Annotated in this window: 51 protein-coding genes and 4 tRNA genes (2 of these 55 running past the window's edge); 25 read left to right on the top strand and 30 right to left on the bottom strand. The window is 61.1% G+C overall.

Annotated features, from left to right (window positions below):
- Positions 1-538, bottom strand: partial view of a hypothetical protein gene (locus DQG19_RS03845; RefSeq protein WP_116124874.1) — the 5' end (the start) only. 989 nt of this gene lie to the left of the window's left edge; 538 of the gene's 1,527 nt are visible here — the first part of the coding sequence; it begins with the start codon at positions 536-538; its stop codon lies beyond the left edge, outside the window.
- A 4-nt stretch (positions 539-542) separates the two neighbouring features.
- A complete protein-coding gene (locus tag DQG19_RS03840; RefSeq protein WP_116124873.1) occupies positions 543-1,094 on the bottom strand; it encodes an RNA polymerase sigma factor in 552 nt (183 codons plus the stop codon).
- A gap of 156 nt (positions 1,095-1,250) precedes the next feature.
- On the opposite strand from DQG19_RS03840, the gene DQG19_RS03835 reads away from it, so the two are divergent.
- Together DQG19_RS03835 and DQG19_RS03830 are read left to right on the top strand one after the other, a co-directional pair.
- Positions 1,251-3,089, top strand: coding sequence for a S8 family serine peptidase (locus DQG19_RS03835; RefSeq protein WP_116124872.1), 1,839 nt, complete (start codon positions 1,251-1,253; stop codon positions 3,087-3,089).
- A 7-nt stretch (positions 3,090-3,096) separates the two neighbouring features.
- Positions 3,097-4,911, top strand: coding sequence for a M61 family metallopeptidase (locus tag DQG19_RS03830; RefSeq protein WP_116124871.1), 1,815 nt, complete (start codon positions 3,097-3,099; stop codon positions 4,909-4,911).
- A gap of 6 nt (positions 4,912-4,917) precedes the next feature.
- Here DQG19_RS03830 and DQG19_RS03825 read toward each other — a convergent pair whose 3' ends face one another.
- From DQG19_RS03825 to DQG19_RS03810, 4 genes are all read right to left on the bottom strand, one after another.
- Positions 4,918-7,374: a prolyl oligopeptidase family serine peptidase gene (locus tag DQG19_RS03825; RefSeq protein ID WP_116124870.1), complete on the bottom strand. Its 2,457-nt coding sequence runs from the start codon at positions 7,372-7,374 to the stop codon at positions 4,918-4,920.
- A gap of 66 nt (positions 7,375-7,440) precedes the next feature.
- Entirely contained in the window at positions 7,441-8,031 is a 591-nt protein-coding gene (locus DQG19_RS03820) for a TIGR02117 family protein (protein WP_255418697.1), read from the bottom strand.
- Between the two features lie 76 nt (positions 8,032-8,107).
- A complete protein-coding gene (locus DQG19_RS03815) occupies positions 8,108-8,377 on the bottom strand; it encodes a hypothetical protein (RefSeq protein WP_116124868.1) in 270 nt (89 codons plus the stop codon).
- A gap of 83 nt (positions 8,378-8,460) precedes the next feature.
- The gene (locus DQG19_RS03810) at positions 8,461-9,051 is read right to left on the bottom strand and encodes a hypothetical protein (RefSeq protein ID WP_157974296.1); all 591 of its coding nucleotides are present in this window, start codon (positions 9,049-9,051) and stop codon (positions 8,461-8,463) included.
- A gap of 158 nt (positions 9,052-9,209) precedes the next feature.
- Here DQG19_RS03810 and DQG19_RS03805 point away from each other — a divergent pair, with 158 nt between their 5' ends.
- From DQG19_RS03805 to DQG19_RS03790, 4 genes are all read left to right on the top strand, one after another.
- Complete coding sequence (locus DQG19_RS03805; RefSeq protein WP_116124866.1) at positions 9,210-9,374, top strand: DUF1328 domain-containing protein; 165 nt, start codon at positions 9,210-9,212, stop codon at positions 9,372-9,374.
- A gap of 76 nt (positions 9,375-9,450) precedes the next feature.
- Entirely contained in the window at positions 9,451-9,693 is a 243-nt protein-coding gene (locus DQG19_RS03800) for a hypothetical protein (protein WP_116124865.1), read from the top strand.
- 42 nt (positions 9,694-9,735) lie between these two features.
- Entirely contained in the window at positions 9,736-10,917 is a 1,182-nt protein-coding gene (locus DQG19_RS03795; RefSeq protein WP_116124864.1) for a hypothetical protein, read from the top strand.
- 23 nt (positions 10,918-10,940) lie between these two features.
- Complete coding sequence (locus DQG19_RS03790) at positions 10,941-11,312, top strand: hypothetical protein (protein WP_116124863.1); 372 nt, start codon at positions 10,941-10,943, stop codon at positions 11,310-11,312.
- Between the two features lie 68 nt (positions 11,313-11,380).
- Here DQG19_RS03790 and DQG19_RS03785 read toward each other — a convergent pair.
- A tRNA-Thr gene (locus DQG19_RS03785) sits at positions 11,381-11,453 on the bottom strand.
- Between the two features lie 35 nt (positions 11,454-11,488).
- On the opposite strand from DQG19_RS03785, the gene DQG19_RS03780 reads away from it, so the two are divergent.
- The 5 genes from DQG19_RS03780 to rpsT all read left to right on the top strand — a co-directional run bounded on the left by DQG19_RS03780 (position 11,489) and on the right by rpsT (position 17,882).
- Positions 11,489-13,075 carry a peptide chain release factor 3 gene (locus tag DQG19_RS03780; RefSeq protein ID WP_198661642.1) on the top strand — a complete coding sequence of 529 codons (1,587 nt, stop codon included), beginning with the start codon at positions 11,489-11,491 and terminating at the stop codon, positions 13,073-13,075.
- Positions 13,076-13,351: 276 nt separating this feature from the next.
- Positions 13,352-14,356 carry a serine hydrolase gene (locus DQG19_RS03775; protein WP_232826435.1) on the top strand — a complete coding sequence of 335 codons (1,005 nt, stop codon included), beginning with the start codon at positions 13,352-13,354 and terminating at the stop codon, positions 14,354-14,356.
- A 350-nt stretch (positions 14,357-14,706) separates the two neighbouring features.
- A complete protein-coding gene (locus DQG19_RS03770) occupies positions 14,707-15,270 on the top strand; it encodes a type 1 periplasmic binding fold superfamily protein (protein ID WP_116124862.1) in 564 nt (187 codons plus the stop codon).
- Between the two features lie 4 nt (positions 15,271-15,274).
- Complete coding sequence (locus DQG19_RS03765; RefSeq protein ID WP_116124861.1) at positions 15,275-17,545, top strand: TonB-dependent receptor; 2,271 nt, start codon at positions 15,275-15,277, stop codon at positions 17,543-17,545.
- Between the two features lie 82 nt (positions 17,546-17,627).
- Entirely contained in the window at positions 17,628-17,882 is a 255-nt protein-coding gene (gene rpsT, locus DQG19_RS03760; protein ID WP_116124860.1) for a 30S ribosomal protein S20, read from the top strand.
- Between the two features lie 121 nt (positions 17,883-18,003).
- Here rpsT and DQG19_RS03755 read toward each other — a convergent pair whose 3' ends face one another.
- The 4 genes from DQG19_RS03755 to DQG19_RS03740 form a co-directional block, all read right to left on the bottom strand.
- Positions 18,004-18,690 carry a DUF4290 domain-containing protein gene (locus DQG19_RS03755; RefSeq protein ID WP_116124859.1) on the bottom strand — a complete coding sequence of 229 codons (687 nt, stop codon included), beginning with the start codon at positions 18,688-18,690 and terminating at the stop codon, positions 18,004-18,006.
- Between the two features lie 33 nt (positions 18,691-18,723).
- The gene (gene glmS, locus DQG19_RS03750) at positions 18,724-20,562 is read right to left on the bottom strand and encodes a glutamine--fructose-6-phosphate transaminase (isomerizing) (RefSeq protein WP_116124858.1); all 1,839 of its coding nucleotides are present in this window, start codon (positions 20,560-20,562) and stop codon (positions 18,724-18,726) included.
- A gap of 134 nt (positions 20,563-20,696) precedes the next feature.
- Positions 20,697-22,076, bottom strand: coding sequence for a DUF4270 family protein (locus DQG19_RS03745; protein WP_116124857.1), 1,380 nt, complete (start codon positions 22,074-22,076; stop codon positions 20,697-20,699).
- Between the two features lie 142 nt (positions 22,077-22,218).
- The gene (locus tag DQG19_RS03740; RefSeq protein WP_116124856.1) at positions 22,219-23,043 is read right to left on the bottom strand and encodes a glycogen/starch synthase; all 825 of its coding nucleotides are present in this window, start codon (positions 23,041-23,043) and stop codon (positions 22,219-22,221) included.
- A 164-nt stretch (positions 23,044-23,207) separates the two neighbouring features.
- On the opposite strand from DQG19_RS03740, the gene panC reads away from it, so the two are divergent.
- The 4 genes from panC (at position 23,208) to DQG19_RS03720 (ending at position 27,335) form a co-directional block, all read left to right on the top strand.
- Positions 23,208-24,080 (top strand): pantoate--beta-alanine ligase, encoded by an 873-nt coding sequence (gene panC / locus DQG19_RS03735; protein WP_157974295.1) that lies wholly within the window; start codon positions 23,208-23,210, stop codon positions 24,078-24,080.
- A gap of 58 nt (positions 24,081-24,138) precedes the next feature.
- Positions 24,139-24,483, top strand: a complete 345-nt coding sequence (gene panD / locus DQG19_RS03730; protein ID WP_116124854.1) for an aspartate 1-decarboxylase — start codon at positions 24,139-24,141, stop codon at positions 24,481-24,483.
- Between the two features lie 274 nt (positions 24,484-24,757).
- Positions 24,758-25,768 carry an aspartate-semialdehyde dehydrogenase gene (locus tag DQG19_RS03725; protein ID WP_116124853.1) on the top strand — a complete coding sequence of 337 codons (1,011 nt, stop codon included), beginning with the start codon at positions 24,758-24,760 and terminating at the stop codon, positions 25,766-25,768.
- A 115-nt stretch (positions 25,769-25,883) separates the two neighbouring features.
- Positions 25,884-27,335 carry a hypothetical protein gene (locus DQG19_RS03720; protein ID WP_116124852.1) on the top strand — a complete coding sequence of 484 codons (1,452 nt, stop codon included), beginning with the start codon at positions 25,884-25,886 and terminating at the stop codon, positions 27,333-27,335.
- A 440-nt stretch (positions 27,336-27,775) separates the two neighbouring features.
- Here the strand turns inward: DQG19_RS03720 and ruvB are convergent, their stop codons facing one another.
- The 12 genes from ruvB to DQG19_RS03660 all read right to left on the bottom strand — a co-directional run bounded on the left by ruvB (position 27,776) and on the right by DQG19_RS03660 (position 42,277).
- Entirely contained in the window at positions 27,776-28,804 is a 1,029-nt protein-coding gene (gene ruvB, locus DQG19_RS03715) for a Holliday junction branch migration DNA helicase RuvB (protein WP_116124851.1), read from the bottom strand.
- Between the two features lie 400 nt (positions 28,805-29,204).
- Positions 29,205-29,278 (bottom strand) — tRNA-Pro (locus tag DQG19_RS03710).
- A 37-nt stretch (positions 29,279-29,315) separates the two neighbouring features.
- A tRNA-Val gene (locus DQG19_RS03705) sits at positions 29,316-29,390 on the bottom strand.
- Between the two features lie 82 nt (positions 29,391-29,472).
- The gene (locus DQG19_RS03700; protein ID WP_116124850.1) at positions 29,473-29,802 is read right to left on the bottom strand and encodes a DUF3467 domain-containing protein; all 330 of its coding nucleotides are present in this window, start codon (positions 29,800-29,802) and stop codon (positions 29,473-29,475) included.
- 49 nt (positions 29,803-29,851) lie between these two features.
- Positions 29,852-32,455, bottom strand: a complete 2,604-nt coding sequence (gene topA, locus DQG19_RS03695) for a type I DNA topoisomerase (RefSeq protein ID WP_116124849.1) — start codon at positions 32,453-32,455, stop codon at positions 29,852-29,854.
- A 30-nt stretch (positions 32,456-32,485) separates the two neighbouring features.
- Positions 32,486-33,022 carry an NADPH-dependent FMN reductase gene (locus DQG19_RS03690; RefSeq protein ID WP_116124848.1) on the bottom strand — a complete coding sequence of 179 codons (537 nt, stop codon included), beginning with the start codon at positions 33,020-33,022 and terminating at the stop codon, positions 32,486-32,488.
- A 99-nt stretch (positions 33,023-33,121) separates the two neighbouring features.
- Positions 33,122-33,337 (bottom strand): hypothetical protein, encoded by a 216-nt coding sequence (locus DQG19_RS03685; RefSeq protein ID WP_116124847.1) that lies wholly within the window; start codon positions 33,335-33,337, stop codon positions 33,122-33,124.
- 81 nt (positions 33,338-33,418) lie between these two features.
- Complete coding sequence (locus DQG19_RS03680; RefSeq protein ID WP_116124846.1) at positions 33,419-34,891, bottom strand: RagB/SusD family nutrient uptake outer membrane protein; 1,473 nt, start codon at positions 34,889-34,891, stop codon at positions 33,419-33,421.
- Between the two features lie 19 nt (positions 34,892-34,910).
- The gene (locus DQG19_RS03675; protein WP_116124845.1) at positions 34,911-37,913 is read right to left on the bottom strand and encodes a SusC/RagA family TonB-linked outer membrane protein; all 3,003 of its coding nucleotides are present in this window, start codon (positions 37,911-37,913) and stop codon (positions 34,911-34,913) included.
- 228 nt (positions 37,914-38,141) lie between these two features.
- The gene (locus DQG19_RS03670; RefSeq protein ID WP_116124844.1) at positions 38,142-39,806 is read right to left on the bottom strand and encodes a DNA polymerase/3'-5' exonuclease PolX; all 1,665 of its coding nucleotides are present in this window, start codon (positions 39,804-39,806) and stop codon (positions 38,142-38,144) included.
- 107 nt (positions 39,807-39,913) lie between these two features.
- On the bottom strand, positions 39,914-41,272 hold the full coding sequence (locus DQG19_RS03665; RefSeq protein ID WP_116124843.1) for a dihydrolipoyl dehydrogenase family protein: 1,359 nt from the start codon (positions 41,270-41,272) through the stop codon (positions 39,914-39,916).
- 30 nt (positions 41,273-41,302) lie between these two features.
- Positions 41,303-42,277, bottom strand: a complete 975-nt coding sequence (locus DQG19_RS03660; RefSeq protein ID WP_116124842.1) for a YpdA family putative bacillithiol disulfide reductase — start codon at positions 42,275-42,277, stop codon at positions 41,303-41,305.
- A 122-nt stretch (positions 42,278-42,399) separates the two neighbouring features.
- Here DQG19_RS03660 and DQG19_RS03655 point away from each other — a divergent pair, with 122 nt between their 5' ends.
- Positions 42,400-43,398, top strand: a complete 999-nt coding sequence (locus tag DQG19_RS03655) for a polyprenyl synthetase family protein (protein WP_116124841.1) — start codon at positions 42,400-42,402, stop codon at positions 43,396-43,398.
- Between the two features lies 1 nt (position 43,399).
- On the opposite strand, the gene DQG19_RS03650 is transcribed toward DQG19_RS03655, so the two are convergent.
- Genes DQG19_RS03650 through DQG19_RS03640 form a run of 3 tightly spaced genes read right to left on the bottom strand, consistent with a single transcriptional unit; the run spans position 43,400 to position 45,780 of the window.
- The gene (locus tag DQG19_RS03650; RefSeq protein ID WP_116124840.1) at positions 43,400-43,849 is read right to left on the bottom strand and encodes a GNAT family N-acetyltransferase; all 450 of its coding nucleotides are present in this window, start codon (positions 43,847-43,849) and stop codon (positions 43,400-43,402) included.
- 26 nt (positions 43,850-43,875) lie between these two features.
- The gene (locus tag DQG19_RS03645) at positions 43,876-44,325 is read right to left on the bottom strand and encodes a GNAT family N-acetyltransferase (RefSeq protein ID WP_116124839.1); all 450 of its coding nucleotides are present in this window, start codon (positions 44,323-44,325) and stop codon (positions 43,876-43,878) included.
- Positions 44,326-44,346: 21 nt separating this feature from the next.
- A complete protein-coding gene (locus DQG19_RS03640; RefSeq protein WP_116124838.1) occupies positions 44,347-45,780 on the bottom strand; it encodes a T9SS type A sorting domain-containing protein in 1,434 nt (477 codons plus the stop codon).
- Between the two features lie 179 nt (positions 45,781-45,959).
- On the opposite strand from DQG19_RS03640, the gene rpsO reads away from it, so the two are divergent.
- The 4 genes from rpsO (at position 45,960) to DQG19_RS03620 (ending at position 48,100) form a co-directional block, all read left to right on the top strand.
- On the top strand, positions 45,960-46,235 hold the full coding sequence (gene rpsO / locus DQG19_RS03635; protein ID WP_116124837.1) for a 30S ribosomal protein S15: 276 nt from the start codon (positions 45,960-45,962) through the stop codon (positions 46,233-46,235).
- A gap of 87 nt (positions 46,236-46,322) precedes the next feature.
- Positions 46,323-46,396, top strand: a tRNA-Lys gene (locus DQG19_RS03630).
- A gap of 91 nt (positions 46,397-46,487) precedes the next feature.
- Positions 46,488-47,453 carry an NYN domain-containing protein gene (locus DQG19_RS03625; protein ID WP_116124836.1) on the top strand — a complete coding sequence of 322 codons (966 nt, stop codon included), beginning with the start codon at positions 46,488-46,490 and terminating at the stop codon, positions 47,451-47,453.
- 2 nt (positions 47,454-47,455) lie between these two features.
- Positions 47,456-48,100 carry a uroporphyrinogen-III synthase gene (locus DQG19_RS03620; RefSeq protein ID WP_157974294.1) on the top strand — a complete coding sequence of 215 codons (645 nt, stop codon included), beginning with the start codon at positions 47,456-47,458 and terminating at the stop codon, positions 48,098-48,100.
- A gap of 50 nt (positions 48,101-48,150) precedes the next feature.
- Here the strand turns inward: DQG19_RS03620 and DQG19_RS03615 are convergent, their stop codons facing one another.
- A complete protein-coding gene (locus tag DQG19_RS03615) occupies positions 48,151-48,846 on the bottom strand; it encodes a hypothetical protein (RefSeq protein ID WP_116124834.1) in 696 nt (231 codons plus the stop codon).
- Between the two features lie 213 nt (positions 48,847-49,059).
- Here DQG19_RS03615 and DQG19_RS03610 point away from each other — a divergent pair, with 213 nt between their 5' ends.
- The 3 genes from DQG19_RS03610 (at position 49,060) to DQG19_RS03600 (ending at position 51,480) form a co-directional block, all read left to right on the top strand.
- On the top strand, positions 49,060-50,154 hold the full coding sequence (locus tag DQG19_RS03610) for a vWA domain-containing protein (RefSeq protein WP_116124833.1): 1,095 nt from the start codon (positions 49,060-49,062) through the stop codon (positions 50,152-50,154).
- Positions 50,154-50,522, top strand: coding sequence for a hypothetical protein (locus DQG19_RS03605; RefSeq protein ID WP_116124832.1), 369 nt, complete (start codon positions 50,154-50,156; stop codon positions 50,520-50,522). Before DQG19_RS03610 ends, DQG19_RS03605 begins: the two co-directional genes overlap by 1 nt.
- A gap of 133 nt (positions 50,523-50,655) precedes the next feature.
- Positions 50,656-51,480 (top strand): class I SAM-dependent methyltransferase, encoded by an 825-nt coding sequence (locus DQG19_RS03600; protein ID WP_116124831.1) that lies wholly within the window; start codon positions 50,656-50,658, stop codon positions 51,478-51,480.
- A 202-nt stretch (positions 51,481-51,682) separates the two neighbouring features.
- Here the strand turns inward: DQG19_RS03600 and dinB are convergent, their stop codons facing one another.
- Together dinB and DQG19_RS03590 are read right to left on the bottom strand one after the other, a co-directional pair.
- Complete coding sequence (dinB, locus tag DQG19_RS03595; protein ID WP_116124830.1) at positions 51,683-52,795, bottom strand: DNA polymerase IV; 1,113 nt, start codon at positions 52,793-52,795, stop codon at positions 51,683-51,685.
- A complete protein-coding gene (locus DQG19_RS03590; RefSeq protein ID WP_116124829.1) occupies positions 52,755-53,189 on the bottom strand; it encodes a hypothetical protein in 435 nt (144 codons plus the stop codon). The genes dinB and DQG19_RS03590 overlap by 41 nt, the downstream gene beginning before the upstream one ends.
- A 239-nt stretch (positions 53,190-53,428) precedes the next feature.
- Between DQG19_RS03590 and DQG19_RS03585 the strand changes: the two genes are divergently transcribed.
- The gene (locus tag DQG19_RS03585; protein WP_116124828.1) at positions 53,429-54,217 is read left to right on the top strand and encodes a hypothetical protein; all 789 of its coding nucleotides are present in this window, start codon (positions 53,429-53,431) and stop codon (positions 54,215-54,217) included.
- A 183-nt stretch (positions 54,218-54,400) separates the two neighbouring features.
- Here DQG19_RS03585 and DQG19_RS03580 read toward each other — a convergent pair whose 3' ends face one another.
- Positions 54,401-55,117 (bottom strand): hypothetical protein, encoded by a 717-nt coding sequence (locus DQG19_RS03580; protein ID WP_116124827.1) that lies wholly within the window; start codon positions 55,115-55,117, stop codon positions 54,401-54,403.
- Between the two features lie 29 nt (positions 55,118-55,146).
- On the opposite strand from DQG19_RS03580, the gene alr reads away from it, so the two are divergent.
- Positions 55,147-56,347, top strand: partial view of an alanine racemase gene (gene alr, locus DQG19_RS03575; RefSeq protein ID WP_116124826.1) — the 5' portion only. The gene runs 1,193 nt beyond the window's last position; the window shows 1,201 of its 2,394 coding nt (coding positions 1-1,201); it begins with the start codon at positions 55,147-55,149; its stop codon lies beyond the right edge, outside the window.

Raw genomic sequence — 56,347 nt, 5'->3', positions numbered from 1 at the left:
CGTTGGACAGGGGCAGGGCTGGCAATACTGCGGGTACCGCGGGTGCGGTGGGGGTTTCGGATATGGGGAAAGCCTGGCCCGTGGCGGCGGCAGCGTTTGCCAGCGGCGGACTGGCTTCCGCCCAGGAGATGAAGCGGAGGCCGATAAGCAGCAGGCTCATCAACAGGGCAGCCTCGGAAATTTTGAGGCAGACTACCATCTCACGGCGTTGGCCGATGAGTTCGAGTCGGGCGGCCAGGCGCGCCCAACCGGTAGGGGCTACCGGTCCTGCCTGTTGCAGGCCGCTGGCCAGGGCACTGTCTACCGCGGCGGCCGTTTCGGTTTCCGCGGCGGTCAGTTTGCTCGCCATGGTAGACCAGCTGCCGGCCGGAGCCGCTGTGGGGGACAGCGAATTGAGCTTATCGGCAATAGCCGCATCAGCCATTTCGCTCCCGTCGAGCCGGCGTTCCAATCCCTCCCATCCCCGGGCGGAGCCCGGCGGGAGGTCGGCGATCCGTTGCCGGATCAGGTCGTCAAAGGGGTTCGTTTCTTGTTTCATTATACTAGCGTCCTGGAGCGGTCAGCGCTTTCTGCAGCTTACTTCTCGCCTTGACCAGGTTCGACCGTGAAGTGGAATCCGTAATATTTAACTGTTCGGCAATCTCTTTATGGCTGTACCCTTCAATTACGTAAAGGTTGAAGATGGTACGGTAGGTCGGCGGCAACTGCTGCACGGCAGCCAGTATCTCCCGGGCGGAGCACTGGCTGATGACGTCGGGGAGATCGGAACTGACCTGGTAGGCCCGTTCGATGTCCTCGGTGCGCCGCCGTACCGTGCGCCGGTAGTGGTCGATGGCGGTATTGACCGTGATGCGGCGCATCCAGGCCAGTAACGCCGTGCCGCTTTCGTAGCGCCCGATCTTGCCGAAGATCTTGATAAAACTTTCGTGCAGCAAGTCCATGGCTTCGTCTTCGGTGCCGGTGTACCGCTGACAGATGGCCATAAGGGGGCTGTAATAGGTTTCGTAGAGTACACGCTGCGCCTCGCGGTCGCCCCGCAAGAGAGCGGCTACGAAACGTTCTTCATCGTTCTCCAGGCAAATTGCGTAATCCATAAAAAGCTGACGGGTAAAATACCCCGGTCCGTTGGTCGGCGGGCCGCGGTGGAATTACCGTAAGGTAAACGGTTTCTTCCGCTCCGCCGCTGCCAGGCCACCGCTATTTTTGTCCGGTACCCGCCCCGTCGGTGCTGCAATCCCTACTTTTCGGTTATGTCCACCCTCACCGTACCGACCACCCACGGCCCCCTCCCCCTCCGCAAGAGCCAAGAATTCGTTGGCCTCCGTCAACAGGCCGCCTCCCCCCCGGACGGCGCGGAAAACCCCCGCCCGGAGCTGGGCGGCTTCGAGCTGGTTAAGCTGCCCGACGGCGACGTGGAACGCGGCCTCGATGCGGCGCGGCGGCGGCCCGATGTAGCAACCGGAACCCACGTGTACTTCGCCACGGGTGATGACCGGCCCGTGGTCCCGACCGGCATTGTGTACTGCCGGCTCGCGGAGGGGGTAGGGGAGGAGGAAAGCCAGCGGGTCTTTGATCTGTACCACCTGCGGGTCGTCGAGCGGCGGGATGACAATACGGTCGTTCTCTCCGTTACCGAACGGAGTCGCAACCCGCTGCACGTCGCCCGCCAACTCGATCAGCTGGCGATGGTCGACTCGGCCGTCCCCGATCTGGACATACCCCTCGAACAGTACTTCAGCGAGCCCCGCGACGGGCTGTACGACCAGCAGTGGTCGTTCCACAATCCGGGATACGTACCCGGCGTGCCCGGCTTCGCCACGCGGGAGGGCGCCGATGCGCGGGTACCCGGGGCCTGGCGCGCGCTGGACAACCTCGGCTCGGCGGAGGTGACCGTCGCCGTTATCGATAACGGATTCGACCTCGAACACCCCGACCTGCGGGGTAAGTCCGTGGCCCCCCTCACCGTATCGAGCGGTGCCGCCGGCGTACCGCGCGGGGCCGTTTACGGCAGCCACGGCACGCCCTGCGCCAGCGTAGCCGTGGCCGCGGCCAACGGGACGGGTATCGTCGGGGCGGCCCCCGGCTGCCGGCTCATGCCCCTGCACGGTCTGACCTACTCTGCCTTCCTGACCGAGCGGATGTTCGATCACTGCCTGCAGCACGGGGCCGACGTCATCTCCTGCAGCTGGGGTACCGTAGACGACCGCTTTCGGCCCGGGCCCTTCCACGAACGGGCCATCCGCAAGGCGATCACCCAGGGCCGGGGCGGCCTGGGTTGTGTGGTACTCTTCGCCGGCGGCAACGAGGGCCGGGCGGTACTCAACTATTACTGCCGAATGCCGGGAGTTATCGCCGTCGGTGCGTCCACCAGCAACGATACCCATCCGGCCTATTCCAATACCGGCGACGGCCTGTCCGTAGTCGCTCCGAGCGACGGCGGCTGGCCCCTGCTAGCCGCCCGGGCCAGCTGGGACCCCGGCAACACCCAGGCGCCGGCCGCAAAGCGATACTACGTCGACGGACGCGACCGCGGCCCGTACCATAAGCACTTTGGCGGAACCTCCGGAGCAACACCGCTTGTCGCCGGCATCTGCGCCCTCCTGCTGACGGCCCATCCCGGCCTTACGGCGACCCAGGTAAAGGACATCCTCGAGCGTACAGCCGACCGGATCGGCAGTCCGGGCGAATACGGCGCATCGGGCTACAGCCCCCGATTCGGCTACGGGCGGGTCAACGCGGAACGGGCGGTAACGGAAGCCCTGCGGCTCAGAAACGTCGGGGCCACACCCACCCTTGCACAGGATCCTTCCCCACCCGCGGATCCCGTGCTTCGTGTGCGGGCGGAACCGCAGCCACGAATGGGCTTCGGCCTGCAAATCAGTGCTTTCCGGGAAACCAGCAACGCCCTGCAGCTGGTGACCCGGCTCGAGCGGGAGTTCGATCTGCCGGTCGTGGTGGCCGACGATGGTGGCGTGCATAAGGTCATTCTGGGTACTTTTACCGATCCCCAGGCGGCCCGCGACCTGCTCCCCCGGGCGCAGCAGCTTGGGTACCGCCCCTTCGTACGGGATTTGTCCACCCTCAGCTGACCTACTCATGCGCCTGCTCCCCCTGCTTCTTCTCTGCTCCCTTTCGCTCACCGCCCAGCTCGACTGGGTAGCCGACCACCCCGGCACCATCGTGTACACCCTCGATCTCGCCAACGTGCAGGAGCACGAACTGGGCGTTACCGTCGATTTCCCGGCCGTGCCGGAGGGAGTCTTCTACGTCAAGATGCCCCAGGCAAGCCCCGGGCGCTATGCCCAGCACAATTTCGCCCGCAACGTATATGACGTGCAGGCCACCGGCGCGGATGGTACCGCCGCTACGGTCAGCCGCGTGGACCCGACAACCTGGGCCGTTACCGGCCACGGGGGCGCCGTGCACCTTACCTACACCCTCTTCGCCAACGGCGGCGACGGAACCTACTCCGGAGTCGACGACCGCAAGCTGCACCTCAACATGCCCGCCAGTTTCGTCTACGGGGAGGAGCTCAACGACCGTCCCGTCATGCTGCGTATTCCGCCCGGACAACGGCCCGACTGGGATGTCGCCACCCAACTCGTAGCGCTCGGGGAGCGCCGCTTTGCCGCCCCTGACTACTACTACTTTTACGATTCGCCCACGATGGTGGGTACCCTGCAGCGCGAGGAATTCACCGTCGCAAGCGGGGAGCGGGTCGACACCATCGAGGTGGCCCTTATGAGTGAGGACAGCGATTCCACCTTCCACGAGTACGTCGGGTTAGTCGAGCGGACCGTCCGGGCCCAGCAGGCCATTTTCGGGGAGCTGCCGGCATACGACTACGGCCGCTACGTTTTCCTCTGCTCCTACAATCCCTGGATCGGGGGCGACGGCATGGAGCACCGCAATTCCACCATCTGCTCCGCACCCATCGGATTGGAGGGCAACCAGCAACGGCTGATCGGGACCGTAAGCCACGAATTTTTCCACTGCTGGAACGTCGAGCGTATCCGCCCCGCCGACCTGGAGCCCTTTGCCTTCGACCACGTCAATATGAGCGACAACCTCTGGTTCGCCGAGGGATTCACGAGCTACTTTGACGACCTGGCGCTGGCCCGCGCCGGCATCCTTGCACCGGAGGACTACGCCAGAGGAATCGCCGGTCAGCTCAACTACGTCGTCAATTCGCCGGGGCGCGGCTACCGGGGTCCCATCGGGATGAGCCAGCAGGCTCCCTTCGTTGACGCTGCAACGGCCAACGACCCGGACAACTACGCAAATACCTTCGTCAGCTACTACACCTACGGTGCGGTGCTCGGCCTGGCCCTCGATCTGGAACTGCGGGAGCGCGGGCATACGCTCGACGAACTGATGCAGCAGCTGTGGCGGCAGTACGGGAAACCGGAGATCCCCTACCACGTCCGCGACCTACAGCTGGGACTGGCCACGGTAGTAGGTGACTCCGCCTGGGCGGCCGACTGGTTCGACCGGTACATCCGGGGCAGCGAACTACCGGACTTTGCCCCGCTGCTACAACCGTACGGAATCGAGGTGACACAGGCACGTCCGGACAGCGCCGGTTTCAACGGATTGCGCCTCCAGACACGCGATAACCAGCTGGTCGTGGCCGGTCCCGTATTGGAAAACAACCCGCTGTACGCGGCCGGCGTCGACGCCGGAGCGGTGATCACTTCCGTGAACGGTACGCCCGTAACCAGCCCCGCCGAGTGGGAGACGGCCGTGGCGGGCCTGACCCTCGGACAACGCTACCCGGTAAGCTTCATTCAGCTCGGGCGCGAGCGGTCGGTTACCTTCGCCGCGACCGCCGCGCCGGCCTTCCGCTCCGGACTCATGGAGGAGGCCGGAGCGGAGGCGGTAGCACGGCGGAAAGCCTGGCTGGGGTACTAGTCCGGATTACTTGCGGGACGCGTCCTTGTTCATCACATGCTGCTGCAGCCACTGGTCCTGTTCCCACAGCAGGTGCAGGATGCTCTCCTTGGCGCGGTAGCCGTGGCTTTCGCGGGGCAACATCACTAACCGGACCGTGGCGCCCAGCCCCTTCAGGGCGTTGAAGTAGCGCTCGCTCTGCAGGGGGTAGGTTCCTGAGTTGTTGTCGGCCTCCCCGTGGATAAGCAGCAGGGGCGTCTTCATCTTATCGGCGTGCATGAAGGGCGACATGCCGTTATAAATTTCGGGCGCTTCCCAGTAGTTACGCTGTTCGCTCTGGAAGCCGAAGGGGGTTAGCGTCCGGTTATAGGCACCGCTGCGGGCGATACCGGCCGCAAAGAGATCGCTGTGGCTCAGCAGGTTGGCGACCATGAAGGCACCGTAGCTGTGTCCGCCCACGGCAACCCGCTCGCGGTCCACGTAGCCCATCGCGTCTACCGCGTCGATCGCGGCCTTGGCGTTAGCGACCAGTTGTTTCCGGAACGAGTCATTGGGCTCCTCGTCTCCCTCGCCTACGATCGGGAAAGCCGCGTCGTCGAGCACGGCATAGCCGCGGGTCACCCAGTACACGGGGGAACCGTAGTAGGGGTAAGTGAACTGGTTGGGGTTGGACGTCGACTGGGCCGCGCTGGCCTTATCCTTGTACTCCCGTGGGTAGGCCCACAGGATCAGGGGTACTTTCTCCTTGGCGGTGGTATCGTACCCGACCGGCAGGTACAGCGTGCCCGACAGTTCGAGTCCGTCGTCGCGGCGGTAGGTGATCACTTCTTTGTGTACGTCCTGCAGGCTCTGGAAGGGATTCGGGAAGGCCGTCAGCTGGGTCAGCTCCCCGCCGTCCAGGTCCCGGAAATAATAGTTGGGGTATTCGATGGGCGATTCCTCGCGTACCAGCAGCCGGTCGCTTTCGGGGTCGAAGTCGATGAGCTCCTCCAGGCGGTCGGTGTAGGCCGAGGTGTAGAGGTCCTCGGTGGTGCCGGTCTCCAGGTCGATCGCGTGCAGGAAGGGAAACTGCCCCTCGGCCGTATAGCCGTCGCCGATGAGGTAGGCCTCGTTGCCTTCCAGGGCAAGGACGGAGCTTCCGTACGCATTGCGGGTCGTTACGAAGTTCCCCGGGTCGCTGTACCGGTCCTGGTAGTTGAGATCAAACAGTACTTCGGGGGTTTCGCCCGGCTCTGAGGGGTTGAAGACGTACACTTTCGAATTGCGGGTGTCAAACCACCGGTCGTAAGCCACGGCGGTTTCGTCGTCGCCCCACTGGACGCCGGCGTAGCGGTTGGTCACCTTTAGCAGTTCGGTGCCCTCACCACTGAAGGGGGCCTCCAGCTGGTACAGGGCATCGCGGTACTCGGCTTCCTGCTCCGGATCGCCGCCGTCCAGGGCCTGCACGTAAACGAGGGTGGCGGGCTTGTCGGCGCGCCAGGAGATGCTGCGGCGGTCCTTGGTCGTGGCCATGAAGCCCTGCGGCATCACCTCGGTGAGGGGCAGCTCCGCCACCGTTTGTACGGGCTGGCCGCCGCGGGTGTATACCGTGATCGTGGTCGGGAAGCGGTAGTAGGGTACGATGTAGGAGAACGGCCGCTCGATGGATTCCACCATTACGTATTCGCCGTCCGGGCTGAACGTGATGCCGTCGTACATGGCCGCCGGTAGGAATTCGGCGCTCTGGCCGTCGAGGGTTACCCGGTGGATAACCGAGCGGGCCAGCTGCTCGAAGTTGTATTCGTCGTTGGGGTTGCTGAGGAGATCCTGGTAGGTACGGTTCTGCGCCTTTTCGCCGTCGGCGGTGGAGATCGTGGGTCCGGTCGGTACGGCGCTGGCCACGTCGACCAGGGGCTTACGGTCGTCGGGCAGCATTTTCACCAGCAGCGACTTTCCGTCCTTGGCCCAGTTGATCACGTCGCGCAGGTTGGCATTGACGGTCGGGCCGGTAAGGCGGCGGGCTGCTGCGGTGCGCAGGTCGGCAACCCACACTTCCACGCCTTCGTCGGAGGTGTGCGTCATGGCGACCATTTGCTGGTCGGGCGACCAGGTCACGTTGGCCAGCCGGGGGGTGGCGGGCAGTCCGGTCAGGGAAGCTTCGGTACCGGGGGTAGCGTCGACGGCCCGCACCTTCACGTCATTGTAGTAGGTGGTCCGGCTGCCGATGTTCTTTTTCGGGTCGATCCGCAGCCCGCCGAGGCGCAGCTCGGCTTCGGAAAGTTCCGCGATGGTCGCGTAGGCATCACGGTACAGCAGTACCATGTGCTCGCGTTCGTGGTCCATCAGCACGGAGGGGGCCAACGGCACGTCTACCAGATCGAGGATGGCCTGTGGCGGCTTTTGGTAGTCGAGGTTAAGTTGGGCGCTGCCGCGGGTGCAAAGGGACGCCAGCGGGAGCAGGCCGAGCACGGTAAGCCAGAGAAAAGTGCGTAGCAAGGTGGTCATAGTTAGGAGCTTTGTCCCAAGATAGCGCGTGGAGTCCGGTCGGTGGCGCGACCCTTGCCCTAACAATCATCCGCCGCTCTGCCGCCACCGCATGATGCCCCATTCGGAGGGGGCCCACACTGCGGTTCGCACGCCCATTTTTTTCAGGCCTTCATTGATCCAGCTGTTGCAGGTATAGATCGCATTGTAGGAGCCGACGGCCTCGTAAAACGTATCGTCCGGCCCGTAGCCCGGCGCGTCGATCGGCTGCAGGCGGCCATCGGTGCCCCGCCGGAAACCTTCCCGCAGGTAAGTGTTGAGGGTGACAAGCTGCTCGCGGCTGAGGTCGAGGGTGGCCCAGTCACGTCCGACGCCGCGGTAGCCGGTTACGTGCATGGCCGTGGGACTGGGCAGCAGCATGGCCCGTACGGCGGTACTCGCCTTCAGTTGTGCCCACGTGGGCGTATCGAGGTAGAACCCTTTATCGCCCCAGCCGAAGGCAAGGTGGGGGTAGTCGGCCAGGGGGCCGAGTTGCTCGCGGAGGGCGGGATCGACAAATTCCCGCGGCAGGATGAAGTCGGTATGCACCCCGTTGGAGGAGAGGTGGATGCGGCGGTCGCGCGGCCCCTCCGGGGCGGACGCGCGGGTGGGAATGAGGGAGAGCACCAGGGCACACACCAGGTACAGGGCTACCGGGGCCAGCAGCCACAGAAGGATTTTGCCGAAGAGTTTGAGGTAGGCCAGGGGACGGAGATTAGGTGAGGGGGGGCTGGGCCGCGGGGGCCTCCCGCAGCCGCTCGTAGTGCGCGCGGTGCTTGGCGGCGTCGGCCAAGATACTCAGGCCACTGTTGAAGACCGTGAGGGCGAGCGTACCGTAGGGGATCCAGGTGCTGGCGGGAGCGCCTCCGTGGCGGCGGGCGGTGACGTCGCCGATGAGGCTGGCGCCTAGCCCCGTAAGCACGAGACCGAGCGGTGCCTTGATGAGCCAGTTGCGGTACTGCAGTTCGGAATTATTGGCGGACATGGGCGGGAAGGACTGGTTACGGTAGCGAAACCGCGTAGTTACTCCTTTTGTGAACGCCGCATGGCACCTGCGGCCGCGCCGGCCTAAATTTCGACGATGTCGGGCATCTCGCCCCGTTCCTCGTAGGCATTGATGAGCGCCTCCAGCTCGTCGGCCGAGAGGTAGTACTTCTTCAGGCGCTTCTTGTAGTGGCGGGGCAGGGTAGCGTGCCCCAGCAGGTACTTCTTGGTGGCCAGCACCTCGCTACCGAAGCCGTGATCTACGGCGATGGAGTCGGCCCGCTGCTCGGCCCGCCGCATATACCGCGACCAGAGGGCGTAGCCGAGGCCAAAGGCGATCATCCCGCGCCAGGGCCGGTCTAGGTAATCGACAATGTGGCCCAGCTCGTGGGCAAACCAGCCGACGACGACTTCGCGCGGAAGTTCGCGCACGCGGACGTGCTCGGTCACGTCGAGGTGGCTACTGAAATCTACGCGGTAGTGGCGGCGTGCCCGCCGGAAAAAGGCCCAGTTGATCACCGGCTGGGCGCGCATGGTGCTGTAGCGCATCGGTAGCCGGCGCAGGTATACCGGCCGGTCGCGCAACTCAGGGTAGGCGGCCAGGGTATCGGCAAACCAGGCTTTGAGGTGCTCGCTCTGTACGTTCTGAAAGATGAGCTGTGAAGGGTGGGGCATGGGGTACAAACGGGTAGACGAAGCGGGATGTTGGTGGGGCATAAATTAATGCAACAACGAACACGCACAACGCAGGACCGGTTATAAAGACAGAAAGACCGCAGTACAACTCGCTGGTTGCCAGACGGCTTTTAATCATCAAACCAAACATCCACATCATGTTACGTTATGCCCTGATCTTCTTCGTGATCGCAATTGTTGCGGCACTACTAGGTTTTGGTGGATTTGCTGGCGCCGCAGCCGGTATTGCCAAGATCCTGTTCTACATCTTCCTCGTTCTGCTGGTCATCAGCCTGATCTCGGGTCTGTTCAGAAGAGCCTAGAAACAACACTAACTGACAACAAGGCCGCGTCCGGGATTGCCCGTTCGCGGCCTTTTCTTTCCATCCAACCTGCACTATGCGAACCATCTATTCAAAATTTCTCCTTCTTCTGGCCACCCTGCTCGTAAGCGGCTCCGCCCTGCTGGCCCAAGCTTCCGGCGGCAGCGGTGCCGAGGGGGAAAGCCCGTACAGTTCCTCCACGACGGAGGCGCCCCCCAATGAGGACTTCTTCTCTTCCTACGGACTCGTCATTGTCTGTCTCGTGATTTTTGTCGGGCTGATTCTGTTTGTATCGCTGCGCGGACGGACCCGTACCTGATTTCCGGTCGGTCCACCCATTTTACTTTAAAACCTATACGTTATGATTACCCTCGAAAATTTTAATGCCCTGGCTGCGGCCACCAACGAATACTCCGTCAGCATCTACACGCCCACCTACCGCGTCGGCAACGAAAAAGAAGACCACATCCGGTTCAAGAACGCCCTGAAAAAGGCCGCCGACAAGCTGGGCAAGCGCTACGGCCTTTCCGAAAAGGAAGCCGAAACCTTCCTCAAGCCGGCGCATGAGCTGGCCGACAACTCGGAGTTCTGGCAGCAGCAGAGCGATGGACTGGCCGTCTTCGTCGGCCCCGATCGCTTTGAATACTACACCTGTCCGCTCGATTTTAATCCCCTGGTCTACGTCTCCGAAGAGTACTACCTGCGTCCCCTCGTGGCCCTGGTAGGTGATCAGCACCGCTTTCACTTCCTGGCCCTCAGTAAGGGTGCCGTGCGCCTTTATACCGCCACGGAATATTCGATCAGTTCCGTCGACCTCAAGGGCCTCGTACCCGAGAACATGGAGGCGGCACTCATGCAGGACGGCGCCGACAACCACCTCTCGCGCGCCGGAGGTGCCGAAGGAGGCCGGGGTAGCAACAACCAGGTCTTCTTTGGCCGGGGCGGCGATCCCAGCAACGACGTGGAGGACGTAAAAGCCTACCTAGACCGCGTGGACGCTGGCATCAGCGACTATCTCTGTGATGACAAGGCACCCCTGGTCCTTGGTGGTGTGGAGGAGCTTATCCCCATTTACCAGGAGGCCAATACCTACGCACACCTCTACACCGAGAACTTCGCGCACGGTAACCTCGAGGAGGACGGACCGGCCCTGATCCACGAAAAAGCCTGGACCGCTATCGCCGACCATTTTGACCGGCAGTACGACCGCGACCGCAAGCTATACGGCGACAACGTGGCCGCCGGTGAGGCCGGAAACGACCTGCAGGAAATCGTTCCCGCAGCCGTTAACGGCCGCATCGCGGCCCTCTGGCTGGATCGCAAGGCCTACGTCTATGGAGAGTACACGCCGGACAACAACGGCATCACGGTGCTCCACGACGAGGACAAAAACGCTACCGAACTGCTTAACCTCGCCGCGGTACGCGCTTTTCAGGCCGGTGCCCGTGTCTACAACGTAGACCGCGAGATGCTTCCCAACGACGGCTCGGACGCCAATGCGATCTACCGGTACGCCGTCGATGCCGACACCACCAACCGATAACCCTGACCTAAAATCTGCCAATAATGACCATCCTATACCGCAGCTTGCTGCTGCTTTCTTTCTGTTCCGTCTTTACCGCCTGCGGTGATGCCGATATGCGGGAAGGCGAGGTGGACCCCGCCGAGGTGATCGATAGCTCACCCGATTACGAGGACGACGATGCCAACAACAACGGCAAGATCGACTACGTAGAGCAGTCTACCAGCGACAGCATCACCACGTTGACGACCAATTATTCGAAGCGGGCCGACTCCATCCGGGCCACGCGTGATACCCTGATCACTCCCCGCTATACCGACGACGAGTACGAGGCGGCCTACAGCACTTCCAGCACCAACCCCAAGAACCAGGGGGCCGTGGGCATCACCCCCGGCAATAACCAGAAGAAGCAGTAAGGCGAAGTTGCCAAAACGAAAAAGTCCCGGCACCGGAAGGTGGCGGGACTTTTTACGTTCGGGCGGAGAGCCATCCATCGGACTCGAACCGACGACCTATTCATTACGAATGAATTGCTCTACCAACTGAGCTAGGATGGCGATTGGGCGGCAAAGATATATCTTTGCGGCCGATTATGACCAAGCAAAATTCAGAAATTGCGCGCCGACGCACCTTTGGTATCGTTGCCCACCCCGATGCGGGCAAGACTACCCTTACCGAAAAGCTGCTGCTCTTCGGTGGCGCCATCCAGGAAGCGGGGGCGGTAAAAAGCAACAAGATCAAGAAAAGCACGACCTCCGACTTCATGGAGATCGAGCGACAGCGGGGAATCTCGGTGGCCACCTCCGTAATGGCCTTCGACTACGCGGACAAAAAAATAAATATTCTCGATACCCCGGGCCACAAGGACTTTGCCGAGGATACTTACCGTACCCTGACAGCCGTGGACAGCGTAATCGTGGTCATCGACGTGGCTAAAGGCGTGGAGGAGCAGACCGAAAAGCTGGTCGAGGTATGCCGGATGCGGAAAACGCCGGTGATCGTCTTCGTCAACAAGATGGACCGCCCCGGTAAGGAAGCTTTTGATCTGCTCGACGAGATCGAGCAGAAGCTGCTCCTAAAGGCGGTTCCGCTCAGCTGGCCTATCGGGATGGGTGACCGCTTCCAGGGGGTGTACAACCTCTTCGAGGAACGGATCGTGCTCTTTCGCCCCGACAACAAACAGGGCCGCCCGGAGGAGACCATCGAGTTTACCGACCTGGACGATCCCGAGCTGGTGAAGCTTATCGGGGAGGACGCCGCCGAGGAACTGCGCGAGGAGGTAGAGATGATCCGGGGCGTGTACCCGGCCTTCGACCGCAGCGTATACCTGAACGGCAACGTCAGCCCCGTCTTTTTTGGCTCCGCGGTCAACAACTTCGGCGTGAAGGAGCTGCTTGACTGCTTCGTGCGTATCGCTCCACCGCCTCTGCCGCGGCCGACGGAGGAGCGGCAGGTGGAGCCCGGCGAGGAGCAGTTTGCCGGCTTCGTCTTCAAGATCCACGCTAACATGGATCCGCGGCACCGGGACCGGATCGCGTTCCTGCGCATCTGCTCGGGTACCTTCGAGCGCAACACGAATTACCTGCACGTACGGCAGGGGCGGAAGCTCAAATTTGCCAACCCCACCAGCTTTATGGCCGACCGTAAGGAGGTCATCGACTCGGCCTACGCCGGCGACGTGGTCGGTCTATACGATTCCGGCAATTTCAAGATCGGAGATACGCTCACGGAAGGGGAGGAGCTGCACTTCAAGGGCATCCCGAGCTTTAGTCCGGAGCAGTTCCGCCGGGTGATCAACGGGGACCCCATGAAATCAAAGCAGCTGGCCAAGGGCATCGATCAGTTGATGGACGAGGGCGTCGCCCAGCTGTTTACCCGCGGCGTCGACAACGCCCAGATCATCGGTACCGTAGGCGCGCTGCAATTCGACGTGATCCAGTACCGGCTGGAGCACGAATACGGTGCCACCGTACTCTACGAGCCCATCAACCTGCACAAGGCCCTGTGGATAAGTGCCGACGATGCAGCCGCCCTGGACGCCTTCGCCGAGCGGCGGCGGCAACAGATCGCTACCGACAAGGAAGGGCGGCTCGTGTACCTGGCCGAGAGCGCGTGGATCTTACAGACCATCCGGGACGCCCATCCGGAGATCCGGTTTCACCAGACGTCCGAATTTTAACGGCCGGCCGCCAATTTGTTCAGGGCCGGTGCGTACTACGGTCGCGGGGCATCCGTTAAGATTCTGTTAAACGAATCAATCGCCGCATTTCAGTTGGAATGCTGCGCAACCCTGCCTACCTTTGTATTGTATTTAATCCACAGCTCACAGAGCAACCCCATGCGGACCCCATCTTACGGCCGCATTTTAGACTTTCCAGCCCAAGCAACACGAGACTTTAGCTTCTTTTCGGCGCCTCCGGGTTGACCGAAGCCCTATTAACAGCAAGTTATTTTTATGCTAAAGCGCACCTTATTCTTCCTTCTTTCGGTCGCCGCCGCTTTCCTGATGAGCAGCACCGAGTTCGATATCTCCCGCTACGTAGACGGAGAATTCTCTACTGCCTCCGCCTTTTTCGTGCCGGTTAACCTTGAGACGAAGGCCCCGAAAAAAGTAACGGCCCCCGAGCCCGTCGTCCCCGAAATTTCTGAGTCCGCGCCTGCCCCGGCCGCACGGCTCCGCGACTTTGCCGATCAGAGCTTCGAATCCCAGCTTAAAGCTGCCATTCTGGCCAATCCTACCTGGGCCAAGCTCTACCGCAACAAGAAACTTTCCGTCGGTCTGGTAGACCTCAAGGACGAGGAGCACCCCCGCTTCGCCACCCTGAACGGCAAGCACATGATGTACGCCGCCAGCCTTCCCAAGATCGCCGTCCTCGCCGCTGCCCACGACGCTATCGAGCGCGGCGAACTGCGCGAGACGCCCGAGATCAAGCGCGACATGCGCCTCATGATCGCCAAGTCGAATAACGCCGCTACCACGCGGATGATCGACCGCATCAGCTTCGAACACATCGAGCGTACCATGCGCGATCCCCGCCACAAACTCTACGACCCCACCTACGGCGGTGGTCTCTGGGTAGGCAAGCGCTACGCTGCCGGCGGCCGCCGCTACCCCGATCCGATGAAGGGCATCAGCCACGCCGCCACTACCGAGCAGATTTGCCGGTACTTTTACCTGCTGGCCAACGGCCGTCTCGTAAGTCCCAAGAGCAGCGAAAAGATGATGAGCTACCTGGTCGACCCCGAGCTGCACCATAAGTTCGTCAACACCCTCGATCGCGTAGCTCCCCAGGCCAAGGTGTACCGCAAGTCGGGCAGCTGGAGCGTCTACCACGCCGACTGTGCGCTGGTGCAGGGACCGCAGCGCAACTACATCATGACCGCCCTGGTAGAGGACCCCAACGGCGAACAGATCATCCGCGAGCTGGGTGAGGTGATGGACCGCCTGGCCAAGAACTAAAGAACCGTTTTATATGCTAGGCCGCCCCCGGGCAGTCTCCGCAATATACATGACCCGTATTGCCCCCGTGCCGCCGTGCACGGGGGCTTTTTTGTTACGTCCGAGTTCTCCGAACAGTTCCGGAAAAAGCCCGCCACGGTACTGTTGAAGTCCTGCACCCGGTACCCTTCCGGCAGGCTGGGGCGCGCTTCCTGCGGTAGGCCGCCGGAGCGCTCCAGCCCGGCGACTACGGCACTTCGGGCAGAAGTATTCCCACCTTGCACGATCATTTATTAACGCTACGGTGTTGCAGTAAGGAATGCGTGGCTATCTTTGCCGTACGCTTTTTAACTAACCCAGAAAACCAGCCCATGGCCCGCTTACTCTCTCTACTGCCTCTCTTACTTCTTCTGTTCACCTCCTGCGGAGACAAAGACGATCCCGTGATCGAAAACGAGGAGGAGGTCATCACCGACCTGGTCTACGTGCTCACCCCGGTGGACAATGGGGAGACGGTCACCTTCCGCTTCTCCGACCCCGACGGTGACGGACCGGAGATGGCTACTACCGATATTACCGGTGACCTGATGGCCAATACCAGCTACCTCGGTACCCTCAGCCTCACGAACGCTTCGGACCCGAGTGATCCGGAAGACATCACCGCCGAGATCTCGGCCGAAGATGAAGACCATCAATTCTTCTTTGTACCGTCGGGAGGACTAGACGTCACGGTGGCCTACGCGGACAGCGACAACGACGGAAATCCGGTCGGTCTACTGACCGAGATGGAGACCGGCGCCGTTTCCAGTGGCGGGCTGCAGATCATTCTGCGCCACGAGCCCAACAAGGCGGCCGGTGCAACGATCTCCGATCCGACCGGTGCGGGGGGAGAAACGGATATTGCCGTTACCTTCCCGGTCTCTGTCGGAAACTAGGTCTATGGTCCGTATCATCCTGCTCGCTTTCTTTCTCGTCGCTGTGCACGGCACCTGCGTCCGCGCCCAGTCCTGCAGCCTGCAGGTTGCGGGAACCATGCTCGACGAACACGACCGCACGGAGCTGTCCTTCGCGAGTGTATACGTAATCGAGGCGGAACGCGGCGCGCAGGCTGATGAGAACGGGAATTTCGTGATCGGGGACCTCTGCGCCGGTACCTATGACCTTCGGTTCAGCCACATCGGCTGTGATCCGAAGGTCGTGACGGTAGATCTGCGGAGGGATACCAGCCTGACGGTTTACCTCCACCACCACGATAACTACACGGAGACCGTCACTGTATCCGCCAGCGGGGCGGCCGTTTCTTACGAGGAGCGGCTGGACCGGGAAGCGGACCGGCAGCTGGGGCTGGTACTGGAGCGGATCACGGGCGTAAGCAGCCTGCGCACCGGTACCTCCGCCAACAAACCGGTCTTCGACGGTCTCTACGGGAACCGCCTGAGTATTCAGAACAACGGCATCGCCCAGGCCGGACAGCAGTGGGGGAACGACCACGCTCCCGAGATCGACCCCTGGGTAGCGGCCTATGTGCGGGTGGTTGAGGGGGTGGACGCACTGCGGTACGGCGGCAGCACCCTGGGCCCTACTGTCCTGGTGGAGCCCTCCCCGCTCACGCCGCGTAGCCAACCCGGCGGTAAGCTGGCGTACGGCCTGCGTACCAACGGGTGGGGTCATACCCTGAATGCGCGGCTGACCGATACGGCCTTTGTTGCCTACCGGCTCAGCGGCAGTCTGAAGGCCATCGGAGACCGCCGGGCACCCGACTATTACCTGACGAATACCGGACAGCGGGAGGGTGACGTGGCCGTTCAGCTGGCCAAGTTCCTTTCGCCGGCGTTGACGACCCGTCTCTACTACAGCCTCTTTAACGCCGAGGTAGGTGTACTGCGCGGGTCACACATCGGCAACCTCAGCGACCTGGAGGAGGCTATTGGACGCGAGCGTCCCTTCTTCACCGAATCCAGTTTCAGCTACGGCATCAACTCGCCGCGCCAACGCGTGACCCACCACCTGCTCAAGGCTGAGCTGAGCTACGCACCTTCTGACCGTACTACTTACACCCTGCAGTACGGAGGGCAGGTGGACGACCGCAAGGAGTTCGACGTGCGCCGGGGCGACGACGACCAGGCCGCCCTGCAGCTGCTACAGGTGAGCCATACGCTCGAGGGGCGCTACCAGCGGCGCCTGGGTGGACAACGAAGCGTGGAGGCAGGTGTACAGCTCGAGAACGTCGACAATACCAACCAGCCGGGGACCGGTGTGCTGCCGCTGATTCCGGATTACCTGGGCAACCGGGCCGGGGGATACGTCACCTACCACGTGAAGCCCGAGCGGGTGCGCTACCACGTGGGCCTCCGGGCCGACCACCAGTACTACGAAGCCGTTACGATCAGCCGCGACCTGCCGCGACGAATCCTGCGATACACCCATCACTACACGACCGTCGGAGGCAGCGCGGGCGGCAGTATCAAATTCGGGCAGCGCTGGAGTGCGGACGCGGATTTTACCTACCGGCAGCGGGCTCCCCAGATCAACGAGCTGTACAGTCAGGGACTGCACCAGGGCGTGAGTGGTATAGAGGAGGGCGACCGTAGCCTGCTACCCGAGCACTCCGCGAAAAGCTCCGTGGACCTGACCTACGGCAGCCGTGACGGTAGCCTTACGGTTACCGGCGGACTTTTCTACCAGCGGGTCAACAACTTCATTAACCTGGAGCCCGAGCAGGAATTCCGACAGACGATCCGCGGGGCCTTCCCGGTCTTTACGTATCGGGGTGTCGATGCGGACCTCTCCGGCGGTAAACTCAGCGTCCTGGCCCAGCTTGGCGCGCTCGACCTGGAAACCGCCGCCGCCGTGGTGCGGGGCAACAATCTTACGGACGGTACGCCGCTGGTCTTCATGCCGCCCCCCAACTGGCGGACCTCCCTGGCGTACAATCTTTCGGGGGCGTGGGTAGCGCGGGCCTCGGTACTCGCCGTAGCGCGGCAGCAGCGCACGGTACCCGAGCAGGATTTCCTTCCGCCACCGCCGGGCTACGCGATTGTCGGGGTAGGTGCCAGTCGGACCGTGGCCCTGGGCGATCGGGAACTCCACCTGGAACTTGAGGTAGAAAACCTGCTGAACCAAGCTTACCGCGATTACCTCGACCGACAGCGGTACTTTGCCGACGCTCCGGGGCGGAGCCTGAATTTTCGGGTGAGCTACAGTTGGTAAATCTCGGGATAAGTCGTACTTTTGCGGACTAATTGAGCTCTATCCTCGCGGCGGAGCCGAACCACGATAAAAATATAATAACATGGCACACCACAAATCAGCAAAGAAGCGGATCCGGCAGGACGAACGCAAGCGCCTCCACAACCGCTACTACAAGAAATCCGCGCGTACGGCCATCCGTAAGCTCCGTGACCTCGAGGACCGTTCCGAGGCCGAGAAGCAGCTCCCCAAGCTGTTCAGCATGATCGATCGTCTCGCCAAGCGCAACCTCTGGCACCAGAACAAGGCCGACAACCTGAAGTCCGGACTGGCCATGCACGTTAACCGCCTCGGCTAGTACCGTTCGCGCGTTCTGCTTCGCCGCCGCTCCGGCCGTTTTTGCGGCCCAACAAAAAAGCCCCGCTACGATCACGTAGCGGGGCTTTTTGCGTTGCGGCGCGGAGTAGTCGGGACGCTAGCTAGCGCCGTCGGCGACCGCGACTGCGGCCGGAGTTCCGGCTGCGGTTACCACCGCCGCCGCCACCGCCGCCGCCTTTCTTTTTCTTCTTCTTGCGCCGGGTACCTGTATCCTGGGAGGGCTGGTTGCCGGACGGTTCGCCGATCTTGGCGTCCTTGGGTAGGACCAACGTCTTATCGCTAAGTTCGTAGAGGTCCTTACGGATCATGTCCTCGTTGTAGAATTTGCCGTCCCGCCAGTCGGTCAGCGCCACCTTCATGTAGTAGGCGGCGGTGTAGGTGACCAGGTCACGCTCCGGGCCGTCTTCCATGGCTTTGCCCTGTTCGATCAGCGCCAGGACGTTCTTGCCGTAGTGCAGCATGCGCTTGTGGCTGTCGGGGTAGGGCAGGGGCTCCGGGCTGACGCCTTCGGGATCGGGGGTGGCGTTGATGCCTTCGGGCACCGTGACGTTGAGGTGGCCACCCGCAATGCGGAACGCATGCTTCCAGAGGCGCTCCTCGTAGTTCTCCTGCTGCTTTACGCTGGGCTGCATCTGGAGCATCAGCTTAATGACGCGCTCGACGTAGGCCTGGCGGTCGGCCTCGTCCTCGATCTCGTTTGCTTTCTGAAGCAATTCCTGTACGGTCCGGCCGTATTCGCTGTAGATCAGCTCGGCGTTGCTGGTGTTGTATTCAATGTCCCATTCCATGGAGGGTAAGTTTTCTTGTGTTGGGTGAGTGGTCTACTCTACGGTTACGGATTTAGCCAGGTTGCGGGGCTGGTCGACGTTACGGCCCAGTTCGACGGCGATATGGTAGCTGAGCAACTGCAGGGGGATGACCGACAGAAGGGGAGAGAGCTGTTCTTCGGTATTGGGGATCTCGATGACGTGGTGGGCCATGGAACTGATCGCCGTTTCGCCTTCCGGTACGACCGCGATCACTACTCCCTTGCGGGCGAGAACTTCCTGCACGTTGCTGATAATCTTCTCGTACGCCGAGCGATTCGTCGCGGTGACGATCACGGGCATGGTTTCGTCGATCAGAGCGATGGGGCCGTGCTTCATTTCCGCGGCCGGGTAGCCTTCGGCGTGAATGTAGCTGATTTCCTTGAGCTTCAGGGCACCTTCCAGGGCTACGGGGAAATTATAGCCGCGTCCCAGGTAAAGGGCGTTGTGGTGGTGCTTGATCTCTTTGGCGATGTAGCGGATATGCTCGTCCGCCTTGAGGCACTGGCGGATCTTGTCGGGGATACGTTCCAGTTCCGCGGTGAGCGTATGCAGCGTCGTGGTGCTGATCGTACTCAGTTTTTCGGCCAGGCTGAGGGCCAGCAGCGTGAGCACCGTCACCTGTCCGGTGAAGGCCTTGGTACTGGCCACCCCGATCTCGGGACCGGCGTGGATGTAGCTGCCCGCGTCGGTAAGGCGGGCGATACTGCTGCCGACGGCGTTTACGATGCCATAGATCATGGCACCCTTGCTCTTGGCGAGTTCGAGGGCAGCCAGGGTATCTGCCGTTTCCCCGCTCTGGCTCAGGGCGATCACGATGTCGCGCTCGTTGAGAATGGGGTTGCGGTAACGGAACTCACTGGCGTACTCTACCTCTACCGGGATACGCGCGAGATCCTCGATGAGGTATTCCCCGATGAGGCCCGAGTGGTAGCTCGTTCCGCAGGCTACGATGATGATGCGGTTAGCCCGAACGAATCGGTTTGCGTACTCCTCCATTCCACGGAGGGTGACCCGGTTGTCCTTGCTGCTGATCCGTCCGCGCATCGCGTCGAACACCGTGATCGGCTGCTCGTGGATCTCTTTGAGCATGAAGTGATCGAAGCCGTTCTTTTCGAGCGCTTCGATCTGCATGTCCAGTTCCTGAATGAAGGGAGGTTGGTTTTCGTTCTTCGTGTTCTTGATCACCAGTCCCTCTTCCAGGGTAATGCTGGCGATCTGGTTGTCGTCCAGGTACACTACGCGGCGGGTGCTGTCGAGGAAAGGAGAAGCGTCGGAGCCGATGAAAAACTCTCCCTCGCCAATACCAACCACCAGCGGGCTCGCCTTGCGCGCGCCCACCAGTACGTTGGGGTTCTGGCTATCGACTACGGCGATGGCGTAGGCGCCCTCGACCCGGGTAAGGGCAAGGCGGACCGCTTCTTCCAGGGCAAGCTGACCCTCGTCCTGGATCTCCTCGATCAGGTGGACGAGTACCTCGGTATCCGTTTCACTCGAGAAGACGTGGCCTTCGGCCTCCAGGGCATTCTTGAGTACGGCGTAGTTTTCGATGATTCCGTTGTGGACCAGGGCTAGCCGGCCGTTACCGCCGGTGTGGGGGTGAGCGTTGACGTCGTTGGGTTCTCCGTGGGTGGCCCATCGGGTATGGCCGATCCCCACGGTGCCCGTGGTATCGTTCCGCGCAATTTCCTTGCGCAGCGCAGATACTTTCCCCTTTTTCTTCCAAACGGACAGGTGGTCGTTGAGTATGGCGATACCGGCGCTATCGTAGCCCCGGTATTCCAGGCGCTCAAGCCCCTTGATAATAAGGGCATCGGCCTGGCGGTGTCCAATATATCCAACGATTCCGCACATAGCGTATATAAATTTAATAGGTTAGTGTTAGGTAACAGGGTCGCGCCATAAAGGCACACGGATAGGTAAAACGGGACACGACGGTAGCGTTTCCACAAGGTTTAACGGGAGTAACACGCAGAAGTTGCCTTCCCCTAATCCAGATCAGTGTAGGTGACGCGGATGCGCGCGGGGTTGGTCGCCGCAGCCGGGCCGTTAAGAAATGCCCGTGCGGCACGTACCTCGGTATTGTCCAGTGGCGAGACCCGGAGGTAAAGCTGCGGCGGTGCTTCACCGTCGAGAATGCGTTGCAGGTGGATGGAGAAGGCCGGCGAGTACAAACGGATGTTGTCCTCGGTCCGTAGCTGACCGCCCATGAAGAACAAAATGTTGGCTGGGATAGCCCGTGTGCGGGCGAGCTCGAGGCGGTCGGCAATACTCAGCAGGGGGCCGTCCGGGGTAGCCCGGTAGAAGAGTTCCAGCCGGGTGGGCAGGGGGTAATCGGTATAGGAAACGCCCTCCACGTCGGCAACGGGAATTTCCAGTTCGGCCCGGTTGATGACGCGGCCGCGCAGCTCGCTGATGTCACCAAGATTGATCTCGGTCATCAGGCCACTCTGTCCGGCTACCGCCACCAGGGTATTGCTGGTCGTGGAATCGAGTAGGGTCCCGGCGAGTGAGCCGTCAAAGTCGTACGAGTTGGCGGGCAGGGCCTGCAGAAAACCGATCCGGTAAACGGCCGCCCGCCCGGTGGAGTCCCGGTAATAGAAATTAAAGCCGCTGTAGGGGGTCTCGTTTTGCCCCTCCGTGGGGGCGAAGGTCACCAGCGAGTTGCTGGGGCCGTCCGGTGCCAGGTAGAGTCCGGCGAAGGCGTCGCGGAAGGTGGAGTCGAACGCATAGTTCTCCGGACCGAGAGCCCCGATTTGCCGGGCAAAGTCGTCGCTCAGGCGGATGCGCGCGTGGGGGCGCAACAGCTCTGGCTTGGTGATGGCGGTGTCGCGTACCAGGGTAGGGGTCGCCGTGGCGCTGAAGGTGGCATTCGCTGCTACGTTGGTTTGCCCGGTGGGCAAGAAGATCGTGTTGTAAAAGCGTTCGGTGAAGCTCACCGCTTCGCTGATCTGCGTGGCCCGGACCGGAAATTCGCGTCCGGGGCCGTAGAAGCCGCGGACCGTGTCGATGGGCAGGATTACGACGGCCGAATCGATCGTCACGTTAACCAGTCTGGCGTAAGGGGGGACGACCGGCAGCTGGCTGGCGTTGCGCGGGAGCCGCGGCGTCAGGTAAACACCGTGTCGGGTGGTTCCGAACTCCGGATCCTGCAGGCTTCCAAAGGTGAAGGGGGAAGGCGGGACGTACGACACGGTGCCGTCGTAGGCCAGCAGGCTATCTTCCGTAACGACCCGGGTAGTGAACGGGATATCGGTGATTTCGCCCACCGTGGCGCGGTCGGTGACAAGCAATTCGGATCCCACGGTAATGGGGTCGGTACAGGCCAGCAACAGGAGGGGCAGCGCTAGGGCGCAAAGTACTTTCATCTGGTAGCGTCTAAGACTGATATAACGTAGGGGACGGTCAGTGGATGAGCGGGGGAAAAGTAAACGAGTCCTTCCCCGGACAAAGGGGAAGGACTCGTGGTTCTGCTGTAGGGAGGGGGCGGGCGGTAGGTAAGGTTGGTTGCTACTTCTCTACCTCCGCGGCCAAGAGCTCGCGGTAGAACTCCACACTCGCCTGGGGGGCTTCGCTTCCCTGTACATTCAGTACGGGGATATCGGCCTGCGCCAGGGCGGTAGCCAGGGTATCGTCGAGTTCCTCGCTGCCCCGGATAACGGCATCGCTGTACTTGATGGCCCCGCGGTGCAGGGCGGGCTTGCCGTCTTCCAGGTAGGGGGCGAGATCTTCTTCACTCAGGGCATTGATGCTGGCCTTCATGGCGAAGTCGTCCGTGATGTGCTTCTCGGGCCCGCTCTGGTAGAGGCTGTAAACGATCTTGCTGTTCTTGAACAGCGGCTCGTTTTTGTAGGCGGTACGCAGGTAGAAGGGAATGAGGCTCGTCATCCAACCGTGTACGTGGATGATGTCGGGCGGCCAGCCGAACTTACGGACCGTCTCGATCACGCCCTTGCTGAAGAAGACCGCGCGGTCGGCGTTGTCGTCGAAGGGATTGCCCTGCTTGTCGACGTGGACGAACTTGCGCTTGAAGAAGTCTTCGTTGTCAAGGAAGTAAACCTGCATACGTACGCCCTTGTCGGGCAGGGAGGCTACTTTAATGATGAGGGGGTAGTCGTCGTCGTCGACGATGATATTCATGCCCGAGAGGCGGACGACCTCGTGCAGCCGGTGGCGGCGCTCGTTGATGGTTCCGTAACGTGGCATCAGCACACGGATTTCCATCTGGTTTTTCTGGAGGTAGGGGGCCAGGGCCCGGACGGTAGTGGCAATTTCTGTCAGCTCCGTGTAGGGATCCATTTCCTGGGTAACAATCAGCACCTTAGTTTTGCTCATATCTATGATCGCGTTACAGGTTATTGACGAGCCCGACTGCCATTGCAGCGCGGCACGGGAGCCCTCGCGCGGCCCCAAGAGTGGCAAAGTTACAAAATATTGCCGATACCCCCTATCTTCGGCCGCCCTTAGCGGCCCGTCCGCCCGCCCAATCCCATCGGTATTTGCTGATCTTTACCACCGCATCCGAGCTTTCCACCGCCCTCGCCGCCGAGCGATCCGCCGGCCACCGCGTAGGTTTCGTGCCCACCATGGGCGCCCTGCACGCGGGGCACGCAAGCTTGGTAGCGTCCAGCGTGGCGAGTTGTGACCGCACCGTGGTCAGCGTCTTCGTCAACCCTACCCAGTTTAACGACGGTTCCGATCTCGACGCTTATCCCCGCACACCGGAGGCCGATGCCGAGTTGCTCCGCGACGCGGGCTGTACCCACCTGTACCGGCCTACAATAGAAGACGTCTATCCCGCAGGCACCGCCGCCCCTTCCGCCGCCGCGGACCTGGAGTACGGCGCCCTGACCACTCGTCTGGAAGGCGCCCACCGCCCCGGGCACTTCGAAGGCGTCGTACAGGTGGTCAGTCGCCTGCTCGATATCGTGCGTCCCCATGTGCTTTTCCTAGGCCAGAAAGACTACCAGCAGGTGGCCGTGATACGGCACATGATCGGGCAACTCGGCCTGGAGGTGGCCGTGGAGACGGTGGAGACCGTCCGCGAAGCCGACGGGCTGGCCCTCAGCTCCCGCAACCGCCGACTGGGGGAGGCCGAACGCCGCGCCGCCACCGTCATCAACCGGCAGCTGGCGGGCATCGTAACGGGCCTGAACTGCGGCTGGCCCGCCCGGGAGCTGGAACGCCTGGCCCTCGCCGCCCTGCGTGCCCACCCCCTCCTGGAACCCGAATACGTGGAGGTGGTCGACGGCGACACCCTGCTGCCGTACCAGGACGGCGCGCCCGCCCGCGAAGTGGTCGCCGCCACCGCCGTCCACGCCGGATCGGTGCGCCTCATCGACAACCGTACCCTGCGCCCGCCCAACCCTTGACCACCCCGGCGCGTTTGATTGCCGGACGTATTTCCCGCCCCACCACTTTATTCCGATTATGCTCATCCAACGTTTCAAAGGAAAGATTCACCGTGCTACCGTAACCGAGGCCAACCTCAACTACGTCGGCAGCATCACCATCGACGGCCAGCTGCTCGACGCGGCCGGCATCATTGAGGGCGAGAAGGTGCAGATCGTCAACAACAACAACGGCGAGCGCATAGAAACCTACACCATCCGCGGTGAGGAGGGGTCCGGCATCATCTGCCTCAACGGAGCCGCCGCGCGGCGTTGCCAGGTGGGCGATACCGTCATCATCATCGCCTACGGATACATGACCACCGAGGAGGCACTGGCCTTCGAGCCCAAGGTCGCGTTCCCCGGAGAGGGCAACCGGCTCTGACCAACCCCGGGATAGACCGGCCCGCCGCCGCCCCACGCTTGTACCCGCTTCGGCGAGGAACTGACCTACATCCACCGCTTTCAGAATACCGGTAGCCATTTTTCGGGAGTACGGGCGATCACCTCGACCGGACGACGGTCGGCGCATACATCCGAACTATGGTACGCGTGCGTATACAGGTAGGCCTGCGGTGCGCGGGTGCGGTGTAGTTCCCCAAGGAGGGAGCCAACCGGCGGGAAACCCTATCTTCGTTGTCCCCAAAAATCATACTACGATGAAAGTTGCCGTTGTCGGCGCTACCGGCCTGGTCGGAGGCGTCATGTTCGAAGTACTTAAGGAACACGATTTCCCCATTACCGAGCTGCTTCCCGTCGCTTCCGAGCGCTCGGTCGGCAAGCAGATCGAGTACCGGGGAAAGAACTATACCGTGGTCTCCCTGCAGGACGCAGTGGATGCCCGATGCGACATCGCCATCTTCTCGGCCGGCGGCAGCACCAGCCTCGAGTGGGCACCGCGCTTCGCGGAAGTGGGCACCACCGTCATCGACAACAGCAGCGCTTGGCGCATGGACCCCGATAAAAAGCTCGTGGTTCCCGAAGTGAACGCCGACGAGCTTACCCCCGCGGACCGCATCATCGCGAACCCTAATTGCTCCACGATCCAGATGGTCGTGGCCCTGGCCCCCCTCCATAAGGCCTTCGGCATCAAGCGCCTCGTCATCTCCACGTACCAGTCCTTCACCGGTACCGGTGTCAAGGCCGTCAAGCAGTACGAAACGGAGCGCGACGGCGGCAAGAGCGAGGAACCGGCGTACCACTACCCGATCTTCGAGAACTGCATTCCGCACTGCGACGTCTTTCTCGACAACGACTACACCAAGGAGGAGATGAAGCTCGTCCACGAGACCCGCAAAATCCTCGGTGCGCCCAACCTCGCTGTAACCGCTACTGCGGTGCGGGTACCCGTGCACGGCGGCCACAGCGAAAGCGTGAACGTCGAATTCGAGCGTCCCTTCACGGTAGAGAAGGTGCGGGAGCTGCTCGGTAGCGTCCCCGGCGTGGTGCTGCAGGACGATCCCAAAACTAACAGCTACCCCATGCCGTTACTGGCCAAGCACCGCGACGAAGTATTCGTGGGCCGCATCCGCCGCGACGAGAGCATCGAAAACGGCCTCAACCTCTGGATCGTGGCCGACAACCTGCGCAAGGGAGCCGCCACGAATGCCGTCCAGATTGCCGAATACCTTCTTGAGCACAAGCTCGTTGGCCAGCGGGTGACCGCCTGATTCAACGCGCCATTATAATTAGTAAGTTAGCGCATTGCTGACTTGAACCAATGCATACCACCCGACGCGTGACCCGCCGCACCCGCGGCCGCGCCGGCTACGATAGACCACCGCCATGCGAAACCGAATTGCCGTCTGGGGGCGTGACGCCCAGGAAAAACGCGTACTGATCACGATCGAGCTCCAGGTAGCCGATAACATCGTGCGCATCGAGACTTTCCCCGAGAAGGTCGTGACCGACGAGGTCTATACCGCCTTCATGGAAAAATGGCGCAAGGAAGCGGAGGCCGAATTGCCCGAGCCCGACCGCGTCATCGCCCGCGAACTCAGCGTCACCGAATCGCTGCTGCCCGACGACCTGCGCGCCGAACAGACCGACATGATCGTCCGCGCCCAGACCGAGTGGCACTTCCACGTGCTGAGCGAGAAGCTGGCCGAGAATTACCGTAGCGAGATCGCCGAGATCGAGGATCGGATCGAGCGGGCCGGTGCCTACAGCAGCGACCTCTGGAACCAGGCCAAGGCCTTCTGGCAGAAGGTGCAATCGCAGCTGCAAGACAAGACCCTGTTGCGCGAACAGGGCAACGAGCTGCGCAAGCGGTCCGACGCCGTGTTCGCCCGCCTGAAGGAGCTGCGGCAGGAGGTCAACAAGCAGTACGAGGCCGAGTCCGCCAAGCAGATGGAGAAGTTCGGCAAGCTGTTGGCCGACCTCGAGGCCCGTATTGTGGAGGGCACCCACCTGAATAAGGTATTCCAGGAGCTCCGTGAAGTGCAGCGCAAGTTTCACGGCGTGAAGTTCACCAAGGAAGACCGCGAAAAGATCTACGGCCGTATCGATGCCGCGTTCAAATCCGTGAAGGAAAAGCGCGGACAGGGTGGGGGAGATAAGTCGGGCGCCGCCGGCGGAGCACTCGGTCGAAACGAGGCCCGCTACCAGGGGCTGATGAAGGCCATGGAGCGTATGCGCAAGAGTATCGGTCGCGACCAGGAGGACCTGAAATTCGAAAAGCGCCGCATCGAGCGGACCGATGGTCAACTCGAAGCCCAGATCCGCCAAGCCAAGATCATCATGATCGAGAGCCGGATCAACAGCAAGAACGAGAAGCTGTCCGACATGGTGAAGACCCAGACCATGCTGGAGGCCCGCATCGAGAAGGACAAGAAGCGCGCCGAGAAGCAGGCGCGTAAGGCCGCCGAGCGGCAGGCAAAGGAAGCCGCCCGCGCCAAGATCGCCGCCGAGATGTCCGGCCGCAACCTGAGCCCCGAGGAAGAGGCGAAGCTGAAGGCCGCCGCCGAGGCGATCCGGTCGGGCAAGAAGCAGGCGAAGGCGGACCGCAAGTCGCTTAAGTCCGCCGCGCCCGGCGACATCGTAGCCAACTTTACCGCCTTTAGCCAGGTCCTGGCCAATGAGGTGCACGTACCCAAGAAGCAGCGGACGGCCGCTCCCTCCCTGCTTAACCAAGCCACCGAGCGTATCGACCAGGCCGTGGACGAAGCTACTCACCGGGTGCAGCAAGCCGTTGATACGGTGAAGGCCGCTGCTCAGGTGGTATCCGAAGAGGAATAGTGGCGCTCCGCAAGATGGGGAGCACCGATAAGGCTACGCTGAGGCGATTGGCCTGCTGGAGTAATTACGGCCCCACTTACCTGTACCTGGAAACCCAGCTGGGATAGCCCGGGGCACCTGGCGGTCTGCATGTGAATTGAATCCATCGCGGTGTTTGGCCGGCCTACCGGAGCATGATCCGGGACGGTTGGTGAGGCGCGGGGTCAGTAGCCCTACGCGTCCTGGAATAGACGGCTTATTTCTGAATCGACCGAAGGTCTATATCGCGACATACGAGTTCGAACCGTGTTAACTGTGCGTTAATTTTTCGAAACTGGTACGTACGGTAAGTGGCCGGTCGACTAGTCGACCGGCCGCGAGTAGGCCACGATTAGCGCACAGTAGGGTTTACCCCCCATAAAAGGGCGGCAACCAGAATCCGCAATGTTGGGGGAAGCGACCTAAAACTCAAACAGCGTACCCGCGCTACCCGGAGGAGTAGCCCCGATGTGGTAGTACGCCTTCTCCGTAGCCTGCCGGCCCCGGGGGGTACGCATGAGGTAGCCCTCCATGATGAGGAAGGGTTCGTGGACTTCTTCGATGGTACCCGTTTCCTCGCCTACGGCCGTAGCGATTGTCGAGAGACCCACCGGGCCACCCTTGAACTTGTGGATGATGGCGTCGAGAATCTTGTTGTCCATTTCGTCGAGGCCGCCCTCGTCGACGTTGAGGGCGGCCAGACCGTAGTCGGCGATCTCCTTGTCGATGGTGCCGTTGCCCTTCACCTGGGCGAAGTCACGGATGCGACGCAGCAAGGCATTGGCGATACGCGGAGTACCCCGGCTGCGGCGGGCGATCTCCTCGGCGCCGGCATCGGTAATCGGCACATGCATGATCTCGCAGGAGCGGTGGATGATCTTGACGAGGGTCTGGGTGTCGTAGTAGTCGAGCAGGCAATTGATGCCGAACCGCGCACGCATGGGGGCGGTAAGCAAGCCCATTCGGGTCGTAGCCCCCACCAGGGTAAAGGGGTTCAGCGAGATCTGTACGGACCGCGCATTCGGTCCGCTGTCGATCATGATGTCGATGCGGTAGTCTTCCATGGCCGAGTAGAGGTACTCCTCGACCACGTTATTCAGGCGGTGGATCTCGTCGATGAAGAGCACGTCGCCTTCATTGAGGTTCGTGAGCAGGCCGGCCAGGTCGCCGGGCTTCTCCAGTACGGGGCCGCTGGTGAGGCGGAGCTCAGCGCCCAGCTCGTTAGCGATGATGTGGCTCAGCGTGGTCTTGCCCAGGCCCGGGGGGCCGTGTAGGAGTACGTGATCCAGCGAGTCGCCCCGCTGGACGGCCGCCTGAATGAACACCTTAAGGTTGTCCACGATCTTGGGCTGGCCACTAAATTCACTGAGGCTGTCGGGGCGCAGGGCGCGCTCCATCGCTCCATCCTCGGGGGACAGGTGGGCGGCGGTCGGATCTAGGTGCTCGTTCATACGCGCCCAAGATAGGGAACATTTTGTGGCAAAATGCAACCGATACGTATGCCAAAGGCGCGTAACGCGGTAAGCGGGGTAGGGTAGTGTGGGTTCAGATGAGTTCGTCCTCGACCATGGGTTCAGCGTGTTTAACGGTTACGAAAGCGGTTCCGGGGGTCAGCCGGCTGGGTAATGCTTAAGAACGGTCGTGTCGTAATGCTGGTAAGTAGGATGCTCGGGACGACAAAGATAGGCGGGTGGAAAGTGGATAGCAAGGACACTTTTCGTCGCTGCGTTCCGCAAGAATTCCGGAATTTCGGATCCTAAATCGGCCTAACTAGCTGATAATAAGCAAGATGGAGGTTTCCGTAAATGAGGAAGGCCAACCTGACCAGCAGGTTGACCTTCTCACGTAGTGTCGGGATGACTGGATTCGAACCAGCGGCCCCACGCCCCCCAGGCGTGTGCGCTACCGGGCTGCGCCACATCCCGAACTCTTCTTTGCAGCTATCCGGTGATCAGCTGCGGGTGGTCGATACTGGATTCGAACCAGTGACCTCTGCAATGTCAATGCAACGCTCTAAACCAACTGAGCTAATCGACCCTGTAAAGCTAAGCGGCTGCAAATATACAATTACCCGCGGGAGCACAAAAGTTCTGGCTAAGAAATTCTCCCCTTTCGTGCATCAGGCCTGGGCCGTCGGCGTGAAAGAAGTGGGCGGGAACTGCGGACCGTTGTTTCCGCCGCTATTATTGATGGCGCCGAATTGCCGCTCGTACTTCTGCACGTTATCGGCCAGGGCCGCCAACAGCCGCTTGGCGTGCTCGGGCGTGAGGATCACGCGGCTCTTCACCTTTGCCTTGGGGGCATTGGGTACGATGCGCACGAAATCCACCACGAATTCAGAACTGGAGTGGGTGATAATCGCCAGGTTGGAGTACACCCCCTCGGCAATGTCCTCGGGGAGGTCAATACTCAATTGGTTACCCTGTTGCTTTTTATTGTCGTCTGCCATGGCCACAATATACCCCGCCGGACCGAGGCCGACCGGCGGGGGGTAATCATCACTTCTTCCGCGCGGCAGTCTTCTTCTTCGCGGGGGCCTTTTTCTTGGCGGCCGGCTTCTTCTTCGCCGGAGCCTTCTTGGCCTTTGTCTTAAACGCGTTGGGCACCTGGTCTTCAATGATCGCCTTTACTTCTTCCAGGGAAAGCTCGGCAGCCTGCTCGCGGGACATCTTCTTGCCGTCCACGGTGGGCAGCTTCAGCGACTTCTTCTTGAAGCGGATGAAGGGGCCCCAGCGGCCCTGCTCGACGTCGATCTTGTCCGCTTCGAAGCGCTGGATGTAACGGTTGGCCTCCTTTTCCTCCTTGGCCTGGATGAGCTCGGTCATCTCGTCCTTCTTGAGGTTATCGGGGTCGTAGCGCTTCGGGATGTTGACGAACATGCCGTTCCACTTCAGGAAGGGCCCGAAACGTCCCGCCCCCTGGGTGACGGGCTGTCCTTTGTAGGTCATCACCGGCTCGTCCGCCTTCTTCTTGGCGGCTACCAGCACCTTAGCGTCGGCCAGGGTGGCGGAGTGGGGATCGTCTCCTTTGGGCAGGCTGATGAAGTCGTCCCCCCAGCGGATGTACGGCCCGAAGCGGCCTATACCGACGACGGTTTCCCGGCCGTCGATCTCACCGAGCACCTTCGGTAGGTCGAAGAGGGGCAGGGCCTGCTCCAGCTCGATCTCTTCCATACTTACCCCGGCGGGCAGGTTGGCGTAGCGGGGCTTTTCGTCGGGGACCAACTCGTCGGGGGCGCCCAGCTGGATCACCGGGCCGTTGCGGCTCAGCCGTACAAGGATGGTCTTGCCGGTAGCGGGGTCATTGCCCAGAATGCGTTCGCCCGTTACGCGCTCGGCGCTTTCGGTAGTTTCGTCCACAATTTCGTGGAAGGGGAGATAAAAGTCCTCCAGCATCTGGGTCCAGGTGACGTGGCCGTCGGCCACCTCGTCAAACTTGTCCTCGATCTCGGCGGTGAACTGGTAGTTCATGACGTCCTCGAAGTGCTCGTCCAGGAAGTCGCTCACCGCCATGCCGATGTCGCTGGCGAAGAGGCGGTTCTTCACGGTACCGGTGACCTCCGTCTTGCTCTCCTCGGTAATGGAGTCGTCCTTCAGGGTCAGTACGGCGTAGGCGCGCTCCTCTCCGTCGCGGTTCTCGCGGGTCACGTAACCGCGCTTGGGGTCCATGATCTTGGAAACGGTGGGCGCGTAGGTGGACGGGCGGCCGATACCGAGCTCCTCGAGTTTCTTCACCAGGCTGGCCTCGGTGTAGCGGGTCGGCGGACGGGTGAACCGCTGGGTGGCCGTCATCTCGCTGAGGGGCAGGATCTGTCCCTGGGAGAGGGGCGGAAGGATGCCGTCGGTGGTCTCGTCTTCCTCGTCGTCGTCGTTGCTCTCAATGTACAGCTTGAGGAAGCCGTCGAATTTAAGTACCTCGCCCTGGGCCCGGAGCCGGGCGTCGGGGGCCTTGTCCACCGCGATATTGACGGTCGTCTTCTCGAGCTCGGCGTCGGCCATCTGGCTCGCCATGGTGCGCTTCCAGATCAGTTCGTAGAGGCGCTGCTCGTCGCGGTCACCCTGGTTGATGCTGTGGCGGTCGACGTAGCTGGGGCGGATGGCCTCGTGGGCCTCCTGGGCGTCCTTCTTTTTGCTCTTGTAGCGGCGCACCTTGCTGTAGTTGGCGCCGTACTCCTTGGTCACCTCCTGCTCGATGGCCTGCAGGGCGGTCTCGGACAGGCTGATGCTGTCGGTCCGCATGTAGGTGATCAGGCCGGCCTCGTAGAGGCGCTGGGCGGTACGCATGGTCCGCTCCACGTTCATGTACAGCTTGCGGCTGGCCTCCTGCTGGAGGGTGGAAGTGGTGAAGGGCGGGGCGGGCTTGCGCTTGGTGGGCTTTACCTCGATGTCGCTGATGCTGAATTCGGCGCCCATGCACTTCTTTAAGAAGGCTTCGGCGCCGGCCTGGTCGTCGAAGCGGTCAGGGCATTCGGCCTTCAGTTCTACTTCCCGGCCCTGCTCGTTGCGCACCGTGAAGATGGCGTTGACCCGGAAGAAGGGAGAGGGGGTAAAGCCCATGATCTCCCGTTCGCGCTCCACCACCAGCTTGACGGTGACCGACTGCACGCGGCCGGCACTCAGGCCGAACTTCACTTTCTTCCAGAGTACGCCCGACAGTTCGTAGCCGACCAGGCGGTCCAGTACGCGGCGGGCCTGCTGGGCATTGACCAGGTTCACGTCGACCGTGCGCGGATTGTTGATCGCGGCGCGAATCGCAGGTGGGGTGATCTCCCGGAAAACGATCCGTTTGGTGGAATCGACCGGAAGCTTGAGCACTTCGCAGAGGTGCCAGCTGATGGCCTCTCCTTCCCGGTCTTCGTCCGTTGCGAGCCACACGGTATCCACCTTGCTGACCGCGGCCTTGAGGTCCTTCACCACCTTACGCTTCTCGGGGGAGACGACGTACTTCGTGGCGAAGTTGCGGTCGACGTCGACGGCCCCGTCTCCCTTGTCCAGGTCGCGTACGTGGCCGAAGGACGATTTGACGGTATAGTCTTTACCGAGTATTTTTTCAATGGTCTTCGCTTTCGCGGGAGACTCGACAATCAATAGATTCTTAGACATAGGTGATTAGCTTCCTCTAGGGTTACGATTCTAGGACGCAATTAGTTGTTCCGCCTGTTGGAGAAGTGCGTTTTTCGTATCGGCATCGGTGAGTTCGTCGGATGAAATGAGGCCTTCCACGCCCGAAATCGGAAGCCGGTTGGGCAGGACCCAGGCCCCCATGTGCGCGAATACGTCCGCCAGGTGGTCCATCCCCCGCAGGTTACCGGCGCGGCCCGAGGCCAGGCCGACCAGGGCCACGTGCTTGCCCTTGAAGTTGCCGGCGTAGTCGAGCACGGAGATACCGTCGAGGAAAAGCTTCAGCACCCCCGGATAGCTCCCGTTGTACTCCGGCACGAAGACGGCAAATTTCCGGACCGGCTGAATATACTGCCGGTGAATATCCACGAGCCGCGGGTCGCCGGGCTTGCCCGCGTACATCTCCGTGTGGAAGTAGCCGTGGTGGAGGTCGGCCATGTCCAGTAACTGCGTCGGCTGACCGAGCTCTTCCAGTGCCGCACTGAAGTAATCGGCAAACAGGCGGGTGCGGCTTTCGGGCCGGTTGGTACCGGAGATGACGGTAATCATAGGGTGGGGGTTAGGCGGGGGCAAACGTAGTACAAAATTTATAGCCAAAGGGTTATGCGGTATTCCGCACGCCCCGGCACCCGCGGCCCCGCCCGCTGACTAGGCGCGCCGGCGGAAGACGACGATAAGTCCCACCGCTCCCACAATCCACAGCAGCAAAATCCAGGGCGTAACGGTGATGCTAGTGTGCCTGATGCCAAATCCGTCCCCGGCGGTTTGCTGAAAGGAATAGGCCTGATAGACCCCCAGCGCCAACAGCGCAAGGCAGGCAACGAGCACGATAAGGTGGCGGGAGGAGCGAAAACGGTTGGGCATAACGGGATGAAAGATAGACAATCAAAAACGCCCCGCTTCCGGGACCGGAAGCGGGGCGTTTTTATCGGGTGAACAGCCGGACTAGTAGCCGCTATTCTGTACCAACTGGTCGTTGGCGTCGAGCTCCCGCTGGGGGATCGGGAAAACCAAGTTGTCCGAATCGTAGGGCAGGCCGCGTACGCTGCGCATCAGTCGCTTCAGGTCGTTCAGGCGGTTGGGCTCGAAGGCGAGCTCTACCCACCGTTCGAGGACAATGGCGTCGATGAGTTCCTCGGGGCTGTCGAAGTCGTCCTCCGAGTAGCTGAACAGCTCGGCATCCTTCATTGGGGTGCCATCGGCACTGACCCGACGGAGCGAACGGTTACGGATGGTGTTGAGCAGTTCGATGCTTTCCTCGTTCACTCCCTCGAGGCGGACCAGTGCTTCGGCACGCATGAGGTAGTAGGTGGCGAGGCGCAGCACGATCAGGTCGTCGGAGTTATTCGCGAAGTCGTCGTACTTCTCCACGTTGTAGAAGCCGGCGGCGTTCGGAGCAGCTAGGCGGGCGAGGCGCAGATCGACCAGCGAGTCGCCACCCGCGGCGGCGATCTCCTCGTCGGTGATGATCTGGAAGTAGCCCTGGTTCTGGAGGGCCTGATTAACTACGATGTCACCGCCCCGGCCGTTGATGTTGTGGAAGGTGGCGAGTGAGCCGTTGACGCCGGGGTTGTCCTGCACGGTGGAAACTACCGCGAAGATCTCCTCGCTGGTCCCCTCGTTGAAAAAGGGCTGCTCGGGAGAGTCGGTCAGGGAATAGCCCGGGGTATTGATTACTTCCTCGGCAAGCGCGGCGGCCTGCTCGTAGTTACGCTGCTGGAAGTACACGTCGGCGAGCAGTGCGGTAGCGGCGGTACCACTGGCGAAACCGTATTCGTAGTCGGGTCCCAGCAAGTCCTGGGCCGTCATCAGATCGCTGATTACCGCGTTGTACACCTCAGCCACGGTATTGCGGGCGGGGAAGGTGATGTCACCGCTGGTAGCGGTAGGAGTGGTGATTACCGGCACGCCAAGGTCGGAACCGGAGTCGGCACCGTAGGGCTGTGCAAAGGCCTTCACGAGTTCGAAGTGGGAGAACGCCCGGATAAACAGGGCTTCGCCCCGCAGCTGCGCCGCCACGTCCTCGGTGAGGTTGGGATCATCGATGGTCTCAACGCCGCGAATTACGAGGTTAGCCTGGTTGATGGCCAGGTAAGCCTGGTACCACAAGCCGTTGACCTCCGCGTTGGAGGGCGTAAGCTGACGCTCGTACATTTCCGCGTAGCTGGGAAAGGAACCGCGCCAGTCGGCGTTGTCCGACAGGATGCTGGAGTTCATCGCAATGCCTGCGGCGCCAAAGTCGGCGTTTTGAACGGCATCGTAGGCACCTACCAGGGCAGTTTGCAATCCGGGAACGTCGGAGAAAGCCGCGTCAGAGGGCAGCGACTGCGCCGGGGTCGGCCGTTCGATAAAGTCGTTACAGCCCGAGGCCATACTTACGACCAGGCCGGTGAGTAGGAATATTTTGGGGATTTGCATATAGCAAGAATCTTTCTAGTTAGAGGTTGAGGTTGAGGCCGAAGGTGAACAGCTTGCTCTGCGGGCGGCTGAAGAACAGCGAACCGCTGGCAACACCGTTGACGTCCTGGCCGCTGGCTTCGGGGTCGAGGCCGGCGAAGTCGGTAAACGTCAGCAGGTTTTGTCCGCTCACGTAGAGCCGCAGAGAAGCACCGTTCGAGTTGAGGCCGTCGAAGGTGTAGCCAAGCTGCACGTTACGCAGGCGCAGGAAGTCGGCATCCGACAGGTAACGGGTCGAGTGCTGGTTGCCGTTACCCACCTGGCGGGCCTCCGGGATGTCGGTGATCCGGTTGTCGGGGCGCCAACTGTTGAGCTGACCGCGCTCCTGGTTGTAGACCGAAGACATGTTGGTAGCGTAGAAGCGGCCTTCGCTTAGGTACAGCTGGTGACCGAGGGCGGCCTGGAAGAAGAAGCTCAGGTCGACACCCTTGAAGTACAGGTTACCGCCGAAGCCGCCACTGAAGTCAGGCAGCGGATTACCAACGATCTGACGGGCGTTGCCCTGCTGGTAGGTCTTCGAAATCTCTCCGTCCGCGTTGACGAAGAGCGCGTCTCCGTTGTCGGGGTTGACCCCGGCGTACTCGGTGAGGTACCAGGAACCGATGGCCTCGCCTTCGCGGATCAGCTGGTTGCCGAGATTGATGTCGTCGGGCTCACCGTCTCCGTTGTTGTCGACGAGCTGGGTAACTTTGTTATCTACGGTGGCGCCGTTCACGTTGAAGGACAGCTGGAAGTCAGGACGATAGATCGCGTTGTAGCGGAGGCTGAATTCCACACCCTGGTTGACGATCTCACCGGCGTTGGCCGTAAGGGCCGCCGTGCTGATACCGGCCGTGTAGGGCTGGGGGATATCGAGGAGCAGGTCGGAGCTTACCTTGTTGTAGTAGCCCAGCGAGCCCTTGATCTTATCGTTGAAGAAACCGAAGTCAACAGCAACGTCGAAGGTGGTTGCGGTTTCCCAGGTCAGTTCGGTGTTGGCGAGCTGGCTCAGCAGGAAGCCGGGAACGGCGTTGTAGTCGTTACCAAAAGAAACGAGACCCCGGCTGGCGAAGTTACCGATGCCGGCGTTACCGGTCTTACCGTAGCTGGAACGAAGTTTCAGCTGGCTGACACTCGGGGTGTTGAGGTCATTGGAGAAGTCGTAGGCGGCCGATACGGCGGGGAAGAAGCCGTAGTAGTTGTCCGAACCGAAGCGCGAGGAACCGTCGAGGCGGGCCACCACGTTCACGAACAGGCGGTTGTCAAATACGTAACCGAGGCGGGAGAAGTAGCCCACGAAATTCGACTCGGTACGCGAGCCACCACCGCCGGTGATTTCGGCGGCGGAGTTGAGGGTCGCCAGGCGATCGTCGGCGAAGGTGTTACCATCGACGAAGAAGCCGTTCTCGGTCTGGCGATTCAACTCGATACCGGCAAGCACCTCAAACTCGGAGGTGTTGATGGAGAAGTTGTACAGCGCCGTGTTGTTCCAAGTGTAGTTGAGTACCGACTGCTGCTGGGCACCGCCCGTACCGCCCGAGCCGTAGCCGTCGGTCGTGAGGACGCCGGAGCGCTGGAAATCTTCCAGGGAGAGGAACTGGGTACCGAAGCGGGTAGCGAAGGTCAGGTTGTCCAGGGGCTTGAACGAAGCGTTTATGTTGGCGATCACCTGGTTGGTGGTCAGGCTGATCTCCTGGTCCTGCCAGTTGATGAGGGGGCTACCGGCAAACTGGGTGCGGCCGGTGCTGGTACTCAGTACGCCACCTTTTGCTTCGCCGTTCTCGTCGTAGGGGTCGAGGTTGGGGAAGAACAGGGAGGCAAAGGTCTGGGGCGAGGCTACGTTATTGTCCTCGTTCTGCCGGTTGTTGACCGTGCGGGTAGGGTTGAGGTTGAGGCCTACCGTCCACTTGTCACCGAAGCGCTGCTCGAGGTTGAGGCGGAAGGAGTAGCGCTGCAGGCTGGTACCTTCCGTCCAGCCCTTCTCGTCGCGGTAACCGCCACCGAGGAAGTAGCTGAGGTCCGACGTACCGCCGCTGACGCTGGCGTTGGTCTCCGCTACGGAACCGGTGCGGGTCACGAGGTCGATCCAGTTGGCATCGGGCTCCTCGTCGGGGTTGTCGTAAAGCTGCGTAGCAATCTTGGTGGAGTCACCACCGGCGAGGACGGCCTGGTTCCAGTAACGGGCGTATTCCGGGCCACTTAGCAAGTCGTACTGGGCGGTAGGATTGGAGAATCCGACGTACTGGTTTACGCTCACGTTGGCCGGGGCGTTGTAGTTGCCGGACTTGGTGGTGATGAGGACAACACCGTTGGAGCCCCGCGATCCGTAGATGGCGGCACTGGCGGCGTCCTTCAGGACGTCGATCGACTCGATGTCGTTGGGGTTGATGTTGGAGAGGGGGCTGGTACCCGGGCCACCGAGCTGGTAACCTTCGGCGTTGGTCTCCAGAATAACGCCGTCGACCACGTAGAGGGGCTGTACGTCACTGTTGATGGAGCCGATACCACGCACGCGGATACTCGTCTGGGAACCCAGCGATCCAGAGTTGGAGGAGATGGTCACACCGGGAAGGCGGCCCTGCAGGGCGTTCTGGAAATCGGTCACCGGTACGCCCTTCAGTTCCTCGGAGTTGACCGAGGCAATGGAGGTCGTCAGGCGGCGGCGCGTCTGCGTTCCGTAGCCCGTGACGACTACCTCATTAAGGGTAGCAGCATTTTCGTACAGGGTAATCGTGTAGTTGCTGGCACCCGTCACCGGTACGGTACCGGTGGTGTATCCCGTATAGGATACGACGAGCTCCTGCGCGCTTTCGGGAAGGCTGAGGGTAAAGTTGCCGTCAATGTCCGTTACGGTACCGGTCGTCGTGCCCGCGGCGAGGATCGAAGCACCGATCAGCGGAACGCCGCTGTCGTCCGTCACCACGCCGGTGATGGACTGCTGGGCGTGCAGAGCACTTACGCCCCCTAGGAGGAGCACCCACACAATAAGTTTAAATGACTTCATACTGTGGTTTATTGGTTGGAAATTTGGATGATGGGGTGCCCTGCCTTACGCCAAGTGACGGGCCAGCGGGCACGGAAACGTGGGGATATTATGAACGAAGGAACCGCACGGGTTAAGGAACTCTTAACATCTGGCGAACGCTGCCTCCGAAATTCATAAGAACAGTAATTGTCGGGACAACTACCGGGCCGCAAATATATAAAAAGGGATTTGCCGTAGTCCGCATTGTTAGGATTTGGTCTTATGGTCTCGCAGAAAATCGAGGAATTGGTCAGCCGGAAGCGCATTTAGGCACTCGGCCACCGTCAGCCCCCCTTTTCGCGCGGCTATTACCCCCCAGCGGATATCGTCGATGCCCCCCGTGCTGTGGGCGTCGGGATTGACGGAAATGAGCACCCCGCGTTCCCGGGCGTAGGGGAGCCACTGCCAGTCGAGATCCAACCGGTAGGGATTGGCATTGAGCTCAATGGCGACGCCGTGCTCGGCGCAGGCGTCGATAATGCGCCGGTGATCGATGGGGTAGCCCTCCCGGCTCAGCAACAGCCGCCCCGTGGGGTGCCCCAGGATGTTGGTGGCGGGGTGGCGGATGGCACCCAGCAGCCGCTCGGTGGCCCGCTCCTCATCCATATTGAGGTTGCTGTGAACGGAAGCGATAACTACCTCAAAGCCAGCGAGTAAGTCATCGTCATAGTCCAGGCTGCCGTCGGAGAGGATGTCGCACTCCGTACCCTTCAGGATGCGGAAGGGGGCCAGCTCCCGGTTCAGGGTGTCGATCTCGGCCCACTGCTCCCGTACACGGTCGGGCTTCAGTCCGTTGGCGTAGAAGGCCGCCTGGGAGTGGTCCGTGACCAGCAGGTATTCGTAGCCGCGTGCGCGCGCCGCTTCGGCCATCTCCCGCAGGGTATGGATGCCGTCGCTGTAGGTAGTGTGGCTGTGCACCACTCCGCGAATGTCGGCCGCGGTGATCAGGTCGGGCAGGGGGGTGGGGGTCGCCGCCGCGTCGAGGATCCAGTCCTGTTCGCGTTGTTCGGGGGCGATCCACTGCACCTGCGCCCGCGCAAAGACCTCCCGCTCGTCGGCCAGCCCGGAAAAATCGAGGTCCGGAAACCGGGCGACAAAGGCGGCCAGAAACTCGGGGCTGCCGGTCCGCCGAAACTGCTTGCTGCCGAAGGTTTCCGGCGTACAGTGGTACAGCGTCACGGAGAGTTCGTCGACTTCCCCGTGGGTGGCGGTTTCGTCATTATTTTTAACAACCAACCCAGGAATTTCGGCGACGAGCGCGGGTGCAAGGGTGGTGAGCAACTCAATGCGGGCCAGGGTGGGGCAGCCGCGGCGGAGGGCTCCGGTAGGCGCAAATTGCTCGTCGGGGTACCGGTTGCGGAGCTGCTCGAGCAGGGCGTCCGCCGCGATGGCGAGGGTGCGGTACAGGAAGCGGCCGCGGCTGCGCTGCAGGAATTCAAGCTTTTGCTTAAGGGATTCTTGGGTCTTCAGGCCGAACCCCTTCAGTTCCACCAGGCGATTCTCGTTTATGGCATAGAGTAGCTGTCCGACGGTGGTGACCCCGAGCCCGTCCCAGACCGCCTTCACCTTCTTCGGGCCGAAGCCGCTGATGTTCAGCATCTCCCGTATGCCTTCCGGGGTCTGGGTCCGCCACTTTTCCAGGGTCTCCATTTTCCCCGTCGTCGCCAGTTCGTGGATCTTGCCCGCGATGGCCTTGCCGACGCCTTCGAGTTTTTGAAGGTCCTCCTCGGACATGCCGGCCAGGTCGCGCTCGTCCTTGCGCAGCTTGTTGTACGCATTGGTGTACGAGCGGATCTTGAAGGGATTGTCGCCGTGCAGCTCCATGAGCTTGCCCAGTTCGCGGAAGTGCCGGGCGATCTCGGGGTTCGTCATTTTGCAAAGGTAGCTTTAGTAGCAGGTAGCAGGTAGCATGTACGCTGCAGTGCGCTACCCGCTACTAGGTACCCGCTCTACCCGCTCTACCCGCTCTACCCGCTAAACTACGCACTCAGCATCGCCGAGATATTCGAGGCGGCGGTGGGGTAGGCGAAGATGAGGTCCTTGAGGTCGCGCACGGAAATACGGCGGCGGATGGCCACGTAGAGCAGGTTGATCAGCTCGGTGGCATCGGGACCGAGAAGGTGGGCGCCGACGAGGACCTGATCCGCTTCGTCCACGAGCAGTTTAAAGCCGAATACGCCCTCATTGAGGTGGTGGGGATGGAACCAGGAGCTGGCCGCCTGGTAGTGCACGGTGATCTCCCGATCAGAGTCCTCGGCCTCCTGGGCGGTCATACCAACGCTGGCCATGCCCGGGAGGCAAAAGGCTACCGTTGGGATAGGGTAATAGTCGAGAGCGAGATCATTGCCGTGAAACAGGTTCTGCGCCAGCACCCCGGCCGCGTGGGTCCCCACCGGCGTTAAGGGCAGACCGGTGTCGGCACAATCGCCCAGCGCGTAAACGTGGTCGAGGTTGGTGCGCAGGCGCTCGTCGACGCAGATGCGGCCTTTCTTGTCGGTCTTGATACCGGCGCGATCGAGCGTCAGCTTTTCGGTATTGGGGATGCGGCCGGCGGCGTGGATGACGCGGTCGGTAAGGAGGGTAGTGGTGTTGCCGCCGGTATCTTCCAGGTCGACCTCGAAGCGATCGCCCTTGCGGCGTACGGCGGTGGCCTTACTGTTGAGTTGGTATTTCATGCCGCGCGCCTCGTCGGACTGCCGGAGCAGGGCGCTCAGGTCATGATCAAACTTGTCGAGGGGGACGTTCTCGGTGACGACCAGCGTGATGCGGCAACCCAGGGCGTGGCAAATGTGGGCCGCCTCGGTGCCGATGTAGCCGCCGCCTACGACGATCATTTCTTCGGGCAGGTCCTCCATCTCGAGGAACTCGTCGCTGGTGAGCATCAGCTCATGACCGGGAATGTCGAGCGGGGCCGGCCGCATGCCGGTGGCGAGAATGATGGTCTCCCCACGGACTTCGCGGTCGCCGATGAGGAGGGTGTGGGTATCCTTGAAGCTTGCGTAATCGGAGTACACGTCGATCCCGTTGGACTTCATTTTCTTCCGGCTCCCCCCGGGCACGGGTTCGGTAAAGGTGCGCTTCCAGGCGATCAGGTCGGACCAGGAGAAGGGAGGGGTAGAAGTGAAACCCTTACCCGCCAGACAACTCACGCGGTGCATGGCCTCGGCCGCGGCGTGGAGAACCAGCTTGGGGTCGCAGCCGCGCAAGGGACAGGTGCCGCCGTACTCCCGGCCCTCGGTGATGGCAACCGTCTTGCCGGCTTTGGCGGCGGATACGGCTACGGATTGTCCGGCGGATCCGGCTCCGACGACGATGACGTCGTAGTTAATGTCAGGCATGTATATTGTTTAGGGTGGCGTCCTGTTGTACTAATTCGCCAGACTGCGTGAGTGTTGCAGGATACCGTCGACGATGATCTGCCCGTGGTCGCGGGTATTCTCGATAAACAACTTACTGGTTTGCAGGCCCGCGCAGGCTACGCCGGCCATGTAGACGCCGGGGAGACTGGTTTCCAGGGTGTCGGGGTCGAAGACCGGCTTGCAGTAGGCGTCGTGGTGGACGGGGAGTCCCAGCCGCTCGAAAAGTTCGTAGTTGGGTCGGTAGCCCGTCATGGCCAGCACGAAGTCATTGGGCAGGGTGACCTGTCCGTCCGGCGTACCGAGCACCACCTCGCGGGGCCGGATCTCGTCGGTCGTGGTGTTGAAGTAGGCTTTGATGCTGCCCTCCTTGATGCGGTTCTCGATGTCGGGCTTGATCCAGTATTTCACCCGGTCGTAGATGCTGTCGCCGCGGATGGCCATAGTGACCTCCGCGCCCTTGCGCCAGCACTCCAGGGCGGCGTCGCAGGCGGAGTTGGCGGCGCCGACCACCAGGACCCGCTGGCCGATGTAGACGTGGGGGTCGTCGTAGTAGTGGCGCACCTTGGGCAGGTCCTCGCCGGGGATGTTCATGAAGTTGGGCGTATCGTAAAAGCCGGTGGACACCACCACGTTGCGGGTGCGGTAGCTATCTTTTTCGGTCACTACCTCGTAGCCTTCGTCAATGGGTGTCATACGCTCCACCGGCTCGTAGAGGTGAATGTTGAGATCGAAGCTGTCGACCAGCCGGCGGTAGTACTCGAGGGCTTCCTTGCGGGTGGGTTTGTCCTGGTGGCTGATGAAGGGGGTGTCCTGGATCTCCAGCTTCAGCGAGGTGCTGAAGAAGGTCATGTTGACCGGGAAGTGGTACAGGCTGTTGGCGATCACGCCCTTCTCGATGATGAGGTAGTCGAGCCCGGCGCGCTTGGCGCTGATGGCTACGTTGATGCCGGAGGGGCCGCCGCCGATGATGACAAGGTCGAGCATACGCGAGGTAAATAGTGGGTACTGCCATAGGACACGTAAACGCGAAGCATGGTTCAGGAGGGCGGCTTGCCGTTCGCCGCGTCGGCGATCTTTGTATGTTTGTGGCCTCAACGCCCCGATACATGCCGTTCCGCGACCTGAGCCAGATCCAGGACCTCAACCTAAGATTTCTCGAGCGGCTGGACAACAGCCTGCCCCGCTCGGAGCCCCGCGGACTCTACGAGCCCATCGCCTACATTCTCGAGGTGGGGGGCAAGCGGGTGCGGCCGCTGCTGGCGCTGATCGCCGCCCGCATGTTCGGCGACGACCCCGACCTGCCGCAGGGAATGCCGGTGGCCCTGGCGGTCGAGGTGTTCCACAACTTTACGCTCCTGCACGACGACGTCATGGACCAGAGCCCGCTGCGGCGCGGCCGGCCTACCGTCCATGAGCGGTGGGACGTGAACACCGCCATCCTGAGCGGCGACCTCATGCTGATCCGGGCCTACGAACTGCTCAACACCCTGCCCGACCGGCGCCGGCTGCCGGAGCTGCTGACCACCTTCAACCGGGTGGCCACCGGGGTCTGCGAGGGGCAGCAGTACGACGTGGACTTCGAGCGGCGCGCCGACGTCAGCATCGAGGAATACCTCCGCATGATCGAGCTCAAGACGGCTATCCTCCTGGGTGGGGCCCTAGAATTGGGTGCCCTGGCCGCCGGCGGCAGCCGCGAGGATGCCGATCATTTATACGCCTTCGGACGCCTTACCGGGCTGGCCTTTCAGCTCCACGATGACCTTCTCGACGCCTTTGGGGAAACGGCTACTACCGGCAAGTTGACTGGCAACGACATCATCCGGAACAAAAAAACTTTCCTGTACATCAAGGCGGTGGAGGGCTTGCAGGACACGGAGCGCGAGGAGCTGATCCACTGGTTCAGCCACACCCCGGCGGACCCCGGCCCCAAGGTGGCGCGGGTCACGGAGCTGATGCGGTTGCAGGATGTGCCGCGGCTCGTGGCCGAGTTGCGCGACGAGTTGCAGGAGGAGGCCTACGCCCACCTCGACGCCGTGGCCGGCGATCCGCAGTGGAAGCGGGTACTGCGGGCTGTGGCCGAAGATTTGCTGCAGCGTACCTATTAGTCTACAGCTCGATCTTGCCGGTGAACCACTGTTCTTCGAAAGTTGCCTCCTGCCGGCTGTAGAACCGCAGGGCGCTGTCGTCGGACTCCACTACCTGCCACTTCAGCAGTTGACATTCCTTCTCGCGCCCGCGCTGCTTGAGTTCGTCCCACAGCTGCTGCCCGATGCCCTTTCCGCGGTAGGCCGGGTCGGTTACGAGGTCTTCCAGGTAGATCATGCGCCCTTTCCAGGTGCTGTACACGAAATTGTAGAGGGCCAGGCCTACCACTTTACCGGCTTCCAGGTCTTCCGCGACGATAAAGTGGAAGAACCCGGCGCTGAAATCGGCCCGGAAATTGTCGATGGTCGCCGTGAAGTCGTGGGCGGCGTCGAGGTGGTGGGCGAGTTCGCCCACCAGGCGGTAGGCGGCGGGTAGGTCGTGGGCGGTGCCCTGGCGGATAGTTACGTTCATGGCCGCAAAGGTACAGGTACGGTGGACTAAAGGGTCAGCTTACCGTTGTACCATTCCTTTTCAATTTCGGCATCCTGGTTCTCGTAGAAGCGGATGGCGTCCTCGTTCCAGTCTAGTACCTGCCACTTCATCAGCTTGCACCTGCGTTCCCGCCCGCGTTCCTTCAGGACATCCCAGAGGCGCTGTCCGATGCCGTGGCGCCGGTATTCCGGGTCGACGACGAAGTCCTCCAGGTAGAGCATGCGGCCCTTCCAGGTGCTGTAGACGAAGTTGTAAAGGGCCATACCCACGACTTTCCCGCTACCGGTTTCCTCGGCTACGATGACGTGAAAGAAGCGGTCGGTAAAGTCCTCGTGGTACTCTTCCAGCGTAGCGGTAAAGGCATCGGCCGCGCGCTCGAAGCGGGCCAGCTCGCCCACCAGTCCGTGTACGGCGGGGAGGTCGGCGGCGGAGCCCTGACGTATTTGTATACTCATGCCCGCAAAGTAACGGCGTGCCTACCGAAGCATGACCTTCCTGACCGCAAAGTTGCCGTCGGGGAGGTTGATCCGCAGCAGGTGCAGGCCGGCTACGGCCCTGGCGGACACCGACAGGCTACCGTCGGCGGGCAGTGTGCCGCGCTGCACGTTGCGGCCGGCGGCATCGTACAAGGTATAGGTATAGGCCCCCGTCGTGAGTCCGGAGACCCGTACGACGCCACCGACGGAAACGGGGTTGGGGCTCACGGAGAGGCTGACCTGACGGACCGGCCGGCCGGTGGCCGTAGCTACCTCGCTGCGGGAAGCGAGGCCTTCGAACAGGCCGAGGGTGCGCAGCAGGGCGGGCTGTACGCATTCGGTGTGACTGCGTTCACCGCCCGACTCGATCATGACCGTTGTGGACCCGTTGATGCGCATCACGCTGTCGGCGAGGATGGCGTTCTCGAAGGGGACCTGCTCGTCGTCCGTACAGTAGTAGAGCAGGGTCGGGGCTTCGGGAGCCCAGTCATAGGTATCGTTGTCGCGCAGGGCCTGAATGATCCGGCTGTCGGGGTCGTTTTCCTCAAGCTGCTGGCGGATGGAGTCCTGGAACATGTCGGCCAGCCGTTCGTCGCGGTCCTCCAGCAACTGGTAGAGTTGGTTGTTGAAGCTGGTGCCGTCGATGACGTCCATATTGAAATCCTCGATGACATCCAGATAGGGCTCCTTGAATACCTCGCCCAGGTTGTCGTAGATGCCGTAGACGTTGTCGTAGCTTACGTAGGTATAGATGATGTAGCCGGGCAGGGTAGCAGGCTCCTCTTCGAAGGCCGCCCGCCGCATGACGTCGCTGATGCTGTAGGGGCCGGACAGGTGGGTGGCCGCCGTGACGGTCAGGTCGTCGTCACCCGGATTTTCCTGAATGTCGCGGTGGAGCGCCTGCACGGCGTGGCCTCCCTGGCTGTATCCGGTAAGGAACAGCTGATCGTTGTAGGGGATTTTCTGCTCCGCGAGCCACTGGCGGGCGGCGAGTAGCAGGTCGCGTCCCGCGCTGGCTTCGCTGGCGGCGTGCACGTAGGGGTGAAAGCCTTCGTTGTCGCCCAGGCCGAGGTAGTCCGGCGCTACCATCACGTATCCGTAGGAGGCCATCAGGTCCACCAGGGTGCGTTCGGTAACGCCCATACGGCTGGGCACCGCCTCCCGGTTCGTTACGGTACCGTGCATGTACGCGCCCAGCGGGAACTCCAGGCCACGGTCGTACGGAATCGTCAGCAGGCCGCTGGCGGTATCGGGTTGGCCCTGGGTATCGATGGTGCGGTAGCGTACTTTGTAATTGACCACGTTGTAGGGGCCGGCCAGAAAGGTGAGCTGGCTTCGCGGAACGCTGTCTTGTTTCTCGACGCTGACGTAGGTCTGGGCGCGGACGCAGGTGCTGAGCGCGCAGAAAAGGAGCAGGGTAGACAGGTACTTCATCTGGGGAGCATTGTAGTCGGAAGGTAAGTAAAGCGGGGGGCGATTATCGCAAAAACTTATCTTTCGACCGGTCGGGTAGCATGGTACAAATAAAATCCCTACCTTTGCGGCCCGAAATTTTTCGCTTTAACTGATTAGTCGGCCGTACGCGGCGGGCTATTTACTAAAGGCTTTATACTATGCCCGTTTACCTGACTCAGGAGAAGATGGACGACATCTTCACCGAATACGGCGGATCCGCCCAGAATACTGGATCCACCGAAGGACAGATCGCTCTGTTCACCTTCCGCATCAAGGCCCTCTCGGACCACCTGCGCGAGCACCCGAAAGATCACAGCAGCCGCAAGGCGCTGCTTTCGCTCGTCGGCAGCCGGGGCAAGATGCTCAACTACCTCAAGCGTAAAGATCTTGAAGGTTACCGTTCGCTGATCGCCAAGCTCGGTATCCGGAAGTAGGAATTCGCGAAGAAAGTGGCGTACGGCTTGGTTAAATAAGTTGGACGTGCTTACCTTTGCGACGCTTTAGAAATAAAGCATCCTCCAGAGCCCCTAGCTCAGCTGGCTAGAGCACCTCACTTTTAATGAGGGGGTCCAGGGTTCGAGCCCCTGGGGGCTCACATACGCTAAGCCCCGTCCGCGTTCCGTGGATGGGGCTTTTCTTTGTGCCGTACTACCGATACGGATTCATATACCATACCTGAAATAGAAATGCCGCAACTCACCAAGATAGGTGTCTTTTACGACGGAAATTACTTCCTCCACGTTAGCAACTACTACAACTACGATCATCCGCAGCGCCGCCGGCTGTCCATCACGGGCCTCCACCAGTTTATCGAAGCCCGCGTAGCCCAGGAGGAAGGGGTCCCGCTGCGGCGCAGTAAAATCGTGGACAGTCATTACTTCCGCGCCCGCCTCAATGCCACGGAGGCCCAGCAGCGGGGCAGCGCCCTGTATTACGACCGGGTTTTCGACGACATCCTGATGTCGAGCGGCGTCACCACCCACTACGCCCCCCTGCGGTCGACCCACGGACGGCGGCAGGAAAAGGGGATCGACGTGTGGTTCGCCTTGGAAACCTTCGAGCAGACCCTGCTACACCGGTTCGACGTGGTGGTGCTCATCGCGAGCGACGGTGATTACGTTCCGCTCGTCCGTAAGCTCAACGCCCTGGGCTGCAGGGTCATGATCGTTGGTTGGGACTTTGAATTCACCACTGACAACGGCAGCGGCATGGTTACCCGTACCAGCCAGGACCTGCTGCGGGAGGCGAGCTATCCGCTGGCGATGTCGGAGATCATCGACCACCCCAGTTCGGAGGCGGAGGCGCGGCTGGTGCATCACTTGTTCGTCAGCGACAAGAAGAAGGATGCACCTACACCCGCGGCCGAAAACAAGAAATCGGACAAGGTCGTCTTGGAGGAACCCGTGGAGGGCGAGATCGGGGAAGTCATGGAGAGCCAGATCTTCAGCCTGAAGGGTGGGTATGGTTTCATCACCTACCCCCCGAACAATCTGTTCTTTCACCATACCAACGTCAAGAACGTCCGCTTCGAGGACCTGCTGGAGGGCGACCCCGTCGAGTTCGTGCTCAGCCACAGTGACAAGGGTAAGCTGGTGGCCCAGGAAGTATACTTCCTCGGAGAGCTGGAGGGCGACGAGGGCGAACAGGAGTAGGGGTGATCTTCATCAGTCGTAAACTCAAGGGCGACAGCCCCCTGCGGCAGTGGACCGACAGCGTGGGCGAACGGCTGGAGGCGCGGTCCCTGCTCGCATTCGCGGCGGTCCCGTTTACAGCACCTGCGGACGCCGACTGGTGGTTCTTTTACAGTTCCCGGGCGGTCACATTCGCCGGTGAGGTACCCGATGGTACCAAATTGGCCGCTATCGGCGGCGGTACGGCAGCCACGCTGCTGACCGCCGGCCGGCGGGTGGACTTCTGCGGCGACGGTCACCCGGAGCGGGTAGCCGAGGATTTTTTGGCCGTTGCTGAGGGTCGTCGGGTTTTCTTTCCCCGCGCCCGGCAGTCGCGTCTTAGTGTGCAGTCCGCGCTGACCGACCGACTTACGGTGCTAGATGCGGTCTGCTACGATAATCGCCCGGCCCCGCCGCGGGAGCCGATCGAGGCGCGTACCTACATCTTCACTAGCCCGCTCAACGTCGCTGCCTACCTTGATCACTTCGCACTGTCACCTGGTGCGCGCGTCCTGGCCATCGGTCCGAGTACGGGCGGCGAACTGGAGCGGCGGGGTATCCCGTGTACGTGGCCGGCGGAGAGCAGCGAGGCGGGGCTGGTGGAGTTGCTTGAGCGTCCTGCACCCTAAATCGCCCTGCGTTTACAACCTATCAGATTTTTTTGCCACCACCATATTGCTTAGAAACTGGGCGGGTGGGGTAGGGCCGTTGCATTGTGGTGCAGCGGCCCATCGCTATACGACGTGGCACGTGGAGCAGAGAGATCAGCCGCCCGCCGGATGCCTAACAGGTGTTCCGTCGCCTGGAAGTTGCATACTCCCGTGTCGCGCCAGCCCGCGTAGTCTAGTGCGGAAGACCAGCCCCACTCGAGCGGGTCATGGACAAGTCCGGCCTTGACGGGGTTATCGTGGATGTACAAAAAGCAAATCTGGAGGTACGGCACGAAGCGGGTGAAGGGCTCATCATCGGCCAAGTCTGCGGCATCCGGGTAAAAATTGGCGTAGCCCGGCTTCTTTTTGGTCCTGATCCGGAACAGGGAGCCCCGTCGTCGGTACTGCCCGTTGATCGCTCGGGTGTAGCTGCTGAGCATGATTTTAAGCGCGTGGCTCAGGTTCTGCTGGTACTTCACTTCGGTACCGTCTTCATCCGCCGCGAGGAACCGCCCGCACGGACTGGGTTGGCACCCCCGCGGGGTGGGTTTGAGCAGGAAGTGAAAATGATCGGGCATCAGACAGAACGCTAATACGTCGGCGACCGGCACGAGGTGCTTTTTCACTTTCTCCAGGAAGTAGTGGTAGTTACTCTCTTCCTTGAAGATGGTCTCGTAATTGATGCTCTGATTATAGACGTGGTAGATAACGTGTTCGTGGTACATGCGGCAAATCACGGTACCCGCAGTCTACGCTGGGTGGACTCGTGTTAACTGTGGGTTAAGAATGCCGAACTGGTACGTAGGGCTAGTGGCCGGTCGACTAGTCGACCGGCCACTAGCCGACCGGCGGCTCCTCCACCGGCCACTAGTCGACCGGCCGCTACCGCACCGGCCACTCCGCCAAAACCATCCCCAGCCCCCACCCGTTCCCCCTATATGATAGGCTGGAAATTCTCAAACTACATCGCCGGGCAAGACGACGAAACCCCCTTCGAAAAGCTCCTCAAGCTCTTCCAGGAACTCCTTACCCACACCTCCGGCAACGTCGGCGAAGCCCTGCAGTGGCTCACCAACCTCGACCGGCAGTACGAACTGACCAACGAAGACTACAGCATCGGAGACTTCATCCAGGAGCTCATCGACAAAAACTACATCGAACCCGGCGACGGACCCGGTAAGCCCGGCTACGTACCCACCGCCAAGATGGAGGGCGAGCTGCGCCAGAAAGCCCTCAAGGATATTTTCGGCGACATCAAGAAGACGAAGCGCGGTAACCACTCCACCCGCTACAGCGGCCGCGGCGACGAGACCACCTCCGAGCGCCGCCCCTTCGAGTTCGGCGACGCGCTCGACAAAATGGCCGTCAGCGAGAGTCTCCGCAATGCCCAGATCAACAACGGCATCGACGACTTCAAACTGACCACCAGCGACCTCGAAGTCTACGAAACCCACTACCAGGCCCAGATGTCAACGGTGCTGATGATCGACATCAGCCATTCCATGATCCTCTACGGCGAGGACCGCATTACCCCCGCCAAGAAGGTGGCCATGGCGCTCAGTGAGTACATCACCACCCGCTTCCCCAAGGATACCCTCGACATCATCGTTTTCGGCAACGACGCCTGGCCGGTGGAGATCAAGGACCTGCCCTATCTCCAGGTGGGCCCCTACCACACCAACACCGTAGCCGGGCTCGAGCTGGCCATGGACATCCTGCGCCGCCGCCGCAACCCCAACAAGCAGATCTTCATGATCACCGACGGCAAGCCCACCTGCATCAAGCGCGGCAAACGCTACATCAAGAACAGCATGGGCCTAGACCGCACCATCGTCAATCGTACGCTCAACCTCGCCGCCCGCCTGCGCAAGATCAGCATCCCAGTCACCACCTTCATGATCGCCCGCGACCCCTACCTCGTACAGTTCGTGCAGAGCTTCACCGAGACCAACGGCGGCAAGGCCTACTACAGTGGGCTACAGGGCCTCGGCGACTTCGTTTTCCGCGACTACAAACGCAATAAGAAGAAGTGATGCGCGCTGCCCTGGCTGTACTGTTGCTACTTTCCTGCGGAGCGCTGCAGGCCCAACTTACCGTGGGCGCGGACGCAGGTGCAGGTTCCCTGACCGAACGGCGGGCCACCCTGGTTCCGGAGCCGCTCGCGGTATGTAAGCCGGCGGCCTTGCGGTTGGCAACTGACCCCGGCACCCGCGTTCCCGCCCCCTTTGCCGAGACAGTCGGATCCTTCGAGTCATCTGACTTTGATTTCGCTTCGACCAAGCCTTATCTGGCGTTTTTCTGCCGACTGGAATTGAATATCGAGGCCGCTACTCACTTTCCCGTAAGGTTCCGCCTGGGCGAGGTGCGGGGTTGGCAACAGGAACTGACCAAGCGCGACTAGCAAAACCCTTCCCGGAGCACCTACTGCTGCCCGTATTGGGGCATTGTACGGGTAGTGCTAGGATAGGATGAAAGCAATCATCAAATTGCGAACAAAACCGGTGTACCTACGTTGGTATAGGTAAACAACACCTATGTCTACCAATCCCAACCCCCTGTTCGTTGAAGAAAAGAAAGGCCAGCACATTTATCACAATGTTTGGGGCGGGGACGATCTGCACATTGGTATCTACCGTCCGAAGAGTCTGAGTCTGCACGAAGCTAACCGCAAGACGACGGAGCGCATGATCAAGTTGCTGCCGCGTATCAAGCGGGCATCGAAAATTCTAGTGGTTCAGTCAGGCTTCGGAGGCGCCGCACGCTTTATCGCCGAGAAATACAAGTGTAAGGTCTGGTGCCTCAACGACGACGAAAAGCAAAATGAATACAACGAGCGGAAGATCGAAGAGCTCGAACTAAGCAAAAAAGTGAAAGTTGCGAAGGGATTCGTTGAATACATGCCTTACGACCCCGATTACTTCGATTTCGTCATCGCCCAGGATGCATTCAGCCTGACCGGCAAAAAGCGCGAAACCTTCCGGGCGATCCACCGCGTCCTGAAGCCCGAAGGCCGGCTCATCATCAGCGCTCTCATGCGCAGCGATACCTGCGACGACCCCGATTCCGAGAAACTTATCAAGAAACTGCCGCTCGAAGAACTCATCACAGAGGAGCAGTACGGTACCGACGCCGCCCGCGGATTTTTGCAGCAGATCTACAGCATCGAGCTCTCGGAGCAGCTCGTACACCACTACACCAAGGTGCTGTATACCCTGCAGGCCAACAAGGAGAAGCTCATCGAACAGAGCAGCGAGCGCTTCGTGAATGAACGCATCAAAACCTACAAGAACTTCATCCGCCTCGCCGAGGACGGTTGCCTGGATTGGGGGATCATGATGTTTCAGAAGATGAATAGTTAGTGCGCTCCCTGTGGTCGCTTTTAGTTCGGTAGTTCTGTAGTCTTGCTCCCGGCGGTCGCTGGTAGTTCTGTAGTCTTGCTCCCGGCGGTCGCTGGTATTTTGGAGGCTAGCTGGGCTGAGGTGAACCTGCCTCGAGTCGCGGAATTTGAACTACAGAACTACAGAACTACAGAACTACAGAACTACAGAACTACAGAACTACTCACTCCTCCTCAAAAGGTAACAACAGCTGCACCCCCTCGCCCCCTTCCCGCTCCAGGTTGCTCACGCTGAGGCCCAGTAGTCGGACGGTGGGTACCTCCTCTACGTTTTCGTCCAGTAGTTGGTGGGCAATCTCCCTGAGGTCTTGGAGTTTGCGGATTTCGCCGCTGAAGCTGCGGCTACGGGTATGGATGACGAACTCCGGACTCTTCATTTTCAGGGTCACGGTGCGTCCGTAGTTGTCCCGCTCGACGAGGTAGGCAAAGACCTTTTCCGCCAGCCAGTCGAGCTTTTCCTTCATGACGGTAGGCGAGCTCACATCATCGGAGTAGGTGCGTTCGGCCCCCACGCTCTTACGGTTGCGGTTCGGGTTGACGGGGCGGTCGTCCAGTGCCCGGACGATGCGGTAGTAGTGGCGCCCCACTTTGCCGAAGCGTTGGGCCATTTCCATTTCTGAAAGCCTGCGTAGGTCCCCGCCCGTCCGGTAGCCCATTTTGTGCATCCGGGCCGCGGTGACCTTGCCGATGCCGTGAAAGTCCTCGACCGGCAACTGGGCGAGAAAGTCCGCTGCCTCCTCCAGCATGATCACCTTCATGCCGTTCGGCTTGTTGATGTCGCTGGCCACTTTGGCGAGAAACTTGTTAAAACTCACCCCCGCGGAGGCGGTCAGGTCGGTGGTCTTGAAGATCTCGTCGCGGATCGCCTGTGCGATGAGGGTGGCGGAGGCCGGACCCCGCTTGGTTTCCGTAACGTCCAAATAGGCCTCATCCAGGCTGAGGGGCTCCACCAGATCGGTATAGGAGTAGAATATCTCCCGGATCTGATCGGATACCTCCCGGTATTTCTCAAAGTTCGATTTGACGAAGATGAGATCGGGACAGAGGCGCTTGGCCGTCACGCTGGGCATGGCCGACCGCACGCCGAATACCCGGGCTTCGTAACTCGCGGCCGCCACTACGCCCCGCAACTTGCTGCCGCCCACCGCAATGGGTTTGCCGCGGAGCTCGGGATTGTCCCGCTGCTCCACGCTGGCGAAAAAAGCATCCATGTCGATATGGATGATCTTTCGCGCTTTAGTAAGGGGCGCGCGGTTGGCTTTTCGCTTCCATTTCATGCATCAGGGCCTCGGTGTCCGCTGTGAGATCGTCCAGTTTACGTTGTGCCCGGTCGGATAGTTCATCCCCCCGCCCAAGCGCATTTTCCAGTTCCCTGCGCCGTTTCCCTAGGTCCGTGAGGCGGTCCAGGGCACCATCGTCGCTCAGGTCCCGGGCCTGTTCGCGTAGGTCGGTATAGAGTGACTCCAACCGGTCAAGGGCGTCGTCGTATTTCCCGTCGCGCAGTTTTTCACGTTCGCCCCGCAGGAGGTTCCAGGCGTCGGCCCCTAGGTCGCCCGCTTTACGGACGATCGCTTCGCTTTGCCGGCGTTCGGCGGGGGAACCGTAAAAGTAGTTGTAGGCCACGACGGCCACCACCAGAATGATGGCAAATGTGAGAAGGGAACGAACCATGGCAAGACTTTACGGTAAAGATAACGGCTTTGCGTAGTCACTATTGTTGGTCGGAAAAATGCAGCCGGCACGATTCTGACGTATCAGGTGTCACTATTTAGTTTATTTTACAGTCCGTTCTGCTGTAACCCGCTGATAATAGCGGAAATTTACCCAAAAAACTTACAAATAATTTGTTTTAAACTTGTTTGGTATTCCAACAAGGGCTAAATTTGTTTTATCAACAGCAGGTTTCAAACATGGACCTAACGATCAGAGTAAGCAAGAAGGGAACCCGGGTAGTCAAGGCGAGCGAGCTGCATCGCGCGCTCGGACTTTCCGATCACCACTACCAGGCCAACGTCCGGACCTGGATCAGGGATATCTACCAGTTTTCCGACGGCATCCGCAAGCCGGTGGGCATGCAGGACTACGCCCGCTCCGCCCACACCAAGACCGATGTCGTTCACGAGTACTATTTCAACCTGGAGCTGGCCCGGCTCGTCGCCCTGGCCACCAAATCGAAGGTGAAGCAGGCCATCGCCACCAAGCTGAGCAAGGAAGCCGATGTTTACCCCGACCGCGTACAGCTAACCGCGGAGGAGACCCTGCAACTCCTGGAGCAGACCAAGGCAATGACCCGAATGAGCTGCCAAATCGCCGCTGAGGAGCGTCACCTCAACGCCTACATCCGGCGTACGGGATCGGCAGACTACTGGAACCGCTTCCGGGTAGACAACGTGGTGAAGACGACCATGGAAGAATTGCGCAACGCGCTCACCGATCGCAAGATCCCCTTCAATCGCAACCACCGGGTGCGGGAACTCATGGTACGCCACGATCCGCTGGAATGTATCCGTATTGGCATCGTAGACCACTACGCGGCACAGGGATTCAGTATTCCCTACGCCCTCCAGCTGGGTAAGCTGGCCCGCGAACTGGCGGATACCATGCACCTGGAAGTGAGTGACGACCGCCAGGGTGAGGGACTCTTCACCGCACCCGCCGATGGCGAGGTGATCCGCAACCTTCAGCGCGTAGCTGCCTGATTAAGGGCGCAGGACTGCCCTCCGGTTTTGCGGAGCTGGCATCATCAGGGGCCCGGTGTGCACTATCGATCCTTAATCTCACCAATCCACGGGAATAGGGTAGGGATGAGGTGCCGTCGTTGGAACTCACAACGACGATACACCGGCGGCCGCAGCGTGACGCGGCGGCGCTGACGTCAGAAATCATTGTTCCTTGCCCGCTCCGGCGGCCGCATTCTGGTGGTCGACCACGAACCGGAAGAACCAATAGACCAGCAGCGCGCTCTTGCCCGCATAGTCTACCGGCCGCAGGGCGTCCTGGTACTGCTGCATAATTGTCTCGTCCTGCTCGAGGAAGGGCCGGAGGGTGGTGAGCAGCTTCGTGTACCGAGGGAAATCTGCGGCCGGCGGGACGTCTTTTGCGCCCAGCTTCTGGCACAACTGCTGAAGCAGGGGTGTGCTGTACGGCGCGTACGATTCCGGGTACTGGCCCATCAGGTAGATCGAGGCCATATTGTAATCGTCGTCGTGGTAGTGCGTGGGCTCCCGCGCCTTGGGCTTCGCGTCGCGGTACCGGTTGAACAGTTCGTTGACGTAGAAAACGAAGCGCTGCACCCGACCTTCCAGGTCTCGGTCCTCACTGAAGAGGTCGCGGAAGGCGTCGCGGACGAAGTCGGGCTCCCATTCCATGATCGCGAGCATGCTCCGTTTGGGGTCGTAGCCGCCCCGCCGGTAGTGGCGGCGGTTGGTTTTACTGTCCAGGGCGGTATCGTAGCTGGCTGCCAGGTCTTTAGCTTCCACGTTAAAGTGTTCCTGCCAGTTTTGCTGCGTTTCCCAGAGGGGTAAATAGGCCAAAGCTTCGTCGGTCAGCATCCAATTTTTGAATTCTGCCACCGATTGGCGGATTTTAGGAACCTGCATAGCCACAAAATTACGATCTTTCCTTAGTCATGCACCACCAGCCGGATTCCCTTGTATTCATACGGCGACTCTACGACAATTACGCTTCCTACGATCTGGTTATCGACAGCCGCCTTGTAGGACAACCATTGCGCGCGCTGTTCTTTGCCCTCCGCGGGGAACGTCGCGACGGACACGCTTACGTTGCCCCCCTGATTCGCCTCGGCGTCCGGGACTTCGTTGTATCGCGTGAAGGGTTCACGGCCCACCGCGAAGCCATCGGTGCGGCCATGGAGGCAGTAGGCGGCGTACCTCCCCGGATCCATCAGGTCGACCGTCCGTTGTGGGTGCTCCAGCAGCTGGCCCGCCATCACCGCCGGCAGTTTGATATACCGATCGTGGCCATCACGGGAAGTAATGGCAAGACCATAGTAAAGGACTGGCTTACGGAGGTGCTGTCGCACGACCGAAACGTATGCGCCAGTCCCCGTTCGTACAACTCCCAGGTCGGTGTTCCGCTATCGCTCTGGAACCTGAATCAGCACCACGATATCGGCATCTTCGAGGTAGGGATCAGCGAACCGGGGGATATGGGCATTCTAGCGGACATCGTTCAGCCCAGCCACGGAATCCTGACCAACGTGCTGACGGCCCACCAGCGCAACTTCGAGGACCGCAACCACCTGCTGCGGGAAAAAATGTCCTTGTTCCGCGGCGTAGACCTGTTGGTACTCCCCAACCAGGAAGAACTTGTAGAGGCCGCGCGCGGCGTTCTGGACCGCGGGCAGCTATACCGATGGTCGGGCTCGGGGCGCCGGGGCATACGTATCAACGGAAATGACCGGCTGGTCATCTTGCCCGAACTGCCACCGGTGTATCTCGACAACGCCAGGTCGGTAGCAGCCTTCTCCTGTGCGTTCGGCTTACCGCTTCACACCTTTATTTCGGTAGCCGGCGGCTTTGTCCCCCTCAGCAATCGCCTGGAGCAGCGCCGCGGCCGGGAGGGTGGCCCCGTGATCAACGACAGCTACAGCAACGACTTCAGCGCCCTCGCCGCGGCGGTAACCTTCGCCGAGGCACAGGACCCCTACGACAACCTGGCGCTGATCCTCGGTACCGTACAGCCACTGGACGACCTGGCCGACCGCCTGCGCGCCCTTCTGTCCGGCCGGGTCGACCGCCTGCTGCTGGTGGGGGAAGCCAATGCGGCCTTCCGTCCTGTCTTTCCGGAGGCCACCTATTTCGCCGATG

The sequence above is a fragment of the Lewinella sp. IMCC34183 genome (genome assembly GCF_003390915.1).
Taxonomy (GTDB): Bacteria; Bacteroidota; Bacteroidia; order Chitinophagales; family Saprospiraceae; genus Neolewinella.
Note: the sequence above shows the minus strand (reverse complement) of the source record. Positions and strands in the feature narration are given on the sequence as shown.

What these genes read in the sequence shown, in the direction of transcription:
- DQG19_RS03825 (WP_116124870.1), bottom strand. Translation starts at nt 7,374, where the DNA reads ATGACCACCTTGCTACGCACTTTTCTCTGGCTTACCGTGCTCGGCCTG.
- DQG19_RS03645 (WP_116124839.1), bottom strand. Translation starts at nt 44,325, where the DNA reads ATGAGTATACAAATACGTCAGGGCTCCGCCGCCGACCTCCCCGCCGTA.
- DQG19_RS03755 (WP_116124859.1), bottom strand. Translation starts at nt 18,690, where the DNA reads ATGGAATGGGACATTGAATACAACACCAGCAACGCCGAGCTGATCTAC.
- panD (WP_116124854.1), top strand. Translation starts at nt 24,139, where the DNA reads ATGCTCATCCAACGTTTCAAAGGAAAGATTCACCGTGCTACCGTAACC.
- DQG19_RS03670 (WP_116124844.1), bottom strand. Translation starts at nt 39,806, where the DNA reads ATGACGAACCCCGAGATCGCCCGGCACTTCCGCGAACTGGGCAAGCTC.
- DQG19_RS03770 (WP_116124862.1), top strand. Translation starts at nt 14,707, where the DNA reads ATGGCCCGCTTACTCTCTCTACTGCCTCTCTTACTTCTTCTGTTCACC.
- DQG19_RS03640 (WP_116124838.1), bottom strand. Translation starts at nt 45,780, where the DNA reads ATGAAGTACCTGTCTACCCTGCTCCTTTTCTGCGCGCTCAGCACCTGC.
- DQG19_RS03585 (WP_116124828.1), top strand. Translation starts at nt 53,429, where the DNA reads ATGGACCTAACGATCAGAGTAAGCAAGAAGGGAACCCGGGTAGTCAAG.
- DQG19_RS03690 (WP_116124848.1), bottom strand. Translation starts at nt 33,022, where the DNA reads ATGATTACCGTCATCTCCGGTACCAACCGGCCCGAAAGCCGCACCCGC.
- DQG19_RS03720 (WP_116124852.1), top strand. Translation starts at nt 25,884, where the DNA reads ATGCGAAACCGAATTGCCGTCTGGGGGCGTGACGCCCAGGAAAAACGC.
- DQG19_RS03655 (WP_116124841.1), top strand. Translation starts at nt 42,400, where the DNA reads ATGCCGTTCCGCGACCTGAGCCAGATCCAGGACCTCAACCTAAGATTT.
- DQG19_RS03810 (WP_157974296.1), bottom strand. Translation starts at nt 9,051, where the DNA reads ATGCCCCACCCTTCACAGCTCATCTTTCAGAACGTACAGAGCGAGCAC.
- DQG19_RS03605 (WP_116124832.1), top strand. Translation starts at nt 50,154, where the DNA reads ATGCGCGCTGCCCTGGCTGTACTGTTGCTACTTTCCTGCGGAGCGCTG.
- DQG19_RS03580 (WP_116124827.1), bottom strand. Translation starts at nt 55,117, where the DNA reads ATGCAGGTTCCTAAAATCCGCCAATCGGTGGCAGAATTCAAAAATTGG.
- DQG19_RS03790 (WP_116124863.1), top strand. Translation starts at nt 10,941, where the DNA reads ATGACCATCCTATACCGCAGCTTGCTGCTGCTTTCTTTCTGTTCCGTC.
- DQG19_RS03775 (WP_232826435.1), top strand. Translation starts at nt 13,352, where the DNA reads ATGCTAAAGCGCACCTTATTCTTCCTTCTTTCGGTCGCCGCCGCTTTC.
- DQG19_RS03815 (WP_116124868.1), bottom strand. Translation starts at nt 8,377, where the DNA reads ATGTCCGCCAATAATTCCGAACTGCAGTACCGCAACTGGCTCATCAAG.
- DQG19_RS03840 (WP_116124873.1), bottom strand. Translation starts at nt 1,094, where the DNA reads ATGGATTACGCAATTTGCCTGGAGAACGATGAAGAACGTTTCGTAGCC.
- DQG19_RS03625 (WP_116124836.1), top strand. Translation starts at nt 46,488, where the DNA reads ATGCCGCAACTCACCAAGATAGGTGTCTTTTACGACGGAAATTACTTC.
- DQG19_RS03725 (WP_116124853.1), top strand. Translation starts at nt 24,758, where the DNA reads ATGAAAGTTGCCGTTGTCGGCGCTACCGGCCTGGTCGGAGGCGTCATG.
- DQG19_RS03740 (WP_116124856.1), bottom strand. Translation starts at nt 23,043, where the DNA reads ATGAGCAAAACTAAGGTGCTGATTGTTACCCAGGAAATGGATCCCTAC.
- rpsO (WP_116124837.1), top strand. Translation starts at nt 45,960, where the DNA reads ATGCCCGTTTACCTGACTCAGGAGAAGATGGACGACATCTTCACCGAA.
- ruvB (WP_116124851.1), bottom strand. Translation starts at nt 28,804, where the DNA reads ATGAACGAGCACCTAGATCCGACCGCCGCCCACCTGTCCCCCGAGGAT.
- dinB (WP_116124830.1), bottom strand. Translation starts at nt 52,795, where the DNA reads ATGAAATGGAAGCGAAAAGCCAACCGCGCGCCCCTTACTAAAGCGCGA.
- DQG19_RS03660 (WP_116124842.1), bottom strand. Translation starts at nt 42,277, where the DNA reads ATGCTCGACCTTGTCATCATCGGCGGCGGCCCCTCCGGCATCAACGTA.
- DQG19_RS03615 (WP_116124834.1), bottom strand. Translation starts at nt 48,846, where the DNA reads ATGTACCACGAACACGTTATCTACCACGTCTATAATCAGAGCATCAAT.
- DQG19_RS03590 (WP_116124829.1), bottom strand. Translation starts at nt 53,189, where the DNA reads ATGGTTCGTTCCCTTCTCACATTTGCCATCATTCTGGTGGTGGCCGTC.
- DQG19_RS03665 (WP_116124843.1), bottom strand. Translation starts at nt 41,272, where the DNA reads ATGCCTGACATTAACTACGACGTCATCGTCGTCGGAGCCGGATCCGCC.
- rpsT (WP_116124860.1), top strand. Translation starts at nt 17,628, where the DNA reads ATGGCACACCACAAATCAGCAAAGAAGCGGATCCGGCAGGACGAACGC.
- DQG19_RS03745 (WP_116124857.1), bottom strand. Translation starts at nt 22,076, where the DNA reads ATGAAAGTACTTTGCGCCCTAGCGCTGCCCCTCCTGTTGCTGGCCTGT.
- DQG19_RS03680 (WP_116124846.1), bottom strand. Translation starts at nt 34,891, where the DNA reads ATGCAAATCCCCAAAATATTCCTACTCACCGGCCTGGTCGTAAGTATG.
- DQG19_RS03600 (WP_116124831.1), top strand. Translation starts at nt 50,656, where the DNA reads ATGTCTACCAATCCCAACCCCCTGTTCGTTGAAGAAAAGAAAGGCCAG.
- DQG19_RS03700 (WP_116124850.1), bottom strand. Translation starts at nt 29,802, where the DNA reads ATGGCAGACGACAATAAAAAGCAACAGGGTAACCAATTGAGTATTGAC.
- DQG19_RS03795 (WP_116124864.1), top strand. Translation starts at nt 9,736, where the DNA reads ATGATTACCCTCGAAAATTTTAATGCCCTGGCTGCGGCCACCAACGAA.
- topA (WP_116124849.1), bottom strand. Translation starts at nt 32,455, where the DNA reads ATGTCTAAGAATCTATTGATTGTCGAGTCTCCCGCGAAAGCGAAGACC.
- DQG19_RS03650 (WP_116124840.1), bottom strand. Translation starts at nt 43,849, where the DNA reads ATGAACGTAACTATCCGCCAGGGCACCGCCCACGACCTACCCGCCGCC.
- DQG19_RS03675 (WP_116124845.1), bottom strand. Translation starts at nt 37,913, where the DNA reads ATGAAGTCATTTAAACTTATTGTGTGGGTGCTCCTCCTAGGGGGCGTA.
- DQG19_RS03765 (WP_116124861.1), top strand. Translation starts at nt 15,275, where the DNA reads ATGGTCCGTATCATCCTGCTCGCTTTCTTTCTCGTCGCTGTGCACGGC.
- DQG19_RS03685 (WP_116124847.1), bottom strand. Translation starts at nt 33,337, where the DNA reads ATGCCCAACCGTTTTCGCTCCTCCCGCCACCTTATCGTGCTCGTTGCC.
- DQG19_RS03805 (WP_116124866.1), top strand. Translation starts at nt 9,210, where the DNA reads ATGTTACGTTATGCCCTGATCTTCTTCGTGATCGCAATTGTTGCGGCA.
- DQG19_RS03830 (WP_116124871.1), top strand. Translation starts at nt 3,097, where the DNA reads ATGCGCCTGCTCCCCCTGCTTCTTCTCTGCTCCCTTTCGCTCACCGCC.
- glmS (WP_116124858.1), bottom strand. Translation starts at nt 20,562, where the DNA reads ATGTGCGGAATCGTTGGATATATTGGACACCGCCAGGCCGATGCCCTT.
- DQG19_RS03835 (WP_116124872.1), top strand. Translation starts at nt 1,251, where the DNA reads ATGTCCACCCTCACCGTACCGACCACCCACGGCCCCCTCCCCCTCCGC.
- DQG19_RS03780 (WP_198661642.1), top strand. Translation starts at nt 11,489, where the DNA reads ATGACCAAGCAAAATTCAGAAATTGCGCGCCGACGCACCTTTGGTATC.
- DQG19_RS03800 (WP_116124865.1), top strand. Translation starts at nt 9,451, where the DNA reads ATGCGAACCATCTATTCAAAATTTCTCCTTCTTCTGGCCACCCTGCTC.
- DQG19_RS03610 (WP_116124833.1), top strand. Translation starts at nt 49,060, where the DNA reads ATGATAGGCTGGAAATTCTCAAACTACATCGCCGGGCAAGACGACGAA.